39 protein-coding genes are annotated in these 53,503 nt (G+C 55.9%); 14 read left to right on the top strand and 25 right to left on the bottom strand.

Annotated features, from left to right (window positions below):
* Window positions 1-362 precede the first annotated feature (362 nt).
* The 3 genes from rpoB to HEQ34_RS10375 all read left to right on the top strand — a co-directional run bounded on the left by rpoB (window position 363) and on the right by HEQ34_RS10375 (window position 10,070).
* Window positions 363-4,520, top strand: coding sequence for a DNA-directed RNA polymerase subunit beta (rpoB, locus tag HEQ34_RS10365; protein ID WP_296200136.1), 4,158 nt, complete (start codon window positions 363-365; stop codon window positions 4,518-4,520).
* A gap of 135 nt (window positions 4,521-4,655) precedes the next feature.
* Window positions 4,656-8,936, top strand: coding sequence for a DNA-directed RNA polymerase subunit beta' (rpoC, locus tag HEQ34_RS10370; protein ID WP_296200138.1), 4,281 nt, complete (start codon window positions 4,656-4,658; stop codon window positions 8,934-8,936).
* Window positions 8,937-9,112: 176 nt separating this feature from the next.
* Window positions 9,113-10,070, top strand: a protein-coding gene (locus tag HEQ34_RS10375) for an IS630 family transposase (RefSeq protein WP_296196447.1) whose coding sequence is annotated in 2 segments (ribosomal slippage) — window positions 9,113-9,438 and window positions 9,437-10,070 — 960 coding nt in all. Because the reading frame shifts where the segments join, the coding sequence is not laid out codon by codon here.
* 19 nt (window positions 10,071-10,089) lie between these two features.
* Here HEQ34_RS10375 and HEQ34_RS10380 read toward each other — a convergent pair.
* The 8 genes from HEQ34_RS10380 to HEQ34_RS10415 all read right to left on the bottom strand — a co-directional run bounded on the left by HEQ34_RS10380 (window position 10,090) and on the right by HEQ34_RS10415 (window position 20,591).
* Entirely contained in the window at window positions 10,090-12,210 is a 2,121-nt protein-coding gene (locus HEQ34_RS10380; protein ID WP_296200140.1) for a TonB-dependent receptor, read from the bottom strand.
* A gap of 185 nt (window positions 12,211-12,395) precedes the next feature.
* Window positions 12,396-12,671, bottom strand: a complete 276-nt coding sequence (locus tag HEQ34_RS10385; RefSeq protein ID WP_296200141.1) for a hypothetical protein — start codon at window positions 12,669-12,671, stop codon at window positions 12,396-12,398.
* Window positions 12,672-12,731: 60 nt separating this feature from the next.
* Window positions 12,732-13,601 carry a UTP--glucose-1-phosphate uridylyltransferase GalU gene (galU, locus tag HEQ34_RS10390; protein WP_296200143.1) on the bottom strand — a complete coding sequence of 290 codons (870 nt, stop codon included), beginning with the start codon at window positions 13,599-13,601 and terminating at the stop codon, window positions 12,732-12,734.
* 296 nt (window positions 13,602-13,897) lie between these two features.
* Window positions 13,898-14,437: a peptide-methionine (S)-S-oxide reductase MsrA gene (gene msrA, locus HEQ34_RS10395; RefSeq protein WP_296200145.1), complete on the bottom strand. Its 540-nt coding sequence runs from the start codon at window positions 14,435-14,437 to the stop codon at window positions 13,898-13,900.
* Window positions 14,438-14,440: 3 nt separating this feature from the next.
* On the bottom strand, window positions 14,441-17,509 hold the full coding sequence (locus tag HEQ34_RS10400; RefSeq protein ID WP_296200147.1) for an efflux RND transporter permease subunit: 3,069 nt from the start codon (window positions 17,507-17,509) through the stop codon (window positions 14,441-14,443).
* A 3-nt stretch (window positions 17,510-17,512) separates the two neighbouring features.
* Window positions 17,513-18,568 carry an efflux RND transporter periplasmic adaptor subunit gene (locus tag HEQ34_RS10405; RefSeq protein WP_296200149.1) on the bottom strand — a complete coding sequence of 352 codons (1,056 nt, stop codon included), beginning with the start codon at window positions 18,566-18,568 and terminating at the stop codon, window positions 17,513-17,515.
* Between the two features lie 83 nt (window positions 18,569-18,651).
* Entirely contained in the window at window positions 18,652-19,632 is a 981-nt protein-coding gene (locus HEQ34_RS10410; RefSeq protein ID WP_296200151.1) for a M48 family metalloprotease, read from the bottom strand.
* Complete coding sequence (locus HEQ34_RS10415) at window positions 19,632-20,591, bottom strand: L-threonylcarbamoyladenylate synthase (RefSeq protein WP_296200153.1); 960 nt, start codon at window positions 20,589-20,591, stop codon at window positions 19,632-19,634. Before HEQ34_RS10415 ends, HEQ34_RS10410 begins: the two co-directional genes overlap by 1 nt.
* 51 nt (window positions 20,592-20,642) lie before the next feature.
* Between HEQ34_RS10415 and HEQ34_RS10420 the strand changes: the two genes are divergently transcribed.
* Both HEQ34_RS10420 and HEQ34_RS10425 read left to right on the top strand, forming a co-directional pair.
* A complete protein-coding gene (locus HEQ34_RS10420) occupies window positions 20,643-22,379 on the top strand; it encodes an acyl-CoA dehydrogenase (RefSeq protein WP_296200155.1) in 1,737 nt (578 codons plus the stop codon).
* On the top strand, window positions 22,376-23,191 hold the full coding sequence (locus HEQ34_RS10425) for a DUF815 domain-containing protein (RefSeq protein ID WP_296200157.1): 816 nt from the start codon (window positions 22,376-22,378) through the stop codon (window positions 23,189-23,191). Before HEQ34_RS10420 ends, HEQ34_RS10425 begins: the two co-directional genes overlap by 4 nt.
* A gap of 10 nt (window positions 23,192-23,201) precedes the next feature.
* Here the strand turns inward: HEQ34_RS10425 and HEQ34_RS10430 are convergent, their stop codons facing one another.
* The 4 genes from HEQ34_RS10430 to HEQ34_RS10445 all read right to left on the bottom strand — a co-directional run bounded on the left by HEQ34_RS10430 (window position 23,202) and on the right by HEQ34_RS10445 (window position 28,279).
* On the bottom strand, window positions 23,202-24,524 hold the full coding sequence (locus HEQ34_RS10430) for a sorbosone dehydrogenase family protein (protein WP_296200159.1): 1,323 nt from the start codon (window positions 24,522-24,524) through the stop codon (window positions 23,202-23,204).
* 13 nt (window positions 24,525-24,537) lie between these two features.
* Window positions 24,538-24,720, bottom strand: a complete 183-nt coding sequence (locus HEQ34_RS10435) for a hypothetical protein (protein WP_296200161.1) — start codon at window positions 24,718-24,720, stop codon at window positions 24,538-24,540.
* A gap of 45 nt (window positions 24,721-24,765) precedes the next feature.
* Window positions 24,766-27,732: an L-glutamate gamma-semialdehyde dehydrogenase gene (locus HEQ34_RS10440; protein WP_296200163.1), complete on the bottom strand. Its 2,967-nt coding sequence runs from the start codon at window positions 27,730-27,732 to the stop codon at window positions 24,766-24,768.
* Window positions 27,733-27,901: 169 nt separating this feature from the next.
* On the bottom strand, window positions 27,902-28,279 hold the full coding sequence (locus HEQ34_RS10445; RefSeq protein WP_296200165.1) for a glycine zipper 2TM domain-containing protein: 378 nt from the start codon (window positions 28,277-28,279) through the stop codon (window positions 27,902-27,904).
* A 163-nt stretch (window positions 28,280-28,442) separates the two neighbouring features.
* Between HEQ34_RS10445 and HEQ34_RS10450 the strand changes: the two genes are divergently transcribed.
* Window positions 28,443-29,441, top strand: coding sequence for an esterase-like activity of phytase family protein (locus HEQ34_RS10450; protein ID WP_296200166.1), 999 nt, complete (start codon window positions 28,443-28,445; stop codon window positions 29,439-29,441).
* Between the two features lie 56 nt (window positions 29,442-29,497).
* Here the strand turns inward: HEQ34_RS10450 and rpmB are convergent, their stop codons facing one another.
* The gene (rpmB, locus tag HEQ34_RS10455; protein WP_295491958.1) at window positions 29,498-29,788 is read right to left on the bottom strand and encodes a 50S ribosomal protein L28; all 291 of its coding nucleotides are present in this window, start codon (window positions 29,786-29,788) and stop codon (window positions 29,498-29,500) included.
* Between the two features lie 131 nt (window positions 29,789-29,919).
* Between rpmB and tadA the strand changes: the two genes are divergently transcribed.
* On the top strand, window positions 29,920-30,375 hold the full coding sequence (gene tadA, locus HEQ34_RS10460) for a tRNA adenosine(34) deaminase TadA (protein ID WP_296200168.1): 456 nt from the start codon (window positions 29,920-29,922) through the stop codon (window positions 30,373-30,375).
* On the opposite strand, the gene yghX is transcribed toward tadA, so the two are convergent.
* Genes yghX through HEQ34_RS10475 form a run of 3 tightly spaced genes read right to left on the bottom strand, consistent with a single transcriptional unit; the run spans window position 30,372 to window position 33,221 of the window.
* Complete coding sequence (gene yghX / locus HEQ34_RS10465; protein WP_296200171.1) at window positions 30,372-31,277, bottom strand: YghX family hydrolase; 906 nt, start codon at window positions 31,275-31,277, stop codon at window positions 30,372-30,374. The genes tadA and yghX overlap by 4 nt on opposite strands.
* Window positions 31,278-31,287: 10 nt before the next feature.
* Window positions 31,288-32,088, bottom strand: a complete 801-nt coding sequence (locus tag HEQ34_RS10470; protein ID WP_296200172.1) for a LytTR family DNA-binding domain-containing protein — start codon at window positions 32,086-32,088, stop codon at window positions 31,288-31,290.
* Window positions 32,085-33,221, bottom strand: a complete 1,137-nt coding sequence (locus HEQ34_RS10475) for a histidine kinase (protein ID WP_296200174.1) — start codon at window positions 33,219-33,221, stop codon at window positions 32,085-32,087. The genes HEQ34_RS10470 and HEQ34_RS10475 overlap by 4 nt, the downstream gene beginning before the upstream one ends.
* Window positions 33,222-33,310: 89 nt before the next feature.
* On the opposite strand from HEQ34_RS10475, the gene HEQ34_RS10480 reads away from it, so the two are divergent.
* Window positions 33,311-33,904, top strand: coding sequence for an HD domain-containing protein (locus tag HEQ34_RS10480; RefSeq protein WP_296200176.1), 594 nt, complete (start codon window positions 33,311-33,313; stop codon window positions 33,902-33,904).
* A gap of 118 nt (window positions 33,905-34,022) precedes the next feature.
* The gene (locus HEQ34_RS10485) at window positions 34,023-34,148 is read left to right on the top strand and encodes a hypothetical protein (protein ID WP_296200178.1); all 126 of its coding nucleotides are present in this window, start codon (window positions 34,023-34,025) and stop codon (window positions 34,146-34,148) included.
* 400 nt (window positions 34,149-34,548) lie between these two features.
* On the opposite strand, the gene HEQ34_RS10490 is transcribed toward HEQ34_RS10485, so the two are convergent.
* A complete protein-coding gene (locus tag HEQ34_RS10490; RefSeq protein WP_296200205.1) occupies window positions 34,549-39,240 on the bottom strand; it encodes an NAD-glutamate dehydrogenase domain-containing protein in 4,692 nt (1,563 codons plus the stop codon).
* A gap of 408 nt (window positions 39,241-39,648) precedes the next feature.
* On the opposite strand from HEQ34_RS10490, the gene HEQ34_RS10495 reads away from it, so the two are divergent.
* A complete protein-coding gene (locus HEQ34_RS10495; protein WP_296200180.1) occupies window positions 39,649-40,992 on the top strand; it encodes a dicarboxylate/amino acid:cation symporter in 1,344 nt (447 codons plus the stop codon).
* Here HEQ34_RS10495 and HEQ34_RS10500 read toward each other — a convergent pair.
* Entirely contained in the window at window positions 40,989-41,726 is a 738-nt protein-coding gene (locus HEQ34_RS10500) for a class I SAM-dependent methyltransferase (RefSeq protein ID WP_296200182.1), read from the bottom strand. The two genes, HEQ34_RS10495 and HEQ34_RS10500, sit on opposite strands and share 4 nt — an antisense overlap.
* A gap of 172 nt (window positions 41,727-41,898) precedes the next feature.
* Here HEQ34_RS10500 and HEQ34_RS10505 point away from each other — a divergent pair, with 172 nt between their 5' ends.
* Window positions 41,899-43,200 carry an MFS transporter gene (locus HEQ34_RS10505; protein WP_296200184.1) on the top strand — a complete coding sequence of 434 codons (1,302 nt, stop codon included), beginning with the start codon at window positions 41,899-41,901 and terminating at the stop codon, window positions 43,198-43,200.
* On the opposite strand, the gene HEQ34_RS10510 is transcribed toward HEQ34_RS10505, so the two are convergent.
* The 6 genes from HEQ34_RS10510 to HEQ34_RS10535 form a co-directional block, all read right to left on the bottom strand.
* Window positions 43,197-44,486, bottom strand: coding sequence for an adenylosuccinate synthase (locus HEQ34_RS10510; RefSeq protein WP_296200185.1), 1,290 nt, complete (start codon window positions 44,484-44,486; stop codon window positions 43,197-43,199). The two genes, HEQ34_RS10505 and HEQ34_RS10510, sit on opposite strands and share 4 nt — an antisense overlap.
* A gap of 138 nt (window positions 44,487-44,624) precedes the next feature.
* On the bottom strand, window positions 44,625-45,737 hold the full coding sequence (locus HEQ34_RS10515; RefSeq protein ID WP_296200186.1) for an ATP phosphoribosyltransferase regulatory subunit: 1,113 nt from the start codon (window positions 45,735-45,737) through the stop codon (window positions 44,625-44,627).
* A gap of 307 nt (window positions 45,738-46,044) precedes the next feature.
* Window positions 46,045-47,628 carry a phosphoglycerate dehydrogenase gene (serA, locus tag HEQ34_RS10520; protein WP_296200188.1) on the bottom strand — a complete coding sequence of 528 codons (1,584 nt, stop codon included), beginning with the start codon at window positions 47,626-47,628 and terminating at the stop codon, window positions 46,045-46,047.
* Between the two features lie 107 nt (window positions 47,629-47,735).
* The gene (locus HEQ34_RS10525; RefSeq protein ID WP_296200190.1) at window positions 47,736-48,860 is read right to left on the bottom strand and encodes a phosphoserine transaminase; all 1,125 of its coding nucleotides are present in this window, start codon (window positions 48,858-48,860) and stop codon (window positions 47,736-47,738) included.
* Window positions 48,861-48,963: 103 nt separating this feature from the next.
* A complete protein-coding gene (locus tag HEQ34_RS10530) occupies window positions 48,964-49,278 on the bottom strand; it encodes a PepSY domain-containing protein (RefSeq protein WP_296200191.1) in 315 nt (104 codons plus the stop codon).
* Window positions 49,279-49,280: 2 nt separating this feature from the next.
* Entirely contained in the window at window positions 49,281-49,868 is a 588-nt protein-coding gene (locus HEQ34_RS10535; RefSeq protein WP_296200194.1) for a ferric reductase-like transmembrane domain-containing protein, read from the bottom strand.
* Window positions 49,869-49,971: 103 nt separating this feature from the next.
* Here HEQ34_RS10535 and HEQ34_RS10540 point away from each other — a divergent pair, with 103 nt between their 5' ends.
* Complete coding sequence (locus HEQ34_RS10540) at window positions 49,972-50,631, top strand: extensin family protein (RefSeq protein ID WP_296200196.1); 660 nt, start codon at window positions 49,972-49,974, stop codon at window positions 50,629-50,631.
* A gap of 40 nt (window positions 50,632-50,671) precedes the next feature.
* Complete coding sequence (locus tag HEQ34_RS10545; RefSeq protein ID WP_296200198.1) at window positions 50,672-51,538, top strand: LOG family protein; 867 nt, start codon at window positions 50,672-50,674, stop codon at window positions 51,536-51,538.
* 10 nt (window positions 51,539-51,548) lie between these two features.
* On the opposite strand, the gene HEQ34_RS10550 is transcribed toward HEQ34_RS10545, so the two are convergent.
* Window positions 51,549-52,175: a cytochrome c family protein gene (locus tag HEQ34_RS10550; RefSeq protein ID WP_296200200.1), complete on the bottom strand. Its 627-nt coding sequence runs from the start codon at window positions 52,173-52,175 to the stop codon at window positions 51,549-51,551.
* A gap of 146 nt (window positions 52,176-52,321) precedes the next feature.
* Between HEQ34_RS10550 and HEQ34_RS10555 the strand changes: the two genes are divergently transcribed.
* Window positions 52,322-53,215, top strand: a complete 894-nt coding sequence (locus tag HEQ34_RS10555; protein WP_296200203.1) for a prephenate dehydratase — start codon at window positions 52,322-52,324, stop codon at window positions 53,213-53,215.
* Window positions 53,216-53,503 lie beyond the last annotated feature (288 nt).

Consider the following 53,503-nt stretch of genomic DNA (forward strand, 5'->3'; position numbering starts at 1 on the left):
GACGACATCGCCAACTGCCCCTCTGGCTGAACGGGGCGTCGACAACAGCCGTCTGCACGTCTCGGCACATTGATTTAGGTGAGACCATAGTGTGACTTTTCGCGGATAAGACGTGGTGTTTTCTGGCGCAGCTCGCCCTTGACCCCCGCCCCCTGCCCGCCTATACCGCCATCAACATCCAACCCATCGGGAATGGCCTTGTCGTCGCGCAACTTGGCTAACGTATTGATGGATATGGGTTTTCACATACGCGAAACGGCTGCACGGCAGGACCCGATTCTTCGGGGCATTGCTATGCGGCCTTTTCTTGTCTGTGGAATGGCACGCCGCGACTGACATTTCTAACTGAGGCAAAGCACCTTATGGCATCCCGTCCCGCTCCTGCGACCCTGTCGCGTCAAAAGCGTATCCGCAAAATCTTCGGTAACATCCATGAAGTTATCGACATGCCCAACCTCATTGAGGTTCAGCGCGAGAGCTATGAACAGTTCCTGCGTTCTGACCCGTCAATTGGTTATGTCTCCGGCCTTGAAAAGACGCTGCGCAGCGTATTTCCGGTTAAGGATTTTGCCGGCACATCGGAACTCGACTTCGTCCATTATGAACTCGAAGATCCGAAATTTGATGTCGAAGAATGCCGTCAGCGCGGGATTACCTATGCGGCGCAGATGAAGGTGACGTTGCGCCTGATCGTGTTTGAGGTTGACCCCGACACCGAAGCGCGCTCGGTCCTCGATATTAAAGAACAAGACGTGTATATGGGCGACATGCCGCTCATGACGCATAACGGCACCTTCTTCATCAACGGTACAGAGCGCGTTATTGTCAGCCAAATGCACCGTTCGCCGGGCGTCTTGTTCGACCATGACCGTGGCAAAACGCACAGCAGCGGCAAATATCTGTTTGCAGCGCGCGTCATTCCTTACCGTGGTTCGTGGCTGGACTTTGAATTTGATGCCAAGGATATTGTCAACGTCCGTATCGACCGTAAGCGCAAATTGCCGGTCACGACCTTGCTGTATTCGCTTGGTTTGAACGACGAAGAAATCCTGGGCCATTTCTATGACTTTGTGACATTTGAACGTGGCAAGGGTGGATGGAAAATTCCGTTCAATGCGGAACAATGGCGCGCGTCGAAACCGATGTTTGACATTGTCGATGCAAAGACGGGCGAAGTTGTATTCCCTGCGGGCACTAAGGTTACCCCACGCGCGGCCAATAAGGCCGTGAAGGATGGCCTGACTAGCTTGCTGATCCCGACCGAAGAAATCTTTGGCCGGTATTCGGCGTTCGATTTGATCGACGAGAAGACGGGCCGGATTTATGTCGAAGCGGGCGATGAAATCACCGCCGAAAATCTGGATGCCTTGGATAAGGCCGGGATCGACAGCCTTGAGCTGCTCGACATCGACCATGTCATCACCGGCGCTTGGATGCGCAATACGTTGAAGGCGGACAAGGCAGAGAACCGCGACATGGCCCTCGACGCCATTTACCGCGTCATGCGTCCTGGCGAACCGCCAACGCGCGAAACCGCAGAAGCCTTGTTTGCTGGCCTGTTCTTCGATGCGGACCGCTATGACCTAAGCGCGGTTGGCCGCGTGAAGTTGAACATGCGTTTGAACTTGGACGTCGAAGACACGCTGACGACCTTGCGCACCGAAGATATTCTTGCGGTCGTCAAGGAACTGGTGAACCTGAAGGACGGTAAGGGCGAAATCGACGATATCGATAACCTTGGCAACCGTCGTGTCCGTTCGGTCGGCGAATTGCTGGAAAACCAGTATCGCGTTGGCTTGCTGCGCATGGAGCGCGCGGTGAAGGAGCGGATGAGCTCGGTTGACGTATCGACCGTGATGCCAAACGACCTGATCAACGCAAAACCTGCTGTTGCTGCGGTTCGTGAATTCTTTGGTTCATCACAATTGTCGCAGTTTATGGATCAGACCAACCCGCTTTCGGAAGTCACCCATAAGCGCCGCGTTTCGGCACTTGGACCAGGTGGTTTGACGCGCGAGCGTGCTGGCTTTGAAGTCCGCGACGTTCACCCAACCCATTATGGCCGTATCTGCCCGATTGAAACGCCAGAAGGCCCGAACATCGGCCTGATCAACTCGCTCGCCAGCTTTAGCCGCGTCAACAAATATGGCTTTATCGAAACGCCTTATCGCAAGGTCATCGACAATAAAGTCACCGACGATGTGGTCTATCTCTCCGCCATGGAAGAGCAAAAAAACACCATCGCGCAGGCGAACGCCGAATTGAACGCCGATGGCAGCTTTGCCGAAGACCTGATTTCGTCGCGTGAAGCAGGCGAATTCCTGATGGCACCGCGTGACCAGATTACCTTGATGGACGTATCGCCAAAGCAGTTGGTTTCGGTTGCGGCATCGCTCATCCCATTCCTCGAAAATGATGACGCCAACCGCGCATTGATGGGGTCAAACATGCAACGTCAGGCCGTGCCTCTGCTACGCGCAGAAGCGCCGTTTGTCGGCACAGGCATGGAAGAAACCGTTGCCCGTGACTCCGGCGCTGCCATTGGGGCCCGCCGCACAGGCATCGTCGACCAAGTCGATGCAACGCGTATTGTTGTGCGTGTCACTGGTGATGTGGAACCCGGCAAATCGGGCGTCGACATCTATACGCTGCAAAAGTTCCAGCGTTCGAACCAAAACACCTGCATCAACCAAAAGCCATTGGTAAAGGTCGGTGACGTGATTGAGGCCGGCGACATCATCGCCGACGGCCCTTCGACTGAACTGGGCGAACTCGCATTGGGCAAGAACAGCCTCGTCGCGTTTATGCCTTGGAACGGGTATAATTACGAAGATTCGATTCTGATCTCGGAACGTATCGTGAAGGACGATGTGTTTACATCGGTCCATATCGAAGAATTCGAAGTCATGGCCCGCGATACCAAGCTTGGACCAGAAGATATCACCCGCGATATTCCAAACGTAGGTGAAGAAGCGCTTCGCAGCCTCGATGAAGCCGGCATTGTGTATATTGGCGCAGAGGTGCACCCAGGTGACATTCTCGTCGGTAAGATCACGCCAAAGGGCGAAAGCCCGATGACGCCAGAAGAGAAACTGCTGCGCGCCATCTTCGGCGAAAAAGCCAGCGACGTGCGCGACACCTCACTGCGTCTGTCGCCGGGTGTTGCCGGTACGGTCGTTGAAGTCCGCGTCTTTAACCGTCACGGTATCGACAAAGACGAACGCGCCATGGCGATTGAACGTGAAGAAATCGAGCGTCTTGCAAAGGACCGTGAGGACGAACGTTCGATTTTGAACCGTGCGACCTACAACCGCCTGAAAGATATGCTCATCGGCCAAACTGCAGCCGCAGCGCCAAAGGGCATCAAGAAGGGCGACGTAATCACTGAGGAAAATCTTGGTGAAGTCGAGCGTTACGAATGGTGGAAAATCGCCGTTGCCGATGACAAGATCCAAGGCGATCTTGAAGCGGTCAAGGTGCAGTATGACGATGCCGTCAAGTTGATCGTCGAGAAGTTCGAAGATCGTCGTGAGAAGCTGGAGCGGGGCGATGAGCTTGCGCCGGGCGTGCTCAAGATGGTCAAGGTCTTCGTCGCGGTGAAGCGTAAGCTGCAACCCGGCGACAAGATGGCCGGACGCCACGGGAACAAGGGTGTTATCTCGCGGATACTGCCGCAAGAAGACATGCCGTTCCTTGCCGACGGTACGCCAGTTGACATCGTGCTCAACCCATTGGGTGTGCCATCACGTATGAACGTGGGTCAGATTTTCGAAACCCATCTTGGTTGGGCCGCGCGTGGTCTGGGCATGCAAATTGGTGAGGCTCTGGAAGAGTGGCGCCATGCAAACCCGAACCCCGAAGCAGCAGCCCCGCCAGCAGTGGTGCGTGAACGTCTGGCGAAAGCCTATGGCGCGGAATATGCGGACGAGATCAAGAACCGCAGCGATGCCGACATTATTGAGCTTGCCAGCAATGTGACCACCGGCGTTCCCATGGGCACGCCTGTGTTCGACGGTGCACGTGAAGCCGACGTAACAACCATGCTTCAGCTTGCTGGGCTTGATGGTTCGGGTCAATCCGACCTGTTCGATGGGCGCACGGGCGACAAGTTCGACCGCAAGGTCACAGTCGGCATCATCTACATGTTGAAACTGCATCACCTTGTTGATGACAAGATCCACGCCCGTTCGATCGGACCGTACAGCCTTGTCACGCAGCAGCCATTGGGTGGTAAGGCGCAGTTCGGTGGTCAGCGTTTCGGGGAAATGGAATGCTGGGCGCTGCAAGCTTATGGCGCTGCATACACCTTGCAGGAAATGCTGACGGTCAAATCAGATGACGTGATCGGCCGTACCAAGGTTTATGAAGCCATCGTCAAGGGTGACGACAGCTTTGAAGCCGGTATCCCCGAAAGCTTTAACGTTCTGGTTAAGGAAATGCGCTCATTGGGTCTCAATGTAGAGCTGAAGGCGCACGACTTGGTCGAAGGCGACGAAGGCTTTGCCGAGGCAGCGGAATAACACTTGCTCCCCTCCCGCAAGCGGGAGGGGTTTGGGGGTAGGCGCGAACGTAAAGTGCGCGTGCTGCCCGAGATGACAGAAACCCACCCCTAACCCCTCCCGCCTGCGGGAGGGGAAAGACAAAGGGAATACAAAATGAACGAACTGAGCAAATTCAACAATCCCATCGCCAAGGTCGAAACCTTTGACCAGATCCAGATCGGGATCGCGTCGCCGGAGAAAATCCGCAGCTGGTCTTTTGGCGAAATTAAAAAGCCGGAAACCATCAACTATCGCACGTTCAAGCCAGAGCGTGACGGCTTGTTCTGCGCGCGCATTTTTGGTCCGGTAAAGGATTATGAGTGCTTGTGCGGCAAGTATAAGCGTATGAAGTATAAGGGCGTCGTCTGCGAGAAATGCGGCGTTGAAGTTACGGTCACCAAGGTGCGCCGTGAGCGCATGGGCCATATCGAGCTTGCGGCGCCTGTTGCGCATATCTGGTTCTTGAAATCGCTGCCTTCGCGCATTGGCCTGTTGCTCGACATGCAGTTGAAGCAGCTTGAGCGCGTGTTGTATTTCGAAAACTATATCGTGACCGAGCCTGGCCTGACCGCGCTGGAGAAGTTCCAGTTGTTGAGCGAAGACGAATTGCTCGACGCGCAGGACGAATATGGCGAAGACGCTTTCACCGCCAGCATTGGTGCCGAAGCCGTCAAGACCATGTTGATGGACCTCGACCTTGAACAAGAGCGCACCGACCTGCTCGACGAGTTGGCCGTTACCAAGTCCGAACTCAAGCCAAAGAAGATCATCAAGCGTTTGAAGGTCGTCGAAAGCTTCATCGATTCCGGCAACAAGCCAGAGTGGATGATCCTCGACGTCATTCCCGTAATCCCGCCAGAATTGCGCCCGCTGGTGCCGCTCGATGGTGGCCGCTTTGCGACCTCTGACCTCAACGATCTCTATCGCCGCGTCATCAACCGTAACAACCGTTTGAAGCGCCTGATCGAATTGCGCGCGCCGGACATCATCGTCCGCAACGAAAAGCGTATGTTGCAGGAAGCTGTGGACGCATTGTTCGACAATGGCCGTCGCGGTCGCACGATCACGGGCGCTAACAAGCGTCCGTTGAAGTCGCTATCCGACATGCTCAAGGGCAAGCAGGGCCGTTTCCGCCAGAACCTTTTGGGCAAGCGCGTCGATTATTCGGGTCGTTCGGTTATTGTGACTGGTCCAGAATTGAAATTGCATCAGTGCGGCCTGCCAAAGAAGATGGCGCTCGAACTGTTCAAGCCGTTCATTTACTCGCGTCTGGATGCCAAGGGTCTTTCGATGACCCTGAAGCAAGCCAAGAAGTGGGTCGAAAAGGAGCGCAAGGAAGTTTGGGACATCCTCGATGAGGTTATCCGCGAACATCCCGTCTTGCTGAACCGTGCGCCAACACTGCACCGTTTGGGCATTCAGGCGTTCGAGCCTGTCCTGATTGAAGGCAAGGCTATCCAGCTTCACCCATTGGTCTGTTCGGCATTCAACGCCGACTTTGATGGGGACCAGATGGCCGTCCACGTTCCGTTGAGCCTTGAGGCGCAATTGGAAGCGCGCGTATTGATGATGTCCACAAACAACATCCTGTCGCCAGCCAATGGTAAGCCAATCATCGTTCCTTCGCAGGACATGGTCTTGGGTCTATATTATCTTTCGATGGATCGCCGCGGCGAGCCAGGCGAAGGTATGATGCTGTCCGATATGGCCGAAGTGCATCAGGCGCTTGAAGTGGGTGCGGTCACGCTCCACTCCAAGATCATCGCCCGCGTGCCACAGACGGGCGAAGACGGCGTAGAGCGCATGGTGCGCTTTGACACCACGCCTGGCCGTATGTTGCTGGCGGAAACGCTGCCCAAGAGCCACCGCGTGCCCTTCGAAACCGTCAACCGCCTTCTCACCAAGAAGGAAATCGGCGACGTTATCGATCAGGTCTATCGCCACACCGGTCAGAAAGACACGGTATTGTTCGCCGACGCCATCATGTCGCTTGGCTTCAAATATGCGTTCAAGGCCGGTATTTCGTTCGGTAAGGATGACATGATCATTCCGGAAGAAAAGACCGAAATGGTTGCCGAAACCAAGGCGATTGTTGCCGATTTTGAGCAGCAATATCAAGACGGCCTGATCACGCAGCAGGAAAAGTATAACAAGGTGATCGACGCCTGGTCCACATGCGGTGACAAGGTCGCTAATGCCATGATGGACAAGCTGAAGGCTTCACCACTGGACGAGCATGGCCGCGAATTGCCGGTCAACTCGGTCTATATGATGAGCCACTCCGGTGCGCGTGGTTCGCCAGCGCAGATGAAGCAGCTTGCTGGTATGCGCGGGCTAATGGCCAAGCCTTCGGGCGAGATCATCGAAACGCCGATCATCTCGAACTTTAAGGAAGGTCTGACCGTTCTCGAGTATTTCAACTCGACCCACGGTGCCCGTAAGGGTCTGGCCGATACGGCATTGAAAACGGCGAACTCAGGATATCTGACACGCCGTCTGGTCGACGTATCGCAAGATTGCACCATCGTTGAAGTCGATTGCGGAACCGAGCGTGCCTTGGAAATGCGTTCGATCGTTCAGGGTGGTTCTACTATCGCCTCGCTGGGTGAACGTGTCCTTGGCCGCACCACGGCGGAAGACATTATGGGCCTGGATGGCAAGGTGTTGATCCCATCGGGAACCTTGCTCGATGAACCAATGGTTGTCGCGATGGAAGAAACCGGTATTCAGGCGCTGAAGATCCGCTCGCCATTGGTGTGCGAATCCAAGGTCGGTGTTTGCGGCACCTGCTATGGCCGTGACCTTGCACGCGGTACGCCTGTGAACATCGGTGAAGCTGTCGGCGTTATCGCCGCCCAGTCCATTGGTGAGCCTGGTACACAGTTGACCATGCGTACGTTCCACATTGGTGGTGCAGCGCAGTTGAACGAGCAGTCCAACCTTGATGCCACGGCATCGGGTAAGGTCATGTATCGCGACCTGCCTAGCATCGTCGACAAGCGGAAGAAGCGTTTGGCGATGGCACGTAACGGTGAATTGATCATCGTTGACAAGGATGGCCGTGAAATGGAAATCCACCGTCTGCCTTATGGTGCGACTTTGGCATTCCCGGATGGCGCCGACGTCAATGTGGGTGACCGTTTGGCCGAATGGGATCCATTCACCATGCCGATCATCACCGAAAAATCAGGTATTGTGAAATACCAGGACTTGATCGACGGCAAGACGCTGACCGAACAGACCGACGAAGCAACGGGTATTGCCCAGCGCGTCGTTATCGAAGATCGTGCCGGAAGCCGCACCAAAAAGGAAGACCTGCGTCCGCGCATTACCTTGTTGGATGACGATAGCGGCGAAGCTGCGCGTTATTTGATTGGCGTTGGCACAATGCTTTCCGTGGAAGATGGTGCCATGGTGCAGGCAGGCGATGTTATCGCCCGTGTGACTCGCGAATCTGCCAAGACCCGCGACATTACCGGTGGTCTGCCACGCGTTGCCGAATTGTTCGAAGCGCGTATTCCAAAGGACAATGCGATCATCGCCAAAATCTCGGGCCGCGTTGAGTTCGTCCGGGATTACAAGGCAAAGCGCAAGATCGCGATCGTTCCGGAAGAAGGCGATCGTATTGAATATCTGATCCAGAAGTCCAAGGTGCTCGACGTTCAGGAAGGCGATTTCGTTCGTAAGGGCGACAACCTGATTGCGGGTTCGCCGAACCCGCATGACATTCTTGAAGTCATGGGTATTGAAGCGCTGGCGGAATATCTGGTTGCCGAAATTCAGGAAGTGTATCGTCTACAGGGCGTGAAGATCAACGATAAGCACATCGAAACGATTGTCCGTCAGATGCTGCAAAAGGTTGAAATCACCTTCGGTGGCGACACGACTTTGCTTCCGGGCGAACAGGTCGACCGCGAAGAAATGGACGCGATCAACGCAAAGCTGACCAAGGGTCAGGCGCCAGCAACGGGTAACCCCGTATTGCTCGGCATCACCAAGGCTTCGTTGCAGACACGTTCGTTCATCTCGGCAGCATCCTTCCAAGAAACCACACGCGTCCTGACGCAGGCCGCTGTGGAAGGTAAGAAGGACATTCTGACTGGCCTGAAGGAAAACGTCATTGTTGGTCGCCTCATCCCTGCGGGTACTGGCTCTGCCATGAACCGGATGCGGATTGCAGCGACGAGCCGCGATGTTGCGCTTCGTGCCAGCTACAAGAAGCTGCAGGAAAGCCTGATTGCGCCAGAGACAGCGGCTGAAGAGCATGCTGCCGAACTGGCACAGGGTCCTGAAGCCGCGATCGGTGACGATGTGTTGGCAAAGGTTATTTCAGATGACCTGACCACCACCGACGCAGCGATCGACGATGTCGTTGACACGAGCGAAGAAGAATAAACGTCGCTTTCAAGGCAAACAAAAACCCGCCGGAGGTAATTCCGGCGGGTTTTTTGTTGGTCCGCTTTGCCCTCCCAAATTTGAGCGTTAGAGCGGCGCACTGAAAATGTGAATCATGTAATTCTTGGGATTCCCTTTGATTGAGAACTGTGATTCACTGCTCATGGAGGTGGATCATGGGCAAAAGCAGTTCGTCGGATTTACGGGTTCGGATCGTTGGAGAGATTGAGAGCGGTCATTCATGCCGGGCAGCAGCTCGCCGATTTGGGGTGAGTGCTGCCACTGCGGTTCGGTTGGCGCAACGCAAGGCGCGGACGGGATCGATCACGCCGGAGAGGCAAGGTCGTCCGCCGGGCAGGGGGCCGCTGTCGGCGCATGCGGATGTTCTGATCAGCTGGGTCGATGCCGAAGGCGACGTTACGATGCCGGAGCTGGCGGACCGGTTGTTTAAGGAGCACGGGGTGAAGGCGCATCCAGCTTCCCTGTCCCGGTTGCTGCTTGCGCACGGATTTACCGTCAAAAAAAACTCTGCTGGCGAGCGAAACCGATCGCGCTGACATTGTTCGTGCCCGGCGCGTATGGCAGACACACCGTCAGCCTTGGATGAAGAGGCGCCCGGAAAGGCTGGTCTTTATTGACGAAACCGGGACCACAACCAAGATGACACGGCTGCGGGGGCGTGCCCGCCGGGGACAGCGGCTGAAGATGAAGGCCCCGTTCGGTCACTGGGGAACACAGACCTTCATCGCGGCCTTGCGCCATGACGGCCTCACCGCTCCGTGGGTCATTGACCGTCCCATGAACCGAAAAATCTTTGAAACCTATGTGGAAACCCAGTTGGCGCCGACGCTCCAGCGCGGTGACATGGTCATCCTCGACAACCTATCGAGCCACAAAAGCGAGAAGGCCAAAGCCATCCTCAAAGAGCGCGGGGCGTGGTTCCTCTTTCTGCCGCCCTACAGTCCAGACCTGAACCCAATCGAGATGGCGTTCGCCAAACTCAAGGCGCATCTGCGCAAAGCAAAGGCCCGCACCATCGATGACCTGTGGAAGGCCGTTGGATCAATCTGCGACCTTTACACCCCAGAGGAATGCTGGAACTATCTCAAGCACGACGGCTATGTTGCAGATTAAATGCACGAAGCTCTAAGGCCTAGAATTTACCCGACAACGACAGTTGCAACAACGGGTCCCAGCTAAGCTCACGGCTCACAATCTGCCCAAGGCTGCCCGATGCCCGTGTCCCTGCATAAATGAAGCGATCGCGTCGGGATTCTGCCACGTCTGACACTTGAAAGCGGATCGTTCCCAATTTAAACTTGCTATATTCGATGAAGATCGTTGTCCAAGTGCCCTGTTGCTGTCGGCGCCTTTCGTTGAAGAAGTAGGCAAAATTGGCGTCCTGAACGCCGAACGATGCGCCATAGACGAGGCCTAAATCGGCCACATCATAACGAATGTCCCATTGCTGATGCCATAATGGGGTGTATGATACGCGTCGGTTAAGGCCCGTCACAGGGTCTGTAACGCGGCTGCCATGATAATGGCCAAGATAGCGTACCTCTACACCCGCAAAGCCGATAGGCTTGGTCAGCCAATCCAGCGGCAGCGTGATTTCCAACTCGCCATTCCACTTTGTGCTTTTACCAATATTGCCCGCGCCATCAAATTGGGCCGTAACATTGCCGCCAGCGTCGCGAACGGTAATCGGAACCAGATCCTGTGTATCGCTGACACGCTGATAATCGCCTCGAAACTGGACACTGCCGCGATCCAAGAATTTATGCCGGATCAACGCCGATAATGTCGTGGTCTTCTCTGGCACCAGATCGGCATTACCTGCATCCACCTGATTTCCGGCGGATACGTCCACCGATGTCGCAAATTCGTTGAAGTCCAATTGCGCCACCTGCCGCTCCGCCCGCAGTTCTAACGTCGTCTGAGGACTGATCGTCCAAGTGGCGATTGCGCGTGGCTTGATAAAGGTAAAGCTGCGTTCTGCGGTGCTGTCACCGGACAGCGTCAGCTTCGAAAACTCGGCGATTGCGCCAGCTTCAATCTTCCACGCTGGCCCAAGCGTCCATATATCGCTGACAAAAGGTTCGAACCGCGTTTCTTCGACCAAGACATTTGACGCCGGAAAGTTTGTGACGGCGCCTGCTACGGAGTTCGCAGCACTGAAGCGTGCGGCCAAGCGATTATAAGCCATCTCAGCGCCGAATTGGACGGCATGCCTGCCAAGGCCGCCCAAATCATTCTGCATGCGTATAACGGCTTCTGTGGGGGTGTTTCGACTTCGTGTTTCGAACAGCGACACTGGCTGTGCAATACGGGCGGTTTCGATGCTGCTGTCGTTGCTCTCCTGCGCTGAACGATACAGCATGACAATCTTGGTATTGGTCTTGGGCAGGATGGAAAATTCGATGTCGCCGCCCAATTCATAACTCAGATCGCTGATTGGCCCGCTGCGGAGCAGTAGCTCATCACCTATATCTGCGCCATTACTGTTGAAATATTCCGCCTCGCGACTTCCAAAACCGTCGCTCCAGCGCAATTGGCCATTAAGATTAACCTTCGCACCGCCAAGCCTGGTTTTAATCGCGCCACCGAGCGCAGCCTGATCATTTCCGTCTTTACCATTGTAAAAGCGCCGTTCGATAAGCGCGGCGGAAGCTGTCTTAAAATCTTCAGGACCAAAACTCAGCAAGCGCTGCGAAGAAGACGAAAAATTTAATTCATAGCTGGTGTCGCCGCGGCGCATTGTCGCCGATGCATTGATTGACGGCTGGAACCCATAACGCGTTCCCGCCAATATGGTGGCCTCATATGTCCCGTTGATCTTTGCGGAACGCTTGCGGACGACATTGACCACTTGACCTTGCCCCTGCGTTTCGGTGTCTGCACCCGCTTGCTCCGAAAGCGATATGAAGGCGACTTGGCTCGCGGGTATCCGTGATAGGATCGTAAAAATGTCATCGGATTTGGTTGCGGGACGATCACCGTCAATCAGAACATTGCCGGCATTTTCACCGAAACCCCGGCGACCCTCACCTTGATCGATTGAAAAGCCGGGAATGCGCCGCACCATATCAAGCGCGGTCACTGGCGCATAAGCCGCAAAAAAATCAGAGTCGAATTTCCGGCTACCCGTTGGCGTCACGGACATATCGGCGTTAGCGTTATCGTTATCGACATTCGCATTGGCAACGCCGGGCACAGACAAGATAGCCGTTGCTGTGGCCAGCAACGCCCGCTGAATTTTCAAACCAAACATCAAAAAAACTCCCGCAAGACCCACAATAACTTCATCAATTATGGTGTCATCATGGGCTAGCAGTGCGGGATGATCATCCGCCAGCCGCCTTCGACAAACGGACTATTGCGTCGACAAACAGCAAAAAGGGTTGCGCTTCAGTCGTTTGTCGATGTTCGTAGCCATTTGGTAGACAGTAAGTGTCGTTACCGACCGTCCCGCTCGTCCTCAATTTGATCGCGAATGTCTTGCGCTTTTTCGCAGGCATCTCTGTCGCCATCGGCGCAGCGTTCTTGGGCCTTGCTTAGCTGCCGTGACAGCTTACCCAAACTCTCTTCGCGCTTACGCATTTCGCGCCCACGTTTTTCGTCGGATTCCGACTGGCTGGTGGTGAGGACATCAGCGGTTTTGGACAAAACCTTCACCGGCGCTGTAACAACGCTTGAGACAACGGACGCAACGCATCCTTGCAACAAAATCATGGGCGCTATCGCCAACACCAAACGCCTATTCCGTCCCACAAACATTCTCCCGGAAATAATTTACTTCAGTAGATTCAATGCAATTGCTCTAATCTGCTCTGCCATATCTGGTCGCTGTAGCGCTAGTGCTAAGTTCGCTTCGATATATCCCACTTTTGATCCGCAGTCATAACGGTTGCCGTTAAATGTGACGGCGTTAAAGGGTTGCCGGCCGATCAACTGTGCCATGGCGTCCGTAAGCTGTATTTCACCGCCTGCGCCTTTTTCCTGACCTTCAAGTATGCGCATGACCTCCGGCTGAAGGATATAGCGCCCAGACACGATCAAGTTCGAAGGCGCATCCTCAACCTTTGGCTTTTCCACTAAGCCCAATATTTCGGTCACCGCGCCATTCGCCACGCCCGGTGCAATCACACCATAGCTGGCAACATCATTACGCGGCACTTCAAGCACGCTGATAATGTTCCCGCCAATCTGGTGATACGCATCGACCATCTGCTTCATACATCCCGGCGATCCGTGCATAAACTCATCGGGTAGGAAGATGGCAAATGGTTCATCGCCAATGATATCGCGCGCGCACCATATCGCATGGCCAAGGCCCAAGGGCTCTTGCTGCCGAACATATACGCAATTGCCGGGACTAAGCCGCGTGTTTGCCAAAACCGACACGTCTTTACCGCGTGCTGTCATGGTATGTTCAAGCTCAAACGCGATGTCGAAATGATCCTCAATCACGCTTTTGCCGCGACCCGTGACAAAAATCATCTGCTCTATGCCGGCCTCGCGCGCTTCATCCACCGCATATTGAATGAGCGGGCTGTCAACAATCGGAAGCATTTCTTTAGGGATGGCTTTCGTCGCGGGCAGGAAACGCGTTCCCAATCCAGCAACAGGAAAAACAGCCTTTCGAACAGGTTTATGTGTCATAAACTCCGCTTAACGCCTGAAACAACAAAGTCTAGGGTCAGGACCACTTAAATCCACCTTCGCGGTTTGAGGCCATACTGTTCAGTGCAAGGCGGCAAGCGCAGGGCTTAGTGGTTCTAAGTCCAAGCTTGCCAACGCGGCAATGGACAGTATGGGTCAAATCCGAAGGACGTCAAAATGGCTTTGTTCTCAAAGCAAAATGCCCTTGCAGGCAGAATGACTGCCTGCGGCGGACATTTTCCTTCGATATCTTTGCCATTTTGACGCCGCGAAGGTGGATTTAAGTGGTCCTGACCCTAAGCAGACTTAGCAATCCGTGCGGCAAATCCTTTTTTCAACTTTGCCAATTTTGGCGGAATGACTGCGAGGCAATATGGGTTGCGCTGTCCTTCGCCGTCCCAATATTCTTGGTGATAATCTTCGGCAGGATACCAAATGGCAGGGCCCTCAATTGTCGTCACAATGGGTGTGGGCCAATCGCCTGCGGCCTTTTGTATACCCGCTTCGGCCTCTGCACGCTGTTCGTCGGACAATGGAAAAATGGCCGAACGATATTGGGTACCGATGTCATTGCCCTGCCGATTAAGCTGCGTCGGATCATGTGTTGCAAAGAATATTTCGAGCAAATCGGCATAGCTTATGACATCGGCATCGAATGCGATGCGGATTGCCTCTGCATGGCCCGTATTTCCGCCACACACGTCTTTGTAAGTCGGATCGACCGTGTGGCCGCCAATATATCCGCTTACGACACCGCTAACGCCATTCAGTTGTCCAAAAACGGCTTCGGTGCACCAGAAACAACCTCCGGCAAAAATGGCTTCTTCTTGCGGCATAATCTATCCTTGAACTTGGGCGGAGTTTGCAGCCTTTGCCGCGTCCCCGCGCACCACCAGAAGGTACATGGCTGGCGTGACAATACGTGATAGCAAAGTAGAAGAAATCAACCCCCCGATTAACACGATTGCCAACGGTGAATACAGGCTGCCACCAAACAAGGCGAGCGGCATCAGGCCACCTATCGCGGTCACTGACGTGAGCAGGACCGGCAAGAATCGCACTTCACCGGCCTTTTCAATCGCTTCGCGCAAGCCAAGGCCGCGCTGCCGCAACTGCGTGGTGAAGTCGACTAGCAATATGGAGTTTTTAATCTCGATCCCGACCAAAGCGATAAATCCGATGATCGCAAGAAAGGACAGGTTGTTACCGGTGATCAGCAATGCGATTAGGCCGCCAAACGTGCCCAAGGGAATGACGCCGGCGACGACCAAAGCTTCCTTAAACCTGCCAAATTCGGCCACCAATATGGCGAATATGCTGAACAAGGCCACCACCACCACCGGGCCGAAGCCTGCAAAGGTATCATTGATTTTTTCCGCCTCACCCCCCACCGCGATGGCGTAGCCGGGCTTGAGCGGAATCTGGTCCATCTGCTTTTTCGCATCGACATTCACCTTGGACACGACGACACCGTCGGTGATCTGGGCCGTGACGCCAACATAACGCTGCAGATTATAACGATAAATGGCGGCAGGCGTTGATTCCAGTGTCGGGTTTGAAATCTCCGCCAATTGAACGGCCTGTCCGCTTCGGTTCGAAACATAGATCGATTCCAACGCCGAAACCGGCTGCGTCTCTGCCAATGGCAAGCGAACAACAACGGGGTAGCTGTCCCCTTCGGTGTCGCGATAGGTGCCAGCTCGTTCGCCACTAAGCGCAAGCCGTATCGCCCTCCGCGCGGCACCCGCAGGCACATCAAGCAACGCCGCTTTGGCATCGTCAACGCGTATGTCCAAATCGACCTTATCAAACGCAACCGGGTTGTTAATGTCTCTCGTGCCGGGGGTTTCGCGCAAGACTTGCTCCATTTGCCCCGCGAGACGTTTTAGTTCTTCCTGATCAGGACCATAGACGCGGAATTCGACAGGGGCGTTGATGGGGGCGCCGTTCTGAAACAACATCAGCTTGATCCGCGCACCTGATATCTGGTCCAATTTCTGGCGCAACCTGTCCACCATCGCCCGCGATTTTGCCCCCTGCCAATTATCCATAATGGCGAGAACTTCTCCATGGGTCGGATTCTCTCCGCGTTGAAACACATTGTAGAAAACCGGCGGATTATAGGCGCCGACATTTTCTGCGCGGACTTTAATGGCGGGTTCGGTTTTCAGAACGGCGGATACCTGGGCGACAATGCGGCCCGTTTCGGCGACACTCGCGCCTTGCTGCGCTTCCACCGTAACGCGGAAATAAGATGTATCGGCGTTTGGAAACAGGCTGAACCCAAGTATCGGCACCAGCGAAAATGCCGCGCATGTGCCAATTAATGCGCCCCAAACGGAACGGCGAGGCCGGTCGAGCGCCCAATGGAGCATCGGGTGGTAAAAACGGTCAATTTTACGCATCAGCCATTGCAGAAGCGGGCTACCTGCCTCCGGCTCATCGCCTTTCAGGATTCGGCTCGCCAAAAACGGCACGATAGTGAGCGAAACAATCATCGATGCCGTAATCGTTGCCACGATGGTGCCGATGAAGCTCTGGATAAACTTGCCCGCCCCTTCAGGCAAAAAGAACAAGGGCAAAAAGGCAAAGACCAACACGCCGGTCGACCCCAAAACCGCCATCGTAATTTCTTTGGTGCCGTCTATCGCCGCTTCGCTGCGGCTTTTCCCCATGCGCAAGTGTCGCGAGATATTCTCGACCACGACAATCGAATCATCGACCAATAATCCCAATGTCAGGATGAAACCCGCAACCACCAATTGGCTAAGGTTAAAGCCATAAGCCGATATCGCCAGCAGACCCGATGCAATCGACAGCGGGATCGATATCATCACGATGACCGACGCCCGCCAGCCCAAGGGCAACAGAGTGATCAGCACAAGAAATAAGGCGATTGCAAAGTCGCGGGCGAGCTCGTTCAAGCGTTTCCGAATATCCTTGCTTTGGTCAAACTGGATGACGGCCTGTATATCGGGCGGCAACAACGCCTGTTGTCTTGCAAGTTCTTCGACCAACCGATTGCGTAACTTCGTGGCATCGGTACCCTGTTTTTGATTGGCGGTAATGAAGACGGCGCGCTTGCCATTATGGCTTACTTTCACGCGCTGTTCCGCAGCGCTGATTTTCACGTCGGCGACATCTCCGACACGGATTATCGACCCGTCGTTCGACCGGATCGGAAGATTGCGAATTTTTTCGAGGTCACGAAATGCGCCGCCCGTCTCCACATTGAATCTGCGTGCACCGCTGATGACCGCGCCAGCGGGCACATCCGCGCCGCCAACGCGGATCGCATCGACCACAACGCTTGCTGGCAACCGCAGCTCGGCAAGCCTGCCGGTATTAATCGCAACGCTGATTTCCGGTTGGGGTAGGCCGTAAATTTCTGCCTGACGGACCTCTTTATCCCGCCCCAAGGCCTCGCTGACATCGCGGGCATATTTTTCCATCCGGTACCAGCTTGCACTATCGCTCAGCAGCGCAATTTGGAGAATTGACGCATTTGTCGTGCGGATTTTTTCGAATTGCAGGCCCTGAAGATCCGCAGGTAATTGGTTCCGGATCGCTGTGACTTCACGCACCGTATCGTTGAAATATTGGTCCGGATTACCCGCCCAATCGAACTCCGCCCGAATAACCGCATTGCCATCGCTGCTGGAAGATACGACACTTTGGACATCCTCCAAACCCTGAACCAGCTCCTCAATCGGCTTGGTAATGGTTTGCTCAATCTCTGCCGCATCGGCCCCAGGCTGCAATGCCACAATTGACACGACAGGCATCGAAAAATGCGGGTCAACCGCGCGGGGAACCTGCTGAAATGCAGAAAAGCCCAACGCGCAGAGCAAAGTGAACAGCACAAGGGTCAGCTGCCATCGACGAATTGCGAACTCCGCGATATGCATGGACTATGGCAGTCCCTTGACGATACGCACGGCAGACCCGTTGCGCAGTTTTTCCAAACCGGACGTTACGATCTTGTCGCCTGGCTGTACCCCACCCGACACATTAACGAAATCATCAGCGATCCGTTGTATGATGACATTGCGCGTTTCAACGCGGTTCTTGACATCCACCACATAAACCAAGCCTTCGCCCGCGCGGACGCCAAACAAAGCGCTTGCCGGAATTTGTAATATTGTCCCATCGTCCGACGCTGGCAACCTTATGGTTGCTGTCCCTATTTGCCCCGACCGCAATGTTGGCCGATTGGGCAGGCGAAATTGGACGGAGAACGCCCCCGTGGCCGCGTTTGCGCGACCGTCAATCTCCGATATCGTCGCCGTCAGCGGTGAATCACCTGCGGATTCAATCAATATATCTGCCGCCATGCCAACGCGCAGTTTCGAGGCGTCACGATCAACGATTGGAACGCGGAAGACAAAGCCGTCGTCGGCCTCCCCCAAAATAAGCGCTGGCGTTCCAGCGGTGATGACTTGCCCGGCCTGCACATTGCGCATCAGCACAACGCCGTTTGAAGGGGCGTATAGTTGCGCCGTGTTGCGCGCAAAACCTGCCTGCCGCACACGCGCGTCTGCGCCCTTTAACGTTGCTTCAGCGGCCTCAAACCGCGCCTTGGTTATCCAGCCATCGGCGTAAAGCGCGCCAACACGGTCAAACTCTGCCCGGGCGCGATCACGCTCGGCTGTCGCAACACTCATGTCCGCACCAACATTCGTCGTGTCGAGCGCAGCCAACAATGCGCCGCGCTTTACAACGTCACCTTCTTCGAAACGCACAACAGCAACCTTGCCCGCGGTTGTAAAACCCAGAGGTGTTTCGCGGCGATAGCGCACCGTGCCAACGGCGTTGATCTCCCGATCTGCGCTCTGATTTCCTAAAGTGAATATCTCGACGGGTAAGGCGGTCTTGGGCGCGCGCTTGCTTTCGCCCGCACTGTCGCTGCAACCAGAAAGGGAAATCAGCAGCAATAGGCCCGTCAAAAATTTCGAAGATACTGGCAAACGGTCCTCCCCTGCGCGGCTTTAATACGCATGATAGTTGAATATTCGTCAGGATGAAATAGCGTTTTGATATGCAACTTATTTTACATTTTGCCCGGCGCTAGCAATGGGGGCGGCAGAGGACGATTTTCAGAAACTGTCTGCTGTATCAAGGCAATTTCACGCTGCATCACCTTTTGTCTATTCTTCCATCTTAAATGCGTTCCGGCGGAAAATATCCCAAGGTCGGTTCTCCGGCCATATCGTTCCATAAAATGCAACGCAGCCTGGGTATCATAGCCTGCATTCGCCATCAGCCAGACCGAAAGCCTGTCCGCCTCGATTTCGGTCTCTAATATCTGCTTATTGCTGTTGCCAGTGGCGGCGAGCCTTTGGCGGTGTCCGAGCAGGTTATGCGACATTTCATGTGCGACGACGGCCGCAAGCTGCGCCTCATCGTCGGCGGTAAACGCCATCAACCCTTCAGTCACGCGGACTGACACCCCGTCCGCGCCTGCGTCCAGTTTGGATTTGGTATCCACCCAAAAACGGGATGCGCAGATAGCAAGCGGGGCAAGTTTCACCCTCCTGACGCCATCTGCCGTCATGAACGTGACGTCGGCAGTGCCGATTGTGTCCAGCGCCTCCCCCAGCATTTTTTGAAGTTTTTCCAAGCGCGCGCTGGCGCGTTTTTCTTTCACCAAATTTGGGCTGGTAAAATCAACTTCATTTACAGCGATTATGGCATCACCCGGCTTGATCCCCATCGCTTCCGCCGCGCCGCCCGAAACGACTGCAGACACGGCAACCGGCAGGCGAAATCCGAACGCGGCCTGCGCCATAGCGGGGTCAGGATATTGCGCCTTATCGTGCAGCACCCAGCCGGGGTTGCGGCTCTTGCGCTCGCAAAATGGCGCATTTGCTAGGGCCAAGCGATGGCCCACCATCGCCAGTCGCAAATCCTGTTCGGCCAATGCTTGGTAGTTGGCGATGTCCGGCGCGGACACCGATACCACCTGCGCCTGCGCCTGCGCCTGCGCGGGCACCAGCGCCACCAAAATCATGATGGCGGCCAGCAATTTCATTACCTGACGGCTGCTCTTGCGAGCCTATCGTTCATTGCGATGCCTATACCCTCATGCGGAATTGGCGCGACCGCGATAGTATTGGCCAAACTCGCATCCGCATTGTGCAGCGCCTCAAACAAATGCGCCGCAGCCTGCGCCAGATCGCCAGTTGAGGACAAGTTTTCGTCGCCCGTTATTGCGCCAAAACCAATGAGATAATCACCCTTTTCTGCGACCGTGACGTTCAAGCGGACAGGTTTTGACGGCGCATAATGGCTGGCCATTTGGCCAGGCGCCTCAATCGCGCTTATGGGCATGGACAAAGGCGGGAATCCGAGCATCTGTTCAATTTCCATTGAGCTGACCGGCCCCGGTCTTAACACCTGCCACCCATCATCGCGCACGGCAACGATCGTTGATTCCAACCCCGCCGAACATGGCCCCCCGTCTAGTATCATCGGTACGGCCCCTCCAAGGCCTTTTAAGACATGATCCGCCCGCGTTGGGCTGATTGCCCCGCTCCGGTTTGCAGAGGGCGCAGCGAGGCTTAAATCGCTTTTTAGGAGCAATGCCTGCATCACGGGATGGGCGGGGCACCGAATGGCGATTGTCGGCAGCCCTGCGGTTACCGCGCGGGCAACCGGAGCGCCGGGTTGCAACGGCAAAACCAGCGTCAACGGCCCGGGCCAGAAGGCGTCGGCCAGTGCCTGCGCAGTAGCGTTAAACACACCAAGCTTTTCTGCGGCTTTCCGATCACGAACATGCACAATAAGCGGATTAAAATCCGGCCGCCCCTTTGCCGCATAGATGCGCGCAACCGCCTCTGCATTTTGCGCGTCTGCCGCAAGGCCATAAACCGTCTCCGTGGGAATCGCTACAATCTGTCCGGCGCGAAGAAGCTGCGCCGCAGCGGTAATCGCAGCGTCGTCAGCGGGCACAACCCAGCCATTCCCCAAGGTATTTGAGCCAAACATCATAAGCGGCTATAGGCGGAGGCAGACCAGATTTAACAGGAATATTTATTCAATATGGCGTTTTCAGCACCTGTCGCAGAACAAAATTTTGTCCTCAAGCATATCGTCGGCATCGACGCATTGGCGCAGCATGCACGTTTTGCCGATGCGACGCCCGATATGGTGCAGGCCATAGTCGAGGGCATTGGTGCCTTTGCAGAAGGTGAATTTGCCCCGCTGAACCGCATTGGCGACACCGTTGGCGCGCGGTTAATCGACGGCAAAGTCGTGATGCCCGACGGTTTTGTTACGGCGTATAAATCTTATGTCGCCAATGGCTGGGGCGCGATCAACGCGCCTGCGGAGTTTGGCGGTCAGGGTCTGCCTTTCTCGCTGGCGACTGTTGCGCTCGATTCGCTTGGCGGCGCCAACATGGCCTTTGCATTGTGCCCGATCCTGTCGGTAGGCGCGATTGAAGCGATCAACCATCATGGCACCGACCGGCAGAAAATATTGTTTCTGCCCAAGCTGTCAACGGGCGCATATTCTGGCACGATGAACCTGACCGAACCGCAGGCGGGGTCAGACGTCGGCGCGCTGAAGTCGACCGCGACCCCACGCGGTGATGGTACTTACCAGATTAAAGGCACGAAGATTTATATCAGCTTTGGCGACCATGACATGGCGGAGAATATCGTCCATTTGGTCCTTGCTCGCACGCCCGATGGGCCCGCCGGGACGAAAGGCATTTCCTTGTTTCTGGTCCCAAAATATCAAGTCCATGCAGACGGCAGCATCGGCAACGCTAATGATATCAAGGTCGTATCGATCGAACATAAGATGGGTATTAACGCCTCGCCCACATGCGTTCTCGCTTTTGGCGAAGAAGGTGATTGCATCGGCGAACTCATCGGTCCAGAATTTGGCGGTATGCGCGCGATGTTCACGATGATGAATAACGCCCGCCTGAATATCGGCCTGCAAGGTGTGCAAGTTGCCGAAGCCGCCACGCAAAAGGCAATCTGGTTCGCGCGCGAACGCGTGCAATCGGCCAAGGCGAGCGGACCGTCGCGTGAATCGGTGGCGATTGTCGAACATCCCGATGTGCGCCGCATGTTGATGCGGATGAAGGCGGGGACACAGGCAATCCGCGCCTTATTATATCTCGCCTCCGGCTATGTTGATCGCGCCACGCTTGGCGAAGCAGGCGCGCAGGAGATGGTCGATCTGCTGACGCCGCTGGCCAAAACCTATGGCACCGACATGGGCAGCGAAATCGCCTCGCTTGGCATTCAAGTGCATGGCGGCATGGGCTTTGTAGAGGAAACGGGTGCAGCCCAATATTACCGCGATATTCGTATTGCGGCGATTTACGAAGGCACCAATGGCATTCAGGCAGCGGACTTGGTTGGTCGCAAGCTCGCGATGCAAAGCGGCGATGTTATCCGCAACCATCTTTCGGCCATTTCGGCGGATGCGGCGGATCATGTTGGCCTGTCGGCGCTTGCTGCGGCAACTGCTGAAGTCACCGAATATATGCTTGGCGCAGAAGTCGATGACCGTTTGGCGGGCAGCTACGCTTATACCAATATGATGGCGGTGGTCACATCGGGTTGGTTGATGTTGAGGCAATATCGCGCCGCGCAAGCCGACATCGCCAATGGCGGCAGCAGCGCATTTTTGCGCAGCAAGGTTGCGGCCTGCCGTTATTATCTGGACGTCATGGTGCCAGAGGCTGTGGCATATAAAGGGACCGCGATGGCAGGGGCGGAGTTGCTCTACGCGCTTGATGCAGAGGAGCTGGCTGCTTGAACGAGCAGACGCTGAAACGGATCGCCGAAGCGCTTGAACGGCTGTCGCCCCCGCCAGCGCCGCCGACCGATCTGTCGTCGTCGCCCGCTTACCATTGGAACGCAGCAACCTTGGCGGCGGTGCAGGGTTTTAAGCCATTGCCGATTGACCTAATCGTCGGGGTCAACCGGCAAAAGTCCGATCTGTACGAAAATTGCCGACGACACGCCTCGGGCGCGGCGGCGCATGATGTCCTGCTGTGGGGCGCGCGCGGCATGGGCAAATCAGCCTTGGTCAAATCGGTGGTGGCTGCACTGCAGGAAGATGGCTTCTTCATCGCCTTGGTCGAAGCGTCGTCAAGTCATTTGACGAGCCTGCCAGCCTTGTTTGAAGAGCTTGGCGCGTCGGGTCGGCGTTATCTGTTGTTCGTCGACGATATCTCGTTCGAACCGCATGACCAAAATGCGCGGCTGTTGCGGTCATTGCTGGAGGGCGGCGTTGAGGCGCGTCCAAACAATGTCCGGCTGTGCGTCACATCCAACCGCCGAAACATCGTTGAGCGCGACAGCACCGACCAAGCGGACGCCATGAACGCCCGCGATGCCATGGACGACAGCCTGGCCTTGGCCGACCGTTTTGGCCTGAAACTGGGCTTTCAATATCCCGACCAAGACGCGTATCTGCAGATGGTCAGCAGCTACGCCAGCTATTTTGATCTGGACTGGGACGAATCCGACGCGCTGAGTTTTGCCCAAGGACGCGGCGGCCGTTCAGGCCGGATCGCGTGGCATTACACCGTCGAGCTCGCAGGCCGCGCGGGGCGGAAGATTTAGGATCAGAATCCTAGTTTTTCGCCCGCACGCGCCAAATGATATTGCCAACGTCATCGCTGACCAACAAGGATCCATCCTTTGCCATCGCAAGCATCGTTGGGCGGCCTTGCGCATTGCCATCCTTGTCCAAAAAGCCTGTGAGGACATTGATTGGCTTGCCAGAGGGTTCGCCCTTGGCAAAAGGAACGAAGATCACGTCATAGCCCGATACGGGCTTGCGGTTCCACGAACCATGGCGGGCAACAAATGCCCCTTCGGTCAGGCCCGCACCCAGCTTGCCATTATAGCCAAAAGCCAACCCAAGCGGCGCTGTATGCGCGCCAAGGGCATAATCCGGGCGGCGTTCATATTCGCGCTTTGCCGGCTTTGGCGGCGACACGCGGGCATCGGTAAATCCGCCCCAATAATGTTGCGGCCAACCATAATCGGCACCAAATTCAACGAGCGCCAGATAATCAGGCACCATATCGGAGCCCAGCATGTCGCGTTCGTTTACCACGCTCCACAAACGACCCGATTTGTCCCAATCAAGACCAACGGGGTTACGCATACCAATCGCAAACGGAATTTTCTTGTCCTTCGCGATGTCATATTCCAACACCATAGCACGGCCATTTTCGGTCTCGATGCCATTCTCGCCAATATTGCTATTTGACCCCACCGCGATGTAGATTTTTTTGCCATCGGGGGACGCCGCAAGGTTGCGCGTCCAATGGTTGTTCGGCGCAAGGGCGTTGAACTTTGTCAGCTCCTTACCCTTAACATTAATTTTTGTGTCGCCTTGCTTATAAGGAAAAACGACCAAGCCATCGGTGTTGGCGACATATAGCTTCTCACCAATCAGGACCATGCCAAATGGCGAATTCAACCCCGTCAGGAACGGCGTTTTCAATTCGGCCTTGCCATCACCATCGGCGTCCCGCAACAAGATGATGCGGTTGGCAGAGGGGACACCAGCACCCGCCTTACCCATCAGCCATTTCATCACGAAGCCTTCAATGCCGCCAGCTTCGCGGGGTGGCGAATTTGTCTCGGCGACCAAAATATCGCCATTGGGCAACGTATATAGGTTGCGCGGATGGTCGAGGCCTTCGGCAAAGCGTTCGACGATAAGGCCCGGCGCAGCAATCGGTGCCTCGCCAGCTTGCCAGCGATCAACCTCCGCCACCTTTATGGTCGGGAAAGTCTGTGGGCGCGGCGCAGTAATTTCGGGCGAAGTGCCGGTAACGGCATCCAGCGGAAGTTTGGCAACATCGGGCCGGGTAATGTACCAAATGCCCACAAGCGCCAGAACAATAACGATCAAAATGATGTTGCGCACATGCTTCCACATTTTACCTGCTCCCTTAATGACGCTTGCGATCCATGATCCAGATCACCACCGCAATAACGGTGCCGATTGCCATGCCGATGACGGTCCCGGCAGAGGCTTGGTCCATAGCGACGCCAATTATGGCCCCGATTAATAGCCCAAAGGCGATGAAGATGCCACCGGCAAAGCGGGGCTGACTGTTTTGTGTTTCGGACATAAGGCCCCTTTGCCACCAACAGCGATGTTCAAGCAAGCGCCTTGTTTAACCGTCATCCAATGACAGCAACGACGCGTTGCCGCCCGCGCTTGTCGTATCCGTGCTCGTCGTGCGTTCTGCGCAAAAGCGATAGAGATAATGTGGCCCGCCCGCCTTGGGTCCGGTGCCGGACAGGCCTTCGCCGCCAAAAGGTTGGCTGCCGACCACCGCGCCAATCATGGATCGATTGATATACAAGTTACCGACGCGCGCCAGTTGTTCGACCACAGCACTGCTGCCTGCAATCCGGCTGTGTAGCCCCATCGTTAGGCCAAAGCCCTTTGCATTTATCTTGGCAATGGTCGCTTCCAACGTGCCCGCTTTCCACGTGGCCACATGGACCAAAGGGCCGAAAAATTCGCGGTTCAGGTCGTTTATGTCGTCTAGTTGGATGACCGTCGGCGGCACGAACAGGCCATCTTTTGGAACAATTATTTCATGGATGATCCGGTCTTTCACGCTGGCACGATAGGCCATCAATGAATCATACGCCGCCTGATCAATCACCGGCCCGATGTCGGTGGCTGGGTCAGCCGGATCGCCCATATTGAGCGTATCCATCGCGCCGCGGAGCATTTCTAGCGTGTGTTCGGCAATATCTTCTTGCAACAGCAACAGCCGCAGCGCCGAACAGCGTTGGCCAGCAGATTGGAAGCCCGATACGATGACATCGCGCACAACTTGTTCGGACAAAGCGGTGGAATCGACAATCATTGCGTTCAAGCCGCCCGTTTCGGCGATCAAAGGGACCAAGGGCCGGTCGTCATCGGCGAGCAAATGACGCGCAATCGCCTTGGCGGTCGGAACCGAGCCTGTGAAAACTACACCAGCGATACGTGTGTCCGCCGTAAGTGCCGCGCCAACATCACCTGCGCCCGTCACGATCTGCAACGCGCCCTTGGGCACGCCAGCCGCATGCGCCAGTGCCACTGCGAACCTGCCGATGGCGGGAGTCTGCGGCGCTGGTTTGGCAACAACGGTATTGCCTGCGACTAAGGCGGCAGCAACCTGGCCTAAGAAAATCGCCAGCGGAAAATTCCACGGGGCAATCGCGATCCACACGCCGCGGCCTTCATGGCGCAGGACATTGCGTTCACCCGTTGGCCCGGGCAATTCAACAGGGACCAAGTCGGTGCGCGCGCGCGCGGCGTAATAACGACAAAAATCAATCGCCTCGCGGACTTCGGAAAGCGCGTCGGGAATTGTTTTGCGGGCCTCTTGCACCGCAATGGCCATCAACCGGCTGCGGTTTTCCTCCAATAAGTCTGCCAGACGATCAAGGCAATCGGCGCGCGCTTCGACATGTGTGCCGGACCATTCAGGATAGGCCGCAAGCGCCGCCGTCACGGCATCGGTTGGATTGACGCGCACGTCATCGTCCAACTTTAATGGCGTTGCGATTTCGGCAGCGGTTTCTTTCAATATAACCGCGTCATCCAGATCAAGGCCATTACTGTTCACGCGCTCCGGCTGAAAAAGGTCGGCAGGCGCGGCAATCGCAGGGTGGCGTGTGCTGCCAACGGCCATGATTTTTTCCACCGGGTCCGCCAATAATTCGTCTTCGCTGATCGATTGATCTGCCAATTGGTGGACGAAACTGCTGTTCGCGCCATTTTCCAACAAGCGGCGGACTAGATAGGCCAGCAAGTCGCGGTGTCCGCCGACCGGCGCATATGTGCGGCAGTTATAGCCGTCCTCACGCACAAGGCGGTCAAACAGCCCCTCCCCCATGCCGTGGAGCCGCTGGAATTCAAAATCGCGCTGTGCGCCTGTCCATTGGAGGATGGTCGCGACCGTCAAGGCATTGTGCGTCGCAAACGCCGGACGGATATTGCGCGCGGCGAGCATGTCCTTCGCGCAGGCAAGATAGGACACATCGGTCGCGGCCTTTCGCGTGAACAAGGGAAAGTCGGTCAGGCCGCGTTCCTGCGCATGTTTGATTTCGCTGTCCCAATACGCGCCCTTCACAAGGCGTACTTGTAGGATGCGCGACGTGTCCCGGCCCAACGCGTCGGCCCAGGCGAGGACGGGACGGGCGCGTTTAGAATATGCCTGCACCGCCATGCCAAATCCGTCCCAGCCGGATAAGGCCGGATCGCGCGCGACCGTTTCAATGATGTCGAGGCTCATCTCCAGCCGCGCCGCCTCTTCGGCATCAACGGTGAGTTGGACACCCCGCGCGGACGCAGAACGCGCCAGTTCGCGCACCATCTCGGCAAGTTCCGGAACGCATTTTGCGCTTTGCGCGGTTTCATAGCGCGGGTGGAGCGCGGATAATTTGACCGAAACGCTATGGCCCCGGGAAGGATTGCGGCCAACGGCGGCAACGGCGGCGGCATAGGATTGGAAATAACGTTCGGCATCCGATTTGGTCCGCGCCGCTTCGCCAAGCATGTCAAAGCTCGCGGTAAAGCCGCGATTATCCTTCGACTCCATGCGTTTCATGGCTTCGTCAATGTCACGGCCCATGACAAATACTTGCCCCATCAGGCGCATCGCTGCGCCCACTGCCTGACGCACAAAGGGTTCGCCTGCCTTTGCAATCAGGCGCTTCAATGTGCTCGTGCTGTCGCCCAGAACGGCCTTACCCAGCACCAAACCCCAGGTGGCACTGTTGACCAGCATGCTGGACGATTGCCCTTTATGATCGCTCCAATCGGCGTCTGTCAGCTTGTCCGCAATCAACATGTCCGCCGTCTGCGGGTCTGGCACGCGCAGGAACGCTTCGGCCAGCGACAAGAGCGCTGTGCCCTCTTCTGTGCCAAGGCGGTATTGTTGCAGAAACGAGTTTACCCAGCCATCGGCCTGCACGGCCCGCAAATCGTCCAGCAGGCTGCGCGCAGTGCGCACGATTTCGACCCGCATGGCCGCATCGACCGTAGCCGCCACCACGAGAGGTGCCAGCACTTCAGTCTCTGACTTGCGGTGATAGGGCCGGATGGACAAGCGAGCGGTTTCTAGCGATGCATTCATGCGCCTGCTTTGCCGGATAAAGCGAAAGCAGACAAGTTTCAGTTGTAACGAAAAGGCCAGCCTTCAGGAGAAGACTGGCCGCACGCGTCAGGTCGAAACCTGAATGACATTCTGCCCGGCGCTTAACAAGGTTCAGGAGCAGCGCCGGGCAAAATATGGTAAGCTTTTTTTAGCGATAGCGACGGCAGTTGCTGTCCGACTTGTCGATGGCGCGCCCCGCGAGGGCACCGACTGCTGCGCCGATGATGCTGCCTTCGGTCTTGTTACCGCGACGTGCAACTTCATTACCCAGCAGGCCGCCTGCAACCGCACCGATTATCGTGCCGCCTGTGCCCTTGTCGCAACGCGCATTGTTGCGATAATTATTGTTACGGTAATAACGGTCACCACGGCGATAGTCACGGCGGTCATAGCTGCCCTGACGATCATCACGGCTGTAATATCCGTCATTATATTGTTCGCGCGCCATGGCTGGCGCTGCCGAAAATCCGGTCAGTGCCGTTGCTGCAAGGACCAGTGCACCGATGCTTTTCTTCAAATTTCTCATTTTCGATACTCCATGTTTTTTCAGGTTCGGTCCGCGTGAAGCAAATCGGCGATTTGTTTTGCTAACAATTGCCTTATGGACACCGGCTATTGCACCGAAGCTGAATGCGATTGTTATCCCTCGTTCATCTTTAGGCGCAAAACAATGAACGGTTGGGAGTGTCATGACGGCAAAGGTGAAACGTCTCGCGCTTGGCATCATCTTGGCGGTGCTCACCGTTGGCGGCTTTCGCACGATCTATCCGAGCGACAGCCAAGTCATAAGTTTGCGACGACTTGCCCTCAATCCCGATAATGCCGCCCAACGGCAGGTGGGCGCTCTGGAATTCATCGCGGCATGGGAATTGCGCAGCCGCAACGAAGGTTTTGGCGGGATTTCGGCACTCGTTTCTGTGGGAGATAGTCGTTTTGTCGGGATTGGCGATGCCGGGACTGTCATTGGCTTCAGATTGACCGAGGATGGACGGATCGACCGCACCACAATCGCGCCGCTGCCAAATGTGCACGGCCCGAATGTGTCTTACAAAGACCGCGATAGTGAGGGGCTGGCTTATGACCCCGATAGCGGCCAATATTGGGTCAGTTTTGAAGGCAATCACGCGATCCGGCGCTATTCAAAATCCTTTGCCCAACAAACGGGCATGATTCGCCCCGCAATATTGCAGAAATTGCCCCGCAATAAAGGCGCGGAGAGCATCGTTCGCCTGCAAGATGGTCGGTTTATCATCATCGCCGAGAGCCTTGACGATGACATGCACAGCGCATGGATATTTTCTGGCGACCCAATTGAAAGCGCGACCACCATAACGCCCTTCACATTCCGTCCGCCCGCCGGCTACCGCGTGACCGATGCGGCGCAATTGCCCGACGGGCGAATCGTCCTTCTCAATCGCGCCATCGGCTTTCCATCGGGCTTCACGGCGAAGGTGTCGCTGCTCAACCCCGATAGCATAGGTCGCGACCGCGTGCTTTCGGCTGACGTCATTGCGTCGCTTTCGGCCCCATTGCTCGTCGACAATATGGAAGGGATTGCCGTCACCAGCGATGGCGACAGCATGTTCCTCTGGCTGATCTCGGACAATAATTTCACCCTGTTCCAGCGGACGATATTGATGAAGTTCCGTCTGCCCGATCAACCAGACAGCAAAAAGCCGGAGGCATAGACCGCCCCCGGCTTATGATTCGCTTTTGCAAAAGGCCGCGTCAGCAGCCTACAGCCTCACGCCGCAGCTTTGTGCTTCTTGGCAATTTCTTTTTTCACTTTGCGCGCATTGGTCGAAAGCTTCTCGTCCGAAGTCTTCAACAACCAATTGTCGAGACCACCAACATGCTCAACCGAACGCAGACCGTGGGTCGACACGCGGAACTTGTAGCCTTGCTCCAATGCGTCCGACAACAACGTCACATTCTGCAGATTTGGCAGGAATGTACGCTTCGTCTTGTTGTTGGCGTGGCTCACATTGTTGCCGACCAGACGGCCCTTACCGGTGAGTTCGCAGATGCGCGCCATGATGTATGTCCTGTATAAAATGAGTGTATGCGGAATCACTGACCCGCGAAAGTCGCTGCCCCTAACCTTCCACACCGAAAAGGTCAAGCCGATGTGTGGCCAAAAGCGGGAATCTGCGCTAGCAAAATCTCATGTCCCTAACCAAAGCTCGCGAAATGATGCATGAAGCGCTCAATCTTGCCCGCGCTGCGGCTGCGCAGGGCGAAGTGCCCGTTGGCGCAATCATCGTCAAGGATGGGGTTATTATCGGGCGCGGGTCGAACCGCCCGCTGGAAAGCCATGACCCCACCGCGCACGCCGAAATCATCGCAATCCGCGCGGCGGCGGCATATCTTGGCAATGACCGCCTCACTGGATGCGACCTGTGGGTAACGCTGGAACCCTGCGCGATGTGTGCAGGCGCGATTGCCCATGCCCGCATCGCGCGGCTCTATTATGGCGCGGACGATCCCAAGGGTGGCGCTGTGGCGCATGGTCCCCGTTTGTTTGAACAACCCACAATGCACCACAGGCCGGAGGTATATGCCGGCATCGCCGCAGACGAATGCGCCATTTTGCTCAAAAATTTCTTTGCGGAACGCCGTTAACGCAGATTTTCGTCAAAAAACGCAAGCGTTCGGGCCCAAGACAAATTTGCCGCCGCTGTGTCGAAACGCGGCGTGCTGTCATTGTGAAAACCATGCTGCGTGCCGGGGTAGAAATGCACCTGAAAACGTTTCTGGTTTGCGATCAGCGCGGCCTGATAGGGTAACCAACCTGCGTTGATACGTTCATCGACCTCAGCATAATGGATAAGCAACGGCGCGTTAATCGCAGGCACTTCTTCCACCCTCGGCTGGCGACCATAATAAGGCACCGATGCCGCCATTTCGGGATAGGCCACCGCCAACGCATTGCACACGCCGCCGCCATAGCAGAACCCGACCGCGCCTACCTTGCCCGTGCTTTCGGGATGATCGCGCAGATATTCAAAGCTGGCAAAGAAATCCTCCAGCAATTTGGCCGGGTTCAGCTTCGCTTGATATTCGCGGCCCGTTTCGTCATTGCCGGGATAGCCGCCGACCGAGGAAAGGCCATCGGGGCCAAGCGCCATATAGCCCGCCTTGGCCAAACGCCGCACGACATCCTCAATATAAGGGTTAAGCCCACGATTTTCGTGGATAACGAGCACCGTCGGCAGCTTGCCCTTTGCCCTTGCGGGCTTGGCCAGCAAGCCATTGATGCTGCCATGGCCATCAGGACTTGGCACCGTCACGCGGGACGTGACGATAGCAGGGTCATCCGCCTTCACTTGCTGCGCCAGCGCGTAATCGGGCTTTAGCTGATTAAGAATCATCAGGCCCGTAACACCAGCAGCCGCAAACTTACCCGCCTCACGCATGAATTCCCGCTTGGTCAGCTTGCCATGGACATAGCCATCAAAGATTTCGAGAATATAGGGATGAAAATCGCTGGCCTTCATGCGGGTTGGCGTATCGGATTGCTTCATGCCCATTTCCTTAATGGACGAACCGGGCGACGACATCGCGATAGGACCGGCTGACCTTCACCTGCGCGCCCGATTCCAGCACCAAAAAGCATTCGCCGTTGGTATGGGGCTTAACCTGACGGACCTGATCTAAATTGACGATCGTGGAACGGTGCACACGTTGGAAGGTGCGCGGGTCCAACCGTTTTTCCAAATCCTTCATCGTCTCGCGCAGGATCAGTGAGTTGTCGGCAGTGTAAATGCACATATAATCGCCCGCCGCATCGATCCGTTCAATGCTCGCGACATCGACGCGGAAAATCTGGCCGCGATCCTTGATATTGATCAGCTTTTCAAAGCGGGTGGATGCCACATCGTCATCCAATGACCCCAAATTGTCCGCCGCATTTGGCGCGACTTCGTTGATAACCGTACGCAGGCGGTCGAGTTCTTCCGATGTCCGCTTGTCGGAAAGCCTGCCGCGCACGCGGTCCATGGTATCGGCCAGCCGTTCGGGTTCCACCGGTTTCATCAGATAATCTATGGCCTGCGCCTCAAACGCCTTAATCGCATGTTCGGAATATGCGGTCACAAACACGAACAAGGGCGGGTCGATGTCCATCACGCCTTGCACAACCGAAAAGCCGTCAAATCCCGGCATTTGAATATCGAGGAAGACCAAGTCCGGCTTTAACGTCTTGATCTTGCGAATGGCCTCGCGACCATTGTGGCAGGTGGCCACAATTTCGATATCATCAAAAGATTGAAGCCGTAATTCGAGACCCTGAATGGCCAGCTTTTCATCGTCGACCAATATTGTACGAATGCTCATGCGGATATTTTTCCTTGCCGTTGTGCCCCCGCTTGATTGTCTTCCCCTGCTGTAATCTTGCTTTGATAAGGGAGTTCCAACAAAACCTCAAACCCTCCCCCGGCTTTGACATAATGTTCAAAGCGTTGGTCCTCACCATAAGCTTGCGACAGACGCTCACGCGTGTTCGCCATGCCGACACCTATGGATAGGCTGTGATCTTGTTGCCCCGGCTGCAAGCCCGGGCCAGTGTCCGAAACGGTGATCCGCACCCTTTGACCGACGAGTTGAGCGGTCACGGAAATATCAGCGCCCTCTTCCTTAGGCGTCACGGCATATTTGATGGCATTTTCCACAAGCGGTTGCAGCAACAACGAAGGGACCAATGCATTCTCAACCGCAGGTTCGATGATGAAATATGTCCGCAAGCGTTCTTCAAACCGCATTTTTTCAATATCGAGATACAGCTTTAGCGTCTCAATTTCCTGAGTCAGCGGCACTTTCGCCGCAGCCTCGTTGATCAACGTAAACCGCAAAAATGAGGACAGCCGCGAAAGCATGGCGTTGGCTTGATCCGTCTGTTTCAACAGCACTAAGGTCGAAATGCTATTCAATGTATTGAAAAGGAAATGGGGGTTGAGCTGATAACGCAGCATCGTAAGCTGCGCGCTGGTCGCCTGCGCCTCCAACCGCATCATCTGGTCGGCTTGCTCTTCAGCGCGCACAAAATAATTGATGGCGTAATATAATGCGGACCATGCCGCCAGCAGCACCGAGTTAATGTAAATCGCCGCCAGCCATAACTGGGCAAAAGGCGTTTCATCAACTCCATCACGAATGGTTTGAAGCACCCACACGTCCAAATAGGCATAGCCAAGCGTCGCGAGTGAGACAGACACGAAGGTCAGGCTCCACGTGATAAACGGCCGCTGCCCAATCAAGAACCGGTATATCACCGAAAGAAGCAGCGTGATCGAATAGCCCGTCACCGCAGAAATCAGGATTGGCACCAGGAAGCTGACGGGCTGCCCCTGCGCAATACCCGACGCAGCGCGCAGAATGACCGCGCCGGCCCAACCAGCCGAGTGCAAGTTCCAAAAAGCGCGGTTCTTGTCCGCGAAGAAGGGTTTATCTGTAAGCTCTAATACCGCCATATATTCGGTCTAGCCGCATTTCGCGCCCGCATGAAGCCCTTGTTTCGTCTGCCAACGATGTTAAACGTCAAAGGTGAGAGGATAGCAAAATGGACAGCCAAGAAGACCGCGCACATTTTCATGATATGTCGCAGAGCACGCAAGAGGATTGGCAGATCATCATGCGGCACAATATCCCGTTTTCGCAAGATGGCGGTCGCCGGATTTTGGACCATCTCAAATTGCTTGATGGGGATTTCGGTGGGTTCGCGGTCGACCGGCTGACGCATTCGTTACAAACCGCGACGCGCGCGCATCGTGATGGCCGGGATGAGGATTATGTCGTGATGGCTTTGCTCCACGACATTGGTGATACGCTGGGCGCGGCCAACCATCCGGACATCGCCGCCGCCATATTAAAGCCGTTCGTTTCGGAAAAGCTCCTTTGGATTGTGCAAAATCATGGCATTTTCCAAGGACAAAATTTCTTCCACCATCTGGGCCTTGACCGCGACATGCGTGAGCAGTTTCGCGGGCATGAGTGGTTTGCCGATACCGAAGAGTTTATCGACAAATATGACTGCCCATCCTTTGATCCGGATTATGACACGCTCCCGCTCGCATTTTTTGAACCGATGGTGATGAAGCTTTTCCGTAGTCCGCTCAATAGCATCTACAAGCGTGCGGCAGAGGCAGTCGCTTAAACCAGCCAGTTTGCCAGCGCCCTTATATTGCGGGACATGCATGCCTATCTTCATATATCTGGGTCAGTGCATCCTGACCTAGCAAAAAACCTGCACGCCGCCCCCGAAGGAAAATATCATGGCGAAGAGCCAAAAGAAATCGAGCCGCGAAGTCCGCAAGCCAAAGGCCGAAAAGCCCAAGAAGCAAAACGCGTCGAACCCGTCAACGAAGGGCAATCCAGCGAGCTTGGCGACAAAAAGCTGAGGCTTTAACGCTTAGACGCTGACCGCTATATGGGTAAGGCGGAGTGGCACCCAAAAACGTCACCCCCCCGACCATCGCCCCACAACCGTCACCCTGAACTTGGTTCAGGGTCCATTTATCGTCTCTACCCTTCGGCCTGTGTGGCACGATGGATGCTGAACCGAGTTCAGCATGACGTTTGGGGGAAACGCGTCGTCTTTTCCCCGTCGCCCCAGCGTAGGCTGGAGTGACGGTACTTATGGGGGATTAGACATTTTGCCTTCTTACCGTCACCCTGAACTTGTTTCAGGGTCCATTTATCAGCCGAAAACTTCGGCCTGCGTGGCACGATGGATGCTGAACCGAGTTCAGCATGACATTTGGGAGAAACGCGCTCTCTTATCCCCGTCGCCCCAGCGCTTTAACGCCCGAGCAATACCCGCGCCTGCCCCGCGACTTGTGCCAACATGGCGGGGGTCGGCGCACCCGTCATCTGGGCACGGTCCACCATCGCCTTGAACGCCCGCACGCGCACCGCGTTGGCCACCAACCAGTCTTGCGTATCCTCAAGCGATTTTTTTGCCGCACGACGCCGCAGAAAGTCCAGACGCATGGTTTGGAAGTCTCGTGCGAGGCCAGCAACCAGCAACCGTTCCCACGGATCGTGCGGGTCGACCTGCATTGCGGTTCCCTGCGCCCAACTTAAACCCAGCGCATCGCCAAGGGCGGTAAAGGCGCGCGTCAATGCGGTCACATCGCCCTTTTGCGTGGATGAAAGCGCCGCCAGACCAATTGCGCCATCCAACTGCGCCAATTGCACCAGACGGTCCGCGATTTTGCGTGGCGCGCCATTTTCGGTCAACCGCGCGCCAAAGCGTTCGGTCTGAAGCCGGACATCATGGGGCAATAGCCCGTCCAATGCCGCCGTTAGCTTTTGCACCACGGGCGCATACACCCCCGTGGCCGCAGCGACATCGCGACCTTCATGGGCATTGCGGATGATATCCGCCATTTGCGCGCGCACTTCTAAGGCCGCTTGATGGAATAGCATCAGCCGCGTGGATTCCGGCATCGCTGTCGTATCAATGGCATTCCACAAGGAAGGCAGATCGTAAATGCTCTCGGCAATGGCAAAGGCCGCAGCAACATCGCCAAGACTACAGCCTTCCTCTTCCGCCAATTCAAATGGGTGCAACATGCCAAGCCGGTTGATCATGCGGTTGGCCAATTTCGTGGCGATAATTTCCTTGCGTAGCCGGTGTCCCAAAATCGCCGACTTATGCGATTTGACCATCATGTCCGGGAATGCCGCCAGAAGTTCGCCGTCCATCGACTTGTCCTGCGTCAAAGGTGCTTCCTCAACCCCATCCTGCGCCGCAAGCTTTGCTGTGGAGAGCAATATCGCCAATTCTGGCCGCGTTAGGCCATGCCCTTCGCTGGCACGGCGGAACAGTTCTTCATTGGGCGCAAGCCCCTCGACCACACGGTCCAGTCGGCCAGCACCTTCAAAAATTTCGATAAGCCTTACATAGGCTGGCAAATCACCCGCGCCGCCGGTTTCCGCGATGGACAAGGCAAGCGTCTGAAGACGGTTATCCTCCAACACCAAATGCGCCACCGCATCGGTCATCTCCGCAAGTAAGACGTTGCGGGCTGGCTCCTTCAACTTGCCTGCGCGCATTTGCGCATTCAGCGCGATTTTGATGTTCACTTCATTGTCGGAACAATCGACACCAGCGCTGTTGTCGATGAAGTCTGTATTGATACGGCCACCGCGCAAGGCATAACCAATGCGTCCAGCCTGCGTCACGCCAAGGTTCGCGCCCTCGCCAATGACTTGTGCCCGCAGTTCTGCGCCGTTCACACGAATAAAGTCATTGCCAGGGTCGCCGACGTCCAAATGGCTTTCGCTCCGGTCCTTGATATAGGTTCCTATTCCGCCGAACCACATCAATTGAACCGGCGCTTTTAGTATCGCGGTCATCAATACCGATGGTTCAATTTCCTTTGCATCAATGCCCAACAAGCTTCTGATTTCAGATGTTGTTTTGATGATCTTATCCGTACGCGCGAACACGCCGCCGCCCTTGGAGATCAACTTTGCGTCATAATCGAGCCAGCTCGAACGCGGCAGGTTGAACAACCGCTGACGTTCTTTCCAACTGGTCGCGGGATCAGGATCGGGATCAAGGAAAATGTGGCGATGGTCGAACGCGGCGACAACTTTCAATGTCTTTGAAAGCAACATGCCGTTGCCAAAGACGTCACCGGACATATCGCCGACGCCAGCCACCGTGACCGGTTCCTTTTGGACATCAATACCCATCTCGGCAAAATGGCGCTGCACCGATAGCCAGCCGCCCTTTGCGGTAATGCCCATCGCCTTATGGTCATAACCGACCGATCCACCGCTCGCAAACGCATCGCCAAGCCAGAAATTGCGTTCCAGCGCGATGGCGTTCGCGGTGTCGGAGAATGTCGCCGTGCCCTTGTCGGCAGCCACAACGAAATAGGGATCGTCGCCGTCATGGATCACCACATTATCGGGATGGACGACCCGGTCGTTCACGATGTTGTCGGTAATCGACAGCAAGGTCCGGATGAAGATTTTATAGGCCTCTGTGCCTTCGGCAAACCATGCATCGCGGTCGACGCGCATATCGGGTAGTCGCTTGGGGTAGAAGCCGCCTTTTGCCCCGGTCGGCACGATAACTGCGTTTTTAACGCGCTGCGCCTTCATCAGGCCCAAAACCTCGGTGCGGAAGTCATCACGCCTGTCGGACCAGCGCAAGCCACCGCGCGCCACCGGGCCAGCGCGCAAGTGAATGCCCTCCACGCGGGGCGAATAAACAAACACCTCACGCCAAGGCTTCGGCGCAGGCAGGCCGGGCACTTTTGCGCAATCCAGTTTGAACGCCAAGGCTTCGGCCGCTGCTGCGGAAAACGCATTAGTGCGCAATGTTGCCAGCACCACCGCCAAAAACCGCCGCAGGATTCGATCTTCGTCAATCGCCGAAACCGCCGCCAAATCAGCGTTGATTAATTTTTGATATTTTGCCGCTTCCTTGTCGCGGCTGCCGTTGGTTGCAGGATTATGCAAGGCATCAAACAACGATATGATGGACCGCGTCACATTGGCGTTTTTGGCCAAGGCGGACACCACCGTTGGCATCCCATATGCTACACCTGTTTGGCGTAAATAGCGGTAATATGCGCGCAGCCAGATGACCGATTGCGGCGCAAGCCCACCAATCGTAACGAGTTGGTTGAAAACGTCATTTTCAAAACTGCCGTCCAAAACTTGGCTCAGCGCACCTTCAAGGACCTGCGGCTTTTCGACGACGGTTGAAATATCACCGCCACGCAAGGCAAGACGGAAGTCATGAATATAATGACCATCGCCCAATGCGGTTGGCGATTCCTCCAAAACATCAAAACCGAAATTCTCCAGCGCTGGCACGACATCGCTCAACGGCAATGCGCCGCCATTGCTGTAAATTTTTAGGCGTAGCTTGCCATCTTCTACGAACAGCCGGGTGATCTTGCTGTGGTCGCGTTCCATGGCGAGCAAGCCAATCATGTCCCGCGCAGCTTCGTCGGTCGAATAGGTGCTGCGATAATTGGCCGGGAACCCGGCCCCATATCGGACAAGCATGGCGGCGGCGCGCTTTTCATCGGTCAGATGTGCCAATGCCGCCTCAACCGCTGGCTCCCACCCACGCACCATCAGCTCAAGCTTTGCATCCAGGCTAGCTTCGTCCACTGTCTGTCCACGGTCCGGCAGATCTAGCGTATACCGCAGCAAGGCTACGCCGCCATCTTCCAAACCGATTGTCCAGCCTAATAAAGACCCGCCCGTGGCATCCATCAGCATCGTCTGGATCTGCTTACGGATGCCCGTGGATACGTCGTCGCGTGGCAACCATACAAAGATATACAAATGACGTCCAAGTGGCGACCGCAGCGCAATCAGCTTGGGGCGCGGTCGGTCCGTTAGCGACATGGCGGTCAGCGTTACGCGTTCCAGATCATCCAGCTTGAGCGCGACCAAAAGGTCGTGCGGCAGCGCCGTGAGCGCATGGGCCATCGCCTTGCCAGCATGGCCCGAAGGGTCGAAGCCATAACGCGCCATCAACGAAGCCAGATGCGTTCTGAGCACAGGTATGGTTTCCGGAGCAGTTGCAAGCGCCGCGCTGGTCCAAAGCCCTGCTGCGACGGCTAAGCCTGTTACCCGATCTCCCGTTTGCACCGGCATAACGATTAGGTCCAATTGAACACTGCGGTGGACATTGGAAACACGGTTGGATTTCAGCACCAAGGGCGCGATGCCCCCGGCTTCAAACCAGTTGATAGCAAGGCTGACGCTATCTTCCGAAAGCACGGGGGCGTCGCTCACGCGCGACAATCCAAGGCGGTTGGAACGCGTGCCATCGCTGCTGATCCGTTCATGCGCCAATATGGTCATATTATTATCATGGAACCAACGGATTAGCGCGGTACCTTCGCTATCAGGCAGGCTGTCGGCGTCGGCGGACAAGGCCGCGAGCATGTCGCGCCAATCCGTCACCGCACCGCGAACGTCGGCGAGAACAGCCGCCAAATGCGCTTCAAGCTGACGGCGTTCCTTGGCGTCGACGCGCGCTGTTTCGAGGTAAATGAAGGATTCGCGCGGCTGCCCATCAATGCGTTTCCGGCTGATTGATGAAAGTGTATTGGCTTCATCGCGGGTAACGCTCAGCACCGGATGAATGATGCGATTCACAGCTATGCCATAAGCGGCGACTGCTGCAGACACCGAATCCACCAAAAAGGGCATATCGTCATTATTCAGCGATATGCGCATCATCAAACGGCCATGCGCATCGGTAAAGCTATCCAGTGCAATGGCCGCGCTGCCCGCCTTGCGATGCAGGCCGGTTTCGATGGTGAAACGCGCGGCATCCTCCGCCGCTTTGGCGTCAAAACCCTCATTCTCGCCCGGCAAAGCCGTCTCGGTAAAGGCGCAGACCATATCCTTCAAAAGGGTCTTGTCGATTTTTCCGGTATTTTTAGCAATTTTGGCGGCCGCCATGAAATGATCTCCCCAGCCCGCAAGCATCTGGTTATGTGCCATGTTCAACGATAAATTTCGTTGTAATTTTATTACAATACTTATGACGCGCTTCTCAAGCTTAAACAAGTCGCGTCTGTAGGGTCAGGACCTATTAAATCCACCTTCGCGGCGTCAAAATGGCAAAGATATCGAAGTAAAATGTCCGCCGCAGGCAGTCATTCTGCCTGCAAGGGCATTTTGCTTTGAGATCGAAGCCATTTTGGCGTCCTTCGGATTTGACCCATACTGTCCATTGCCGCGTTGGCAAAGCTAGACTTAGAACCACTAAGCCTGCGCTTTGCCGCCTTTCACTGAACAGTATGGCCTCAAACCGCGAAGGTGAATTTAATAGGTCCTGACCCTTACTTGTTGCGACGGCCATTGCTCCTGTGTAGCGTCTTTCGGAACAACGAATGTTCGGAGGGTTGCGTGGATAAACGGCTGACATTGTGGATATTGGCAGGAATGATCCTGGGCGTGGCGGTTGGTTTCGCGGTCCACGTCAGTTTTGCGCCGGATAGCACGCAGTTTGAATATTTAACCAAAACATTCAAACTCCTCTCTGATATATTTCTTAACCTAATCAAATTGTTGGTTGCCCCCCTGATCCTATCCACGATAGTCGTGGGTATCGCGCATATGGGCGACAGCTCGGCGCTCGGTCGCATCGGTTTTCGCGCCATTACATGGTTTATTATCGCCAGCTTTATCTCGATTGGCCTTGGCCTATTGATGGTAAACCTGTTTCAGCCAGGAATCGGTGCGCCAGTGGACAGTATTGGAAATGCTGCGGCAACCATTGGCGAAGTCAAAAAACTCGACTTTTGGGAATTCATTCTTTCGATTTTCCCCAAAAACGCGTTCGAGGCGATGGCGACAAACAATATCTTGCAGATTTTGGTGTTTGCATTGTTCGCAGGCATCGCGCTTTCGGCCTTAGGTGAAAAGGGCGCACCTTTGGTGCGGGGTGCAGAGTCACTTGCGGAAATGATGCTGCAGATTACGCATTATGTCATGCGCTATGCCCCGGTAGCGGTGTTTGGTGCATTGGCAGCCGTGGTCTCAAAAAGCGGCCTTGCGATCCTTGCAACCTATTTAGAACTGGTGACGGAATTCTATCTGTCGCTGGCGTTATTGTGGGTGATTCTGCTGTCGCTGGGCGGCATTTTCCTGGGCCGGCGTATATGGACACTCATCCGCTACATCCGCGAACCTATGTTGATCGCATTTTCGACAGCATCCAGCGAAGCGGCCCTGCCGAAGCTGTTTGAACAGCTCGACCGTTTTGGTGTCCCGCGCCGGATTTCGGGCTTCATGCTGCCATTGGGCTACAGCTTCAACCTTGATGGTTCGATGATGTATATGAGCTTCGCGACCATCTTCATCGCGCAAGCTTATGGCATTGACCTATCCATCGGCACGCAGATCCTTATCCTGCTCACGCTCATGATTTCGTCCAAGGGCGTCGCCGCCGTGCCGCGCGCGTCGTTGGTGGTGATTACCGGCACGCTGGCGATGTTCGACCTTCCGGTGGAAGGCGTCGCGCTCATCCTTGCGATTGACCAATTCCTCGATATGGGCCGCACCGCGACCAATGTCGTCGGCAACGCCGTTGCAACGTCCGTCATCACCAAATGGGAGGGCATGTTGGAGGTTGAGGAACCCGATTATGTTGAACCGCCGCATGCACCCGCGCACACCATAGCGGACGGGAAAGCGGGGCTAGACCTCGCAGAAGATATGGTCACTGACGCGCGAAAGACGAAGCTTTAAGCGGGGTGTTTGTGTCCAAGCAAGGTGCCCTTGGCACCTTGGCTGTCGAGCATGAATTCCATGTTGCGATGTTCTTTGCGCCAGCGCCGCGCAACCATGCGCTCACCGGGACGCGCGGCGTCATCCAACAGCACCCTGCCGCCGGGACGAATAAGCGGGAACAGGCTTGCGGCCGCGCCGCGCACATGCGGATGGATTGCCCAAGGCGGGCCATCGACGATAAGCAAATCAATTTCTGTCGGCACATCGGACAATTGATACCAGTGCCCCGGCCAGCCAGCTGGCGATGCGCCTAACGGGGCGTGCCAAATTTCCGCATCCATCTTGTTGTCGCTTATCCAGTCTTGAGTCGTTTGCGCGAACGCCGCATGTTGGTCAAAACTGACAATCTTTCCGCCGCCAAAAAGCTGCAGAGCGCGCGCCGCAACAAAGGTGGACGCGCCGCAGCCAAGTTCGACAACCTGCGCCGGTCGCATGTCTTCGATTGCGGAAACGATATGCCACAAAAAATTTGTGTCGGCTTTCCAGCTTCCCAAATTGGGCAGCGCATCGAAAGGCAGGTCGAGATAGGCGAGCAATGCCGCCTTATCTTTCTTGCGCCCGCCATCGAGGCTACGCAACAACCATGGCCATTGAATCGCGCCATAGGCCATGACCATGCAACGATCCCCCAATGACAGGCTAAGGTCCAAATCATTGAGGGGCATGTACGCCGTCGTTTCGCGTGTAGTCATTTTCACCCCAAAGCCGTGAAGCGCGCATCAGTCAATGAAAGAGTTGTCGGCCCGACTGATTTTACGCAGTCATGGCACAGCCCGCCGTTGACAAGGCGCGCGCAACGAACGTTTCAAGGCTTTGACAATATCAAAATTTATTCCATAACACAGGAAGGAAGAGGAGATATTCATGGAAGACAGCCGGACCGCGCCTGCGGCAAAACCGACGATTACAAATCCGAAATTGCTGCTGTGGATATTGATGGTTGTTTATGTGCTTAATTTCCTCGACCGGCAGATTGTCAATATTTTGGCCGAACCGATCAGCCGGGATCTCGACCTTTCCGATACCCAAATTGGTTTGTTAACTGGCCTTGCCTTTGCGCTTTTCTATACATTGTTGGGCATCCCCATCGCCCGTTATGCGGACAATAGCAGCACCAATCGCGTTGGTCTGATCTCCATATCCTTGGCGGTCTGGTCCGCGATGACGGCCTTATGCGGGTTGGCGCAGAATTTCGCCCAACTCGCGCTCGCCCGCGTGGGCGTTGGCGTAGGTGAGGCAGGGTGCACCCCTGCCGCCCACTCGCTCATTACCGACAGCGTCCCACCGGAAAAAAGATCATCAGCCATCGCGTTTTACGGCCTTGGCATTCCGATTGGCAGTTTATTGGGCCTCGTCATTGGCGGCGCATTGAACGATGCCTATGGCTGGCGCGTGGCATTCATGGCGGTCGCCATTCCAGGTTTGATATTGGCCGCGTTGCTGCCCTTCATATTGCGCGAACCACGCAAGGCCGAGGCGGCTGCCCGCGCATTATCGGGCGAAAAGGCGCGCGAGGTTCTTTCGACCAAAGACGCGCTCAAAGAAGTGTTCAGCTCGCGCGCCTTTGTGATGTTGGCAATCGCGGCATCATTCACGGCGTTTCTTTCCTACGGCAAAAGCGTTTGGGCGGTGATCTTGTTCATTCGCTCGCATGGCCTTAGCCCAGGGGAAACCGGCCTTTTGCTTGGCCTTGGCTTGGGCGTGGCGGGCATGATCGGCACCTGGCTGGGCGGAATGATGGCCGACAAATTTGGCAAGATCGATAAACGTCATTTGCTGACCACGCCCGCCATCGGCATGGTCATTGCAACACCCATATTGTTCTTGGGCTATTTCGCAACCGACTGGCGCGTGGCGATACTTTTGTTATTTGTGCCAACGGCATTGAACGCGGCGTATTACGGCCCGACCTATGCCACTGTGCAAGGATTGGTAAAGCCGGAGGCCCGCGCTGTCGCCGCCGCCCTCATGCTGTTCGCGCAAAACCTGATCGGCCTTGGACTTGGACCGTTATTGTTCGGCATGATGTCGGACGCGTTCAAGCCGCTGGCGGGCGATGAAAGCGTCCGTTGGGTGCTATATGGCGCAGCATGGCTTGGCCTCATCCCCGCCTTTTTCTTCTGGCGGGCAAGCTTGCGGTTAAATGCTGAGCTTAAAAGCGGTTAATCGGCAAAAGGATCACGCACCAAGATCGTATCTTCGCGCTGCGGCGAGGTGGATACCAAGGCAACGGGTGTTTCGATCAACTCCTGCACACGCGTGATATATTTGATCGCTTGTGCCGGAAGGTCGGCCCAACTGCGCGCGCCTGCGGTGGTTTCCTGCCAACCGGGCATTTCTTCGTAAATGGGCTCGACGGCGGCTTGCTCTGCCGCATGCGCTGGCAAATAGTCATAGACCTTACCGTGCAGGCGATAGCCGGTGCAGATCTTGATCGTATCAAACCCGTCGAGCACATCCAGCTTAGTCAGCGCAATGCCGGTCACACCAGATACGGCGCAGCTTTGACGCACAATAACGGCATCAAACCAACCACAGCGGCGCTTGCGGCCCGTGACGGTGCCAAATTCATGGCCGCGCTCCCCCAGCCTTTGGCCGGTTTCATCCTCAAGCTCGGTCGGGAATGGTCCTGACCCGACCCGCGTGGTGTAGGCCTTAACGATACCCAGCACAAAGCCCGCCGCACTTGGCCCAAGACCGGAGCCGGACGCCGCTGTGCCTGAGACAGTGTTGGACGAGGTTACGAACGGATAGGTGCCATGGTCAACGTCAAGCAAGACGCCTTGCGCGCCTTCGAACAATATCCGTGCGCCGGCCTTGCGCACCTTATTCAATCGCCTCCACACCGGCTCGGCATATTCCAGAACAAAGGGTGCGATTTCTTTCAGATCGGCGATCAAGCGCGCGCGATCCACCGGCGGTTCGCCAAATCCGGCGCGTAAGGCATCATGATGCGCGCAAAGCCGGTCAAGCTGGGTATCCAAAGCATCGAGATGCGCCAGATCACACACGCGGATCGCGCGGCGGCCCACCTTGTCTTCATAAGCAGGGCCAATGCCGCGGCCTGTGGTCCCGATCTTGCCCGAACCCGCTGCGGTTTCCCGCAAACCATCCAAGTCGCGGTGGATTGGCAAGATCAATGCGCAATTGTCCGCCAACGCAAAATTCTCGGTCGTGATCGAAACGCCCTGCCCGCGCAGCTTCGTCATTTCATCGCGCAACGCCCAAGGGTCAAGAACCACGCCATTGCCGATGATCGACAGCGTGCCAGTGACGATCCCCGACGGCAGCAACGATAATTTATAGACATTGTCACCAACGACCAAAGTGTGGCCGGCATTATGCCCGCCTTGAAAGCGGACAACAGCATCGGCGCGTTCCGCCAGCCAGTCTACAATCTTACCTTTACCCTCGTCGCCCCATTGCGCGCCAATTACGGTTACATTCGCCATCAGATATTCCCTGTCAAAGCCAGATAGCTCTGGGGCCTTTTTCTGCGCAGGAGATTTTTCCTGCGAAGGGATTCGCCATGGGCTCCGTTATGATTATGCGAGGCTGGCGTCCACCCTAAAGCTGCGTGGGAGACGATTTCAGACGGGAATGGCTTGACCGTTTATCCAAATATGGGTGCAGCGCAGAACAGCGGCGCTGTCACCCTCATCCAATGCCGATACCGTCACCCAACCTTCATGGCGCATTTTTGCGCCGGTCACGGCGTCGGTGCCAAGTGGCAGGAAAAGACGCCGGATGAAGCCTTCGTCAGCCAGATCAATCAACGGGTCGGGATAGAGCGAGAAGCCCGTTGCCGGTTCCGATGGTCCATCGGCACGATCAATATAATAGGTGCCCCCGCGACCAAGTGCAGCGCTATACCCTTTGGCGAAGATCGTGAAGCCGAACCAGCTTTGATATTCAAAGCCATGCCGTTCGGTCGGATCAAGCGTCACATTGGCGCGGCCCGCAATATTGCTAGCAATGGCTTCCAAGGCACGGATTCGCGACGCGAGCGCCCCGCCAGCATCAATCGCCCGCAGCTTCTGAACCGCGTCTGCAAATGGGCCAGTCGCCGCAAGCAGCGGCAAATAGGCATCCGCCCCAAGCGCACTTAGTCCACCTGCATCCTTCATATCTAGCTCGGAGCGAACGGCATCAATCTTGTCCTTCGCCAAAGGCAGCGCCTTTTCCGCCAGCCGTTCCACAAGATCAGGCAAGGTGAAATCAATGGTGATGTCTTTGACGCCCGCCGCCTCAAGCGCATCAATGGCAACGCCAACAATTTCGCAAGCGGCCGCGACGCTGTCATTGCCGACCAATTCTGCGCCCAATTGCGTCAGTTCCCGTTCGGGTCGCAATTGCTTGGCGCGCAAACGCAGCACCTGACCATGATAGGCCAAGCGCAGCGGTCGCGGCGCGTCCTTCATCCGGGTCGTGGCGATGCGCCCGACCTGCACGGTGATATCATCGCGCAGCGCCAGCGTGTGGCCCGACACAGGGTCGGTAAAGCGCAAATGCTGATTACGCGCGGCATTGCCGCTATGTTTGGCGAGCACCGATTCAAATTCCGCCATGGCCGGTGCCACGCGCGCATAGCCGTAGCTTGCCAGCACGTCGATCATCGCCCGCGACACCCGCACCGCAACCTCCGCTTGAGGCGGAAGGCGGTCGCGATACCCTTCGGGCAGCAAATCAGGTGGATTATTCATGCGCACTCTTTACCGCAAAAGTCGTGGCGGGGAAGCCCCAGCTTAGGGTCAGGACTACTTAAATCCACCTTTGCGGTTTGAGGCCATACTGTTCAGTGCAAGGCGGCAAGCGCAGGGCTTAGTGGTTCTAAGTCCAAGCTTGCCAACGCGGCAATGGACAGTATGGGTCAAATCCGAAGGACGCCAAAATGGCTTCGATCTCAAAGAAAAATGCCCTTGCAGGCAGAATGACTGCCTGCGGCGGCCATTTTCCTTCGATATCTTTGCCATTTTGACGCCGCGAAGGTGGATTTAAGTGGTCCTGACCCTAAAACTTCAGCGCCTTCACGGTTTTCACACCGGGAAGCGTACCAAGCTGTTCAAGGACAGATTCAGGGATCGCCGCGTCCATCGAGAGCAGTAAAACTGCCTCACCGCCCGCGCTGCGACGGCCCAGATGGAATGTGCCGATGTTCAATCCAGCCTCACCCAAGGTCGTGCCGACACGGCCAATGAAACCGGGCGCATCTTCGTTGACGATATAGAGCATGTTGCCTTCCAGCTCCGCCTCAAGGCTGATGCCGAAAATCTCGACAAGCCGTGCTTCGCTATTGGCGAACAATGTACCTGCAACCGAGCGTGGGCCTTGCGCCGTGTTGACGGTGACGCGCACCAATGTGTGATAAGCGCCAGCCTTGTCATGGCGGACTTCGCGAATGTCAAAGCCACGTTCTTTGGCTAAGAATGGCGCGTTGACCATGTTCACCGCGTCGGAAAAACGTCGCATGAAACCGGCAAGAACCGCCGCAGTAATTGGCTTGATATTGAGCTCCGCCGCAGCGCCCTCAACCTCAATCGCAATATTGTCGAGATTGTCGTGCGCCAATTGGCCAACCAGCGAACCCAATTTTAGTGCAAGGGTCGTGTACGGCTTCAACTTCGGCGCTTCTTCAGCAGACAGGCTTGGCATGTTCAGCGCATTGGTAACGCCGCCATTGACGAGATAATCCGCCATTTGTTCGGCGACCTGAAGCGCGACATTGACCTGTGCCTCATTGGTCGATGCACCCAAATGCGGGGTGCAGATGAAGTTTGGCGTGCCAAACAGGGGCGATTCCTTCGCTGGCTCGGTCGCAAAAACGTCCAAAGCTGCGCCGCCGACTTGGCCGCTGTCCAACGCCTCTTTCAATGCCTCTTCATCGATCAACCCACCACGTGCACAGTTAATGATGCGAACACCCTTTTTGGTTTTCGCAAGATTTTCCCGCGACAATATATTGCGGGTTTGGTCGGTCAGCGGCGTATGCAAGGTGATGAAGTCTGCCTTGGAGAGCAAGGTATCGAGGTCGGCCTTTTCAACGCCCATTTCAATCGCGCGGTCGGCGGTGAGGAACGGGTCAAAGGCCACGACCTTCATCCGCAATCCCAGCGCACGGCTCGCGACAATCGATCCGATATTGCCAGCGCCAATAAGGCCAAGTGTTTTGCCCGTAACCTCAACGCCCATGAAATCATTTTTCGGCCATTGACCAGCTTGCGTTTGCGCATTCGCCTCTGGCAATTGACGCGCGAGGGCGAACATCAATGCGATGGCATGTTCGGCCGTGGTGATGGAATTGCCAAAAGGTGTGTTCATGACGACCACACCTTTGGCCGACGCATTCGGGATATCGACATTATCGACGCCAATGCCGGCGCGGCCAATAACCTTCAGGTTCGTAGCCGCATCCAATATGTGTTTCGTCACCTTCGTCGACGACCGAATGGCCAAGCCATCATAATCGCCAATGATCGCGGCAAGTTCGTCGGGCGTTTTGTCGGTGATGACATCAACGTCACAGCCGCGTTCAGCGAAAATCTTGGCGGCGTTTGGATCCATTTTGTCGGAAATAAGTACGCGTGGTTTGGTCATTATTTTATCCTTTTGGGTCGTCGCCCCAGCGAAGGCTGGGGCCTATCTCGCCTGTCAATGACAAACGAGAGACGTGATGGGCACCAGCCTGCGCTGGTGCGACGGGGTTATACTTTTGCGCTGTGGTACGCCCAATCGAGCCATGGCCCGAGCGCCCGAATATCGGCGGTATCAACGGTCGCACCGCACCAAATGCGCAAGCCCGGCGGGGCGTCTCGATATCCGGCGATGTCATAGGCCGCATGCTCTGCCTCAAGCAAAGACGCCATTTTCTTGATCATCGCTTCGTCCGCACCCTTCACGGTCAAGCAAACCGATGTTTTCGAACGAATAGCGGGATCAGCGGCGAGGAAGCCAAGAAAGTCGCTTGCCGCAACAATGTCATCCAGTGCCGCCGCATTGGCGTTGCTGCGCGCCATCAGGCCCTGCAATCCGCCAACGGTCTGCGCCCACTCAAGTGCAAAGATGACATCTTCGACTGCGAGCATCGACGGTGTGTTGATTGTTTCGCCCTTGAAGATACCTTCAGCCAAGGCGCCTTTGGCCATAAGCCGGAAAATCTTGGGCAGCGGCCATGATGGCGTGTATGTTTCGAGCCGCTCGACAGCGCGTGGTCCGAGGATGATTACGCCGTGCGCACCCTCCCCGCCCAGGACTTTCTGCCAAGAAAAGGTCGTCACGTCGAGCTTGTCCCAAGGCATGTCATACGCAAAAACCGCGCTGGTCGCGTCGTTAAAAGTCAGCCCTTCGCGGGTATCGCTGATCCAGTCGCCATTGGGAACGCGAACACCCGATGTGGTCCCGTTCCAGGTGAATAGCACATCGTGGCTTTGGTCAATCGACGCCATGTCGGGCAATTGCCCGTAATCGGCACGGATTACAGTGGGATCGATTTTAAGTTGCTTGACTGCGTCAGTCACCCAGCCTTCGCCAAAACTTTCCCACGCCGTGGCGGTCACTGGACGTGCGCCGAGCATGGTCCACATCGCCATTTCATAAGCGCCCGTGTCAGATGCCGGGACAATGCCAATGCGATGCGTATCGGGAACCTGGAGCACTTCGCGCATCAGGTCGATGGCAAGTTGCAGGCGTGACTTGCCGATTTTCGCGCGATGCGAACGGCCAAGTGATTCGGTTTGAAGTTTTTCCGGGCTCCAGCCTGGCGGTTTCGCACAGGGTCCGGAGGAAAAGAACGGACGCGCCGGTTTAACGGCGGGGGGTACTATAGTCATGTAAGCTTCTCCTTGCAGAGAGCAGCGCGGCGTTGGGACCGCGTGGCCCGGAGCCGCGTTTAGGCGCGGCCCCGGCTTTGTCAATGACTATTACAAAAAGCTATCAATAACCCGTCTTGCGAAACAATACTTCGCCACGGCGGCTGACATATAATTTCTCGAGCGTGACGGGGTGAAAATAGGCCTCGACGCGGTCGCCTTCGGGGGTGGTGCCATAAACTTCATAGCAGCCGCCATCGACTTTCGACTTACGCACAGTCCAACCTTCTTTGGTCAGCTTGTCGGTCAGCGCCTTTTGGCTTTTCCATCCGGAAACGGGCCCTGATTTGCAGGTGATTGCGCCGGTTGCCGATGCGGGAACCGATGCAAAGGCGATAGTGGCCACAGCGGCCAGCGAAAGAGGTGTCCATAAACGCATATTCATGCTCCTTTAAAAATGGGTCTGTTGGCAAGGAAATATCGTGCGGCAACGAGCAGCACGAGCGGGATGAAGTGCACGAGCGCTGGTCCTAAATTATTGTGGATGAATATCCAATGGACAAGAACGAGCAGAGCGGCAGGATAGACAAGGCGTTGAAGACGTTTCCAGCCAGCCTTTAACGCACGCATGGACGCATCATTGCTGGTCACCGCCAAGGGCACAAACAATAATATCGCGGCCCAACCGGTCCAGATACCAAGCGCCCAAAATTCGGCGAGAATATCGTCGAGATTCGCCATATCGATGATGTAAAAAATCAGATGTAAAATCGCATAGCCAAAAGCCGCAACGCCCAATGCCCGACGGCGCTGAATAAGCCAGCTCAGCCATGGCCGAGGCCCAATCAGCGACAATAAGGGACTAAGCACCATCGCGGCAATCATGAAGCGTGCCGACCATTCGCCCGTTGGGTGCAGCATATCCATCGCGATTACATCGCCGAAAACATAAGGGCGCATCATCAACATAGCGGGCAGACACAATAATGCCCAGAATGTCGGCTTCTTATTAAGAATGATTCGCAACATGCATCGGCGATAATCGCCTGTCGCGCGCTATGCAACGCGCAAATTGCAACATCGGCCGTCATTTTTTGGCTGCGCAGAACAATTTATGCGTTAAGACGCTTTTATGACATTGGGCCTGTTTCAAAGATTTCTGCTGATCGCTGGCGTCTTTGCGCTGGCGTCGTGCGGTGGACGGGAAAAGCCGCAATCGCCGCGATCCAGCGAAAACATGACGTCGGACAGTGCCCGCCAATGCTTGGCTGGCCTTAAGTCCAAATCGGTGCGCTTTGCAGGGCTGCCTAGCAAAAGTTTCGACGGCGGATGCCGCATGATCGACACTATCAAGCTCATGGACTTTGGCACGCAGGCAACAAATTTGGGGGCGATGACATGCCCACTTGCGTCAAGCTTTACCGATTGGGCGCGCTATGCCGTGGCACCTGCGGCCAAGCAATATCTTGGCAGTCCGGTGATCAAGATTGAGACCATGGGCACATTCAACTGCCGCGCTGTTAATGGCGGTCGATCCGGCAGACTATCTGAACATGCATTTGCGAATGCTGTTGATGTATCCGCCTTTGTCCTGCGCGATGGACGGCGGATATCCGTGCTGAACGGTTGGCGCGGATCACCCGAAGAACGGGCATTCCTGCGCCGTTTACACCAATCTGCCTGCAGGAGATTTGGCACCGTCCTTGGCCCGGACTACAACGCCGCGCATGCAAACCATTTCCATTTTGATATGGCCAAATCGATGCGCGACGGCACCGCTTATTGCCGATAAGGGCTGGCAAAAGCAACTTGTTCGCCCTACATGCAGGGTAATGACAGACACAAAAATTAACGATCGCCGCTTCTACAAAGCACAACAAGAAGCGGATTTTGCTGAACAGCAACTCTCTACGCCGCAAACGCAAAGCAAGTCATATCGACTGGCCTTTCAGGATACGGACTTCCTGCTGCGCGAAGACCTGCGCCCTGTGCGTTTCCAGTTGGAACTGCTCAAAACCGAAATGTTGCTTGATGAGGCAAACATCGGTTCGATGCTGGTCATCTACGGTTCGGCGCGCATTCCTGAACCCGCCGCCGCCGACGCTTTACGCGCCGCTGCGCAAGGGAAGCGCGCAACCATCATCGCCGAACGGATGAAGGAAAAATCCCGCTTTTACGAAGAAGCGCGCCATTTGGCGCAATTGGCCGGAAAAGCCAATGTTACCGATCAAGAAGGCCGGCGCCATTTCGTGGTATGTTCAGGCGGTGGTCCATCCATCATGGAAGCCGCCAATCGCGGCGCGCATGATGTCGGCGCAGAATCGGTTGGCCTGAATATCGTTCTGCCGCATGAACAAGCGCCGAACCTGTTCGTAACGCCCCGTTTAAGCTTTCAATTCCATTATTTCGCTTTGCGCAAAATGCACTTCCTGCTGCGCGCACGCGCCGTTGCGGTTTTCCCCGGCGGCTTTGGCACTTTTGATGAATTTTTTGAGCTGCTGACGCTAGTTCAGACCGGCAAGATCAAGAAGATGCCGATCCTGTTGTTCGGGCGCGAATTTTGGAACCGCGTTGTGAATTTTGAGGAGCTTATGCTCGAGGGCGTTATCAGCCCGCCTGATCTGGAGTTATTCCAGTTCGTAGAAACCGCAGAAGAGGCATGGGATGCCATCTGCAATTTCTACGAAGTGTCACATTGATTTAACCGGATTATTTCGCGGCAGGTGCTGGTGCTGCTCCGGCTGCTGGTGCGGCGGCAGCATCACCCGTTGAGGCAGGGGCGGCTGCTGCATCATCGGCAGGGGCTTCTGCCACAGGGGGTGTTGGCAATGGCAAGTTTGAACCTTGCGCGTTCATATACAAGATCAGGTTCGCGCGTTCTTCCGGATTGCCCAGACCAGCGAAGGTCATTTTGGTACCCGGCGCATATTTCTTAGGATTGGCCAACCATTTGTCCATGCCTTCCCAATCCCAGTTACCTGGAACGCTTTTCAACGCGTCGGAATACGCAAATCCGGCGACATGACCATGCGCCTTACCCATGGCTGCCCACAGATTCGGACCAATGCCGTTTGCGCCACCTTGTGCAATCGTATGGCAAGCCGCGCACTTCTTGAACACAGCTTCGCCCTTGGCGATATCTGCGGTTGCAAGCAACGTTGCGATTGGCACAACCGCAGCGCCACCCGCTTCGCCCGCCGCCTCAGCCACAACGGCAAAGCCCTCTTTCTCGGGCGTCTCTGGGTGGAAATACATGCCCGTGACGATGCTTAGTCCAAGCGCGACGATGCCGCCTGCCAAAACCCAGCCTGCAATTGTGTTACTACGATCATCCATTGTTTATCAGCCTTGAAAGTGCGTTAAAACACCGGCGCAGAATGATGGCCGGTTCTAGGGGCCCCTCTAATGGCGCGCGTTGGCGGGTGCAAGTGTCCAAATCCACACTTGCCCGATAAGTCTGCCTATCCTAACGACTGCGCAGCATGAACAGTTATCCCGCACCCGCACTGGCAATCGTCAAAGACATGACGCTTGCTGCACAACAACATCCCGCAAAAGCGATTGCCTTTCAAGGCGCGCCAGGGGCAAACTCGCATTTGGCAGCGTTGGAATATGACGCCGATTGCCTCCCCCTGCCCTGTTTTTCGTTCGAAGACGCCATTGATGCAGTCAAGGACGGAACGGCCGCGTGCGCGATTATCCCCATTGAAAATTCGCTGCATGGCCGCGTGGCCGACATCCACTTTCTGCTGCCAGAATCGGGCCTCAGCATCATATCCGAGCATTTTATGTCGATCCGCCATTGCCTCATGGCAAAATCGGCAGATGCCATTCTCAAAACCGCCATGAGCCATCCGCAAGCGCTTGGCCAATGCCGCCATTATTTACGCGCCAACGGCATTATCCCTGTGGCCTATGCGGATACCGCCGCCGCCGCTGCGTTTGTCGCTGCCAATGACGACCCGTCGGCGGCGGCCATTGCGCCCCCGATTGCCGCGGACCTCTATGGCCTCGTCGCCATTAACGACGCGGTGCAAGACGATGACAGCAACACCACCCGCTTTGTGGTGCTTTCACGCACGCCAGCCGACCGGAGCACCCTGACGGGCACGTTAATGACCACGCTGATTTTTGAGGTGAAGAACATCCCCGCCGCTTTGTACAAGGCGATGGGCGGCTTTGCGACCAACGGCGTCAACATGACGAAACTGGAAAGCTATCAAAACGGCGCAAGCTTTGCCGCAACCGAATTCTTCGCCGATATCGAAGGCGCACCGGGCGACCCAGCCGTCGACCGCGCATTGGAAGAGCTACGCTTCCACTGCAACTCGGTCCGCTTGCTCGGCACCTATATGCAAACCCGCGAGCGGGGTTGAGGCTGGCGGGAACAGCGTCAAGGCTTTTCTCCGCCCACCAACTTTCCCCGTCGCCCCAGCGCAGGCTGGGGCCCATCACGCCTGTCGATCTAGCCAGACACACGTGATGGACACCAGCCTGTACTTATTCCTCCCCCACCGGGGGAGGGGGACCAGCGAAGCTGGTGGAGGGGCACGTTCAGGGTATCACTACGCCAAAAGGTCCGGATAACCAGAGCGTGCCCCTCCCCCATGCTTCGCATGGTCCCGCTGTTGCTCCGCAACGCCTACGGCTCCCTTATTCTGGGG

It is taken from the genome of Sphingorhabdus sp. (assembly GCF_023910635.1).
GTDB lineage: Bacteria > Pseudomonadota > Alphaproteobacteria > Sphingomonadales > Sphingomonadaceae > Sphingorhabdus_B.

Excerpts from the sequence above, each read along its gene's own strand:
- HEQ34_RS10475 (WP_296200174.1), bottom strand. The coding sequence starts at position 33,221 with ATGGCGGTATTAGAGCTTACAGATAAACCCTTCTTCGCGGACAAGAAC.
- HEQ34_RS10415 (WP_296200153.1), bottom strand. The coding sequence starts at position 20,591 with ATGATGTTTGGCTCAAATACCTTGGGGAATGGCTGGGTTGTGCCCGCT.
- HEQ34_RS10555 (WP_296200203.1), top strand. The coding sequence starts at position 52,322 with ATGAACAGTTATCCCGCACCCGCACTGGCAATCGTCAAAGACATGACG.
- HEQ34_RS10480 (WP_296200176.1), top strand. The coding sequence starts at position 33,311 with ATGGACAGCCAAGAAGACCGCGCACATTTTCATGATATGTCGCAGAGC.
- galU (WP_296200143.1), bottom strand. The coding sequence starts at position 13,601 with ATGACACATAAACCTGTTCGAAAGGCTGTTTTTCCTGTTGCTGGATTG.
- rpoB (WP_296200136.1), top strand. The coding sequence starts at position 363 with ATGGCATCCCGTCCCGCTCCTGCGACCCTGTCGCGTCAAAAGCGTATC.
- HEQ34_RS10545 (WP_296200198.1), top strand. The coding sequence starts at position 50,672 with ATGACAGACACAAAAATTAACGATCGCCGCTTCTACAAAGCACAACAA.
- HEQ34_RS10485 (WP_296200178.1), top strand. The coding sequence starts at position 34,023 with ATGGCGAAGAGCCAAAAGAAATCGAGCCGCGAAGTCCGCAAGCCAAAG.
- HEQ34_RS10410 (WP_296200151.1), bottom strand. The coding sequence starts at position 19,632 with ATGAAATTGCTGGCCGCCATCATGATTTTGGTGGCGCTGGTGCCCGCG.
- rpmB (WP_295491958.1), bottom strand. The coding sequence starts at position 29,788 with ATGGCGCGCATCTGCGAACTCACCGGTAAGGGCCGTCTGGTCGGCAAC.
- HEQ34_RS10400 (WP_296200147.1), bottom strand. The coding sequence starts at position 17,509 with ATGCATATCGCGGAGTTCGCAATTCGTCGATGGCAGCTGACCCTTGTG.
- HEQ34_RS10510 (WP_296200185.1), bottom strand. The coding sequence starts at position 44,486 with ATGGCGAATGTAACCGTAATTGGCGCGCAATGGGGCGACGAGGGTAAA.
- HEQ34_RS10450 (WP_296200166.1), top strand. The coding sequence starts at position 28,443 with ATGACGGCAAAGGTGAAACGTCTCGCGCTTGGCATCATCTTGGCGGTG.
- msrA (WP_296200145.1), bottom strand. The coding sequence starts at position 14,437 with ATGCCGCAAGAAGAAGCCATTTTTGCCGGAGGTTGTTTCTGGTGCACC.
- HEQ34_RS10440 (WP_296200163.1), bottom strand. The coding sequence starts at position 27,732 with ATGAATGCATCGCTAGAAACCGCTCGCTTGTCCATCCGGCCCTATCAC.
- HEQ34_RS10530 (WP_296200191.1), bottom strand. The coding sequence starts at position 49,278 with ATGCGTTTATGGACACCTCTTTCGCTGGCCGCTGTGGCCACTATCGCC.
- HEQ34_RS10445 (WP_296200165.1), bottom strand. The coding sequence starts at position 28,279 with ATGAGAAATTTGAAGAAAAGCATCGGTGCACTGGTCCTTGCAGCAACG.
- HEQ34_RS10420 (WP_296200155.1), top strand. The coding sequence starts at position 20,643 with ATGGCGTTTTCAGCACCTGTCGCAGAACAAAATTTTGTCCTCAAGCAT.
- rpoC (WP_296200138.1), top strand. The coding sequence starts at position 4,656 with ATGAACGAACTGAGCAAATTCAACAATCCCATCGCCAAGGTCGAAACC.
- HEQ34_RS10550 (WP_296200200.1), bottom strand. The coding sequence starts at position 52,175 with ATGGATGATCGTAGTAACACAATTGCAGGCTGGGTTTTGGCAGGCGGC.
- HEQ34_RS10525 (WP_296200190.1), bottom strand. The coding sequence starts at position 48,860 with ATGACTATAGTACCCCCCGCCGTTAAACCGGCGCGTCCGTTCTTTTCC.
- HEQ34_RS10435 (WP_296200161.1), bottom strand. The coding sequence starts at position 24,720 with ATGTCCGAAACACAAAACAGTCAGCCCCGCTTTGCCGGTGGCATCTTC.
- HEQ34_RS10470 (WP_296200172.1), bottom strand. The coding sequence starts at position 32,088 with ATGAGCATTCGTACAATATTGGTCGACGATGAAAAGCTGGCCATTCAG.
- HEQ34_RS10500 (WP_296200182.1), bottom strand. The coding sequence starts at position 41,726 with ATGACTACACGCGAAACGACGGCGTACATGCCCCTCAATGATTTGGAC.
- HEQ34_RS10430 (WP_296200159.1), bottom strand. The coding sequence starts at position 24,524 with ATGTGGAAGCATGTGCGCAACATCATTTTGATCGTTATTGTTCTGGCG.
- HEQ34_RS10505 (WP_296200184.1), top strand. The coding sequence starts at position 41,899 with ATGGAAGACAGCCGGACCGCGCCTGCGGCAAAACCGACGATTACAAAT.
- tadA (WP_296200168.1), top strand. The coding sequence starts at position 29,920 with ATGTCCCTAACCAAAGCTCGCGAAATGATGCATGAAGCGCTCAATCTT.
- HEQ34_RS10515 (WP_296200186.1), bottom strand. The coding sequence starts at position 45,737 with ATGAATAATCCACCTGATTTGCTGCCCGAAGGGTATCGCGACCGCCTT.
- HEQ34_RS10535 (WP_296200194.1), bottom strand. The coding sequence starts at position 49,868 with ATGTTGCGAATCATTCTTAATAAGAAGCCGACATTCTGGGCATTATTG.
- HEQ34_RS10385 (WP_296200141.1), bottom strand. The coding sequence starts at position 12,671 with ATGATTTTGTTGCAAGGATGCGTTGCGTCCGTTGTCTCAAGCGTTGTT.
- HEQ34_RS10490 (WP_296200205.1), bottom strand. The coding sequence starts at position 39,240 with ATGGCACATAACCAGATGCTTGCGGGCTGGGGAGATCATTTCATGGCG.
- yghX (WP_296200171.1), bottom strand. The coding sequence starts at position 31,277 with ATGAAGCAATCCGATACGCCAACCCGCATGAAGGCCAGCGATTTTCAT.
- serA (WP_296200188.1), bottom strand. The coding sequence starts at position 47,628 with ATGACCAAACCACGCGTACTTATTTCCGACAAAATGGATCCAAACGCC.
- HEQ34_RS10540 (WP_296200196.1), top strand. The coding sequence starts at position 49,972 with ATGACATTGGGCCTGTTTCAAAGATTTCTGCTGATCGCTGGCGTCTTT.
- HEQ34_RS10380 (WP_296200140.1), bottom strand. The coding sequence starts at position 12,210 with ATGTTTGGTTTGAAAATTCAGCGGGCGTTGCTGGCCACAGCAACGGCT.